The 57671-nt window shown below is 70.3% G+C and carries 41 protein-coding genes, 6 tRNA genes, 3 rRNA genes and 1 pseudogene (1 of these 51 running past the window's edge); 38 read left to right on the forward strand and 13 right to left on the reverse strand.

All coding sequences use genetic code 11. From position 1 onward, the window contains the following. Window positions 1–66: 66 nt before the first annotated feature. The 3 genes from BN4251_RS09995 (at window position 67) to rrf (ending at window position 5263) form a co-directional block, all read left to right on the forward strand. Window positions 67–1586, forward strand: a 16S ribosomal RNA gene (locus BN4251_RS09995). A 369-nt stretch (window positions 1587–1955) separates the two neighbouring features. Then, a 23S ribosomal RNA gene (locus BN4251_RS10000) occupies window positions 1956–5023 on the forward strand. Between the two features lie 123 nt (window positions 5024–5146). Continuing rightward, window positions 5147–5263: ribosomal RNA gene (gene rrf / locus BN4251_RS10005) — 5S ribosomal RNA — on the forward strand. Together the 16S, 23S and 5S rRNA genes form the textbook arrangement of a ribosomal RNA operon. Window positions 5264–5392: 129 nt before the next feature. Here the strand turns inward: rrf and BN4251_RS10010 are convergent. Continuing rightward, window positions 5393–7831, reverse strand: a complete 2439-nt coding sequence (locus tag BN4251_RS10010) for a glycoside hydrolase family 3 protein (protein ID WP_087484991.1) — start codon at window positions 7829–7831, stop codon at window positions 5393–5395. A 223-nt stretch (window positions 7832–8054) separates the two neighbouring features. Here BN4251_RS10010 and BN4251_RS10015 point away from each other — a divergent pair, with 223 nt between their 5' ends. Genes BN4251_RS10015 through BN4251_RS10025 form a run of 3 tightly spaced genes read left to right on the forward strand, consistent with a single transcriptional unit; the run spans window position 8055 to window position 11727 of the window. Further along, entirely contained in the window at window positions 8055–9704 is a 1650-nt protein-coding gene (locus BN4251_RS10015) for an extracellular solute-binding protein (protein WP_087484992.1), read from the forward strand. Window positions 9705–9748: 44 nt separating this feature from the next. Then, complete coding sequence (locus tag BN4251_RS10020) at window positions 9749–10738, forward strand: ABC transporter permease (RefSeq protein ID WP_087484993.1); 990 nt, start codon at window positions 9749–9751, stop codon at window positions 10736–10738. Then, window positions 10735–11727 (forward strand): carbohydrate ABC transporter permease, encoded by a 993-nt coding sequence (locus tag BN4251_RS10025; RefSeq protein ID WP_087484994.1) that lies wholly within the window; start codon window positions 10735–10737, stop codon window positions 11725–11727. The genes BN4251_RS10020 and BN4251_RS10025 overlap by 4 nt, the downstream gene beginning before the upstream one ends. A gap of 41 nt (window positions 11728–11768) precedes the next feature. Here the strand turns inward: BN4251_RS10025 and BN4251_RS10030 are convergent, their stop codons facing one another. After that, the gene (locus BN4251_RS10030; RefSeq protein WP_087484995.1) at window positions 11769–12767 is read right to left on the reverse strand and encodes a LacI family DNA-binding transcriptional regulator; all 999 of its coding nucleotides are present in this window, start codon (window positions 12765–12767) and stop codon (window positions 11769–11771) included. A gap of 48 nt (window positions 12768–12815) precedes the next feature. On the opposite strand from BN4251_RS10030, the gene BN4251_RS10035 reads away from it, so the two are divergent. After that, the gene (locus BN4251_RS10035) at window positions 12816–14816 is read left to right on the forward strand and encodes a beta-galactosidase (protein ID WP_170931929.1); all 2001 of its coding nucleotides are present in this window, start codon (window positions 12816–12818) and stop codon (window positions 14814–14816) included. 80 nt (window positions 14817–14896) lie between these two features. On the opposite strand, the gene BN4251_RS18310 is transcribed toward BN4251_RS10035, so the two are convergent. Next, window positions 14897–15652, reverse strand: coding sequence for a hypothetical protein (locus tag BN4251_RS18310; RefSeq protein WP_170931930.1), 756 nt, complete (start codon window positions 15650–15652; stop codon window positions 14897–14899). Between the two features lie 39 nt (window positions 15653–15691). Here BN4251_RS18310 and BN4251_RS18315 point away from each other — a divergent pair, with 39 nt between their 5' ends. From BN4251_RS18315 to BN4251_RS10095, 13 genes and pseudogenes are all read left to right on the forward strand, one after another. Continuing rightward, a complete protein-coding gene (locus BN4251_RS18315; protein ID WP_212647610.1) occupies window positions 15692–16798 on the forward strand; it encodes a hypothetical protein in 1107 nt (368 codons plus the stop codon). Then, complete coding sequence (locus tag BN4251_RS10045) at window positions 16795–17811, forward strand: HAD-IIA family hydrolase (protein WP_087484997.1); 1017 nt, start codon at window positions 16795–16797, stop codon at window positions 17809–17811. The genes BN4251_RS18315 and BN4251_RS10045 overlap by 4 nt, the downstream gene beginning before the upstream one ends. Beyond that, window positions 17808–18653, forward strand: coding sequence for a TlyA family RNA methyltransferase (locus tag BN4251_RS10050; protein ID WP_087484998.1), 846 nt, complete (start codon window positions 17808–17810; stop codon window positions 18651–18653). Before BN4251_RS10045 ends, BN4251_RS10050 begins: the two co-directional genes overlap by 4 nt. A 5-nt stretch (window positions 18654–18658) precedes the next feature. Continuing rightward, window positions 18659–19603, forward strand: coding sequence for an NAD kinase (locus BN4251_RS10055; RefSeq protein ID WP_087484999.1), 945 nt, complete (start codon window positions 18659–18661; stop codon window positions 19601–19603). Between the two features lie 17 nt (window positions 19604–19620). Further along, on the forward strand, window positions 19621–21369 hold the full coding sequence (gene recN / locus BN4251_RS10060; RefSeq protein ID WP_087485000.1) for a DNA repair protein RecN: 1749 nt from the start codon (window positions 19621–19623) through the stop codon (window positions 21367–21369). Continuing rightward, the gene (gene steA / locus BN4251_RS10065) at window positions 21366–22541 is read left to right on the forward strand and encodes a putative cytokinetic ring protein SteA (RefSeq protein WP_087485001.1); all 1176 of its coding nucleotides are present in this window, start codon (window positions 21366–21368) and stop codon (window positions 22539–22541) included. The genes recN and steA overlap by 4 nt, the downstream gene beginning before the upstream one ends. A 15-nt stretch (window positions 22542–22556) precedes the next feature. Next, window positions 22557–23609, forward strand: coding sequence for a copper transporter (locus BN4251_RS10070; protein ID WP_087485002.1), 1053 nt, complete (start codon window positions 22557–22559; stop codon window positions 23607–23609). Continuing rightward, on the forward strand, window positions 23606–24415 hold the full coding sequence (locus BN4251_RS10075) for a hypothetical protein (protein ID WP_087485003.1): 810 nt from the start codon (window positions 23606–23608) through the stop codon (window positions 24413–24415). Before BN4251_RS10070 ends, BN4251_RS10075 begins: the two co-directional genes overlap by 4 nt. After that, window positions 24412–26181 (forward strand): murein biosynthesis integral membrane protein MurJ, encoded by a 1770-nt coding sequence (murJ, locus tag BN4251_RS10080; protein ID WP_087485004.1) that lies wholly within the window; start codon window positions 24412–24414, stop codon window positions 26179–26181. The genes BN4251_RS10075 and murJ overlap by 4 nt, the downstream gene beginning before the upstream one ends. A gap of 5 nt (window positions 26182–26186) precedes the next feature. Continuing rightward, window positions 26187–26561: pseudogene (locus BN4251_RS18715) on the forward strand (glycosyltransferase); the annotation flags it as partial. Between the two features lie 139 nt (window positions 26562–26700). Further along, a complete protein-coding gene (locus BN4251_RS18720; RefSeq protein ID WP_245810288.1) occupies window positions 26701–27240 on the forward strand; it encodes a glycosyltransferase in 540 nt (179 codons plus the stop codon). 68 nt (window positions 27241–27308) lie between these two features. Beyond that, entirely contained in the window at window positions 27309–29054 is a 1746-nt protein-coding gene (locus BN4251_RS10090) for a CTP synthase (protein WP_245810414.1), read from the forward strand. A gap of 4 nt (window positions 29055–29058) precedes the next feature. Then, on the forward strand, window positions 29059–29730 hold the full coding sequence (locus BN4251_RS10095; RefSeq protein ID WP_087485006.1) for an NUDIX domain-containing protein: 672 nt from the start codon (window positions 29059–29061) through the stop codon (window positions 29728–29730). An 82-nt stretch (window positions 29731–29812) separates the two neighbouring features. Here BN4251_RS10095 and BN4251_RS10100 read toward each other — a convergent pair whose 3' ends face one another. The 3 genes from BN4251_RS10100 to msrB form a co-directional block, all read right to left on the reverse strand. Next, the gene (locus BN4251_RS10100) at window positions 29813–31012 is read right to left on the reverse strand and encodes a ribonuclease D (RefSeq protein WP_087485007.1); all 1200 of its coding nucleotides are present in this window, start codon (window positions 31010–31012) and stop codon (window positions 29813–29815) included. Beyond that, window positions 31009–31755 (reverse strand): DUF3000 family protein, encoded by a 747-nt coding sequence (locus BN4251_RS10105; RefSeq protein WP_087485008.1) that lies wholly within the window; start codon window positions 31753–31755, stop codon window positions 31009–31011. Before BN4251_RS10105 ends, BN4251_RS10100 begins: the two co-directional genes overlap by 4 nt. A gap of 69 nt (window positions 31756–31824) precedes the next feature. Continuing rightward, entirely contained in the window at window positions 31825–32292 is a 468-nt protein-coding gene (msrB, locus tag BN4251_RS10110; protein ID WP_087485009.1) for a peptide-methionine (R)-S-oxide reductase MsrB, read from the reverse strand. 124 nt (window positions 32293–32416) lie between these two features. Here msrB and BN4251_RS10115 point away from each other — a divergent pair, with 124 nt between their 5' ends. After that, complete coding sequence (locus BN4251_RS10115) at window positions 32417–33772, forward strand: alpha/beta hydrolase family protein (protein ID WP_087485010.1); 1356 nt, start codon at window positions 32417–32419, stop codon at window positions 33770–33772. 33 nt (window positions 33773–33805) lie between these two features. Here the strand turns inward: BN4251_RS10115 and BN4251_RS10120 are convergent, their stop codons facing one another. Further along, complete coding sequence (locus tag BN4251_RS10120; RefSeq protein WP_245810289.1) at window positions 33806–34606, reverse strand: dihydrofolate reductase family protein; 801 nt, start codon at window positions 34604–34606, stop codon at window positions 33806–33808. A 57-nt stretch (window positions 34607–34663) separates the two neighbouring features. Between BN4251_RS10120 and zapE the strand changes: the two genes are divergently transcribed. Then, window positions 34664–35737, forward strand: a complete 1074-nt coding sequence (gene zapE, locus BN4251_RS10125; RefSeq protein WP_087485011.1) for a cell division protein ZapE — start codon at window positions 34664–34666, stop codon at window positions 35735–35737. 9 nt (window positions 35738–35746) lie between these two features. Here zapE and treZ read toward each other — a convergent pair whose 3' ends face one another. From treZ to BN4251_RS10150, 5 genes are all read right to left on the reverse strand, one after another. Beyond that, window positions 35747–37549: a malto-oligosyltrehalose trehalohydrolase gene (treZ, locus tag BN4251_RS10130; RefSeq protein ID WP_087485012.1), complete on the reverse strand. Its 1803-nt coding sequence runs from the start codon at window positions 37547–37549 to the stop codon at window positions 35747–35749. After that, window positions 37546–40125, reverse strand: coding sequence for a malto-oligosyltrehalose synthase (treY, locus tag BN4251_RS10135; RefSeq protein WP_087485013.1), 2580 nt, complete (start codon window positions 40123–40125; stop codon window positions 37546–37548). Before treY ends, treZ begins: the two co-directional genes overlap by 4 nt. Before the next feature lie 47 nt (window positions 40126–40172). Then, complete coding sequence (glgX, locus tag BN4251_RS10140) at window positions 40173–42338, reverse strand: glycogen debranching protein GlgX (RefSeq protein ID WP_087485014.1); 2166 nt, start codon at window positions 42336–42338, stop codon at window positions 40173–40175. A 113-nt stretch (window positions 42339–42451) separates the two neighbouring features. Beyond that, window positions 42452–42526: transfer RNA gene (locus BN4251_RS10145), tRNA-Val, on the reverse strand. 28 nt (window positions 42527–42554) lie between these two features. Then, window positions 42555–42630 (reverse strand) — tRNA-Gly (locus BN4251_RS10150). Window positions 42631–43005: 375 nt separating this feature from the next. On the opposite strand from BN4251_RS10150, the gene BN4251_RS10155 reads away from it, so the two are divergent. The 4 genes from BN4251_RS10155 to BN4251_RS10170 all read left to right on the forward strand — a co-directional run bounded on the left by BN4251_RS10155 (window position 43006) and on the right by BN4251_RS10170 (window position 43404). Further along, window positions 43006–43077: transfer RNA gene (locus tag BN4251_RS10155), tRNA-Val, on the forward strand. A 25-nt stretch (window positions 43078–43102) separates the two neighbouring features. After that, a tRNA-Gly gene (locus tag BN4251_RS10160) sits at window positions 43103–43175 on the forward strand. Between the two features lie 59 nt (window positions 43176–43234). After that, a tRNA-Cys gene (locus BN4251_RS10165) sits at window positions 43235–43308 on the forward strand. 24 nt (window positions 43309–43332) lie between these two features. After that, window positions 43333–43404: transfer RNA gene (locus BN4251_RS10170), tRNA-Val, on the forward strand. Window positions 43405–43498: 94 nt separating this feature from the next. Here BN4251_RS10170 and BN4251_RS10175 read toward each other — a convergent pair. Beyond that, window positions 43499–43987, reverse strand: coding sequence for a hypothetical protein (locus BN4251_RS10175; RefSeq protein ID WP_087485015.1), 489 nt, complete (start codon window positions 43985–43987; stop codon window positions 43499–43501). A gap of 110 nt (window positions 43988–44097) precedes the next feature. Here BN4251_RS10175 and thrS point away from each other — a divergent pair, with 110 nt between their 5' ends. From thrS to BN4251_RS10235, 12 genes are all read left to right on the forward strand, one after another. Then, window positions 44098–46098, forward strand: coding sequence for a threonine--tRNA ligase (gene thrS, locus BN4251_RS10180; RefSeq protein ID WP_087485016.1), 2001 nt, complete (start codon window positions 44098–44100; stop codon window positions 46096–46098). Beyond that, complete coding sequence (locus BN4251_RS10185; protein WP_087485017.1) at window positions 46095–46691, forward strand: HIT family protein; 597 nt, start codon at window positions 46095–46097, stop codon at window positions 46689–46691. Before thrS ends, BN4251_RS10185 begins: the two co-directional genes overlap by 4 nt. 95 nt (window positions 46692–46786) lie before the next feature. Beyond that, window positions 46787–48073 carry a PrsW family intramembrane metalloprotease gene (locus BN4251_RS10190; protein WP_245810290.1) on the forward strand — a complete coding sequence of 429 codons (1287 nt, stop codon included), beginning with the start codon at window positions 46787–46789 and terminating at the stop codon, window positions 48071–48073. 146 nt (window positions 48074–48219) lie between these two features. Further along, on the forward strand, window positions 48220–48978 hold the full coding sequence (locus tag BN4251_RS10195; protein ID WP_087485018.1) for a YebC/PmpR family DNA-binding transcriptional regulator: 759 nt from the start codon (window positions 48220–48222) through the stop codon (window positions 48976–48978). Between the two features lie 61 nt (window positions 48979–49039). Then, window positions 49040–49633: a crossover junction endodeoxyribonuclease RuvC gene (gene ruvC / locus BN4251_RS10200; protein ID WP_087485019.1), complete on the forward strand. Its 594-nt coding sequence runs from the start codon at window positions 49040–49042 to the stop codon at window positions 49631–49633. A gap of 26 nt (window positions 49634–49659) precedes the next feature. Then, window positions 49660–50268, forward strand: coding sequence for a Holliday junction branch migration protein RuvA (gene ruvA / locus BN4251_RS10205; RefSeq protein ID WP_087485020.1), 609 nt, complete (start codon window positions 49660–49662; stop codon window positions 50266–50268). Beyond that, the gene (gene ruvB / locus BN4251_RS10210) at window positions 50265–51308 is read left to right on the forward strand and encodes a Holliday junction branch migration DNA helicase RuvB (protein WP_087485021.1); all 1044 of its coding nucleotides are present in this window, start codon (window positions 50265–50267) and stop codon (window positions 51306–51308) included. The genes ruvA and ruvB overlap by 4 nt, the downstream gene beginning before the upstream one ends. Before the next feature lie 132 nt (window positions 51309–51440). Next, entirely contained in the window at window positions 51441–51827 is a 387-nt protein-coding gene (yajC, locus tag BN4251_RS10215; protein WP_245810291.1) for a preprotein translocase subunit YajC, read from the forward strand. An 81-nt stretch (window positions 51828–51908) separates the two neighbouring features. Further along, complete coding sequence (gene secD, locus BN4251_RS10220; RefSeq protein WP_087485022.1) at window positions 51909–53792, forward strand: protein translocase subunit SecD; 1884 nt, start codon at window positions 51909–51911, stop codon at window positions 53790–53792. Next, on the forward strand, window positions 53789–54922 hold the full coding sequence (secF, locus tag BN4251_RS10225; RefSeq protein ID WP_087485023.1) for a protein translocase subunit SecF: 1134 nt from the start codon (window positions 53789–53791) through the stop codon (window positions 54920–54922). The genes secD and secF overlap by 4 nt, the downstream gene beginning before the upstream one ends. Further along, window positions 54919–55470: an adenine phosphoribosyltransferase gene (locus BN4251_RS10230; RefSeq protein ID WP_087485024.1), complete on the forward strand. Its 552-nt coding sequence runs from the start codon at window positions 54919–54921 to the stop codon at window positions 55468–55470. The genes secF and BN4251_RS10230 overlap by 4 nt, the downstream gene beginning before the upstream one ends. A 105-nt stretch (window positions 55471–55575) precedes the next feature. Then, a protein-coding gene (locus BN4251_RS10235) for a RelA/SpoT family protein (RefSeq protein ID WP_087485025.1) crosses the window boundary here: on the forward strand, window positions 55576–57671 show its 5' portion. Its footprint extends 319 nt past the window's final position; the window shows 2096 of its 2415 coding nt (coding positions 1–2096); it begins with the start codon at window positions 55576–55578; its stop codon lies beyond the right edge, outside the window.

Below are 57671 nucleotides of genomic sequence, written 5' to 3' on the forward strand. Positions count from 1 at the left end.
CGGATGATACAGCAGTTATATGCTGGTTGTTTGTTTCTATTGTCAGGATACTGTTTTTCATGTTTTTTCATGGAGAGTTTGATCCTGGCTCAGGACGAACGCTGGCGGCGTGCTTAACACATGCAAGTCGAACGATGACGACCGTGCTTGCACGGTCTGATTAGTGGCGAACGGGTGAGTAACACGTGAGTAACCTGCCCTCCACTTCGGGATAACCTCGGGAAATCGTGGCTAATACCGGATATGAATCCTTGTCGCATGGCGGGGGTTGGAAAGATTTATCGGTGGGGGATGGACTCGCGGCCTATCAGTTTGTTGGTGAGGTAATGGCTCACCAAGACGATGACGGGTAGCCGGCCTGAGAGGGCGACCGGCCACACTGGGACTGAGACACGGCCCAGACTCCTACGGGAGGCAGCAGTGGGGAATATTGCACAATGGGCGAAAGCCTGATGCAGCGACGCCGCGTGAGGGATGACGGCCTTCGGGTTGTAAACCTCTTTCAGTAGGGAAGAAGCGAGAGTGACGGTACCTGCAGAAGAAGCGCCGGCTAACTACGTGCCAGCAGCCGCGGTAATACGTAGGGCGCAAGCGTTGTCCGGAATTATTGGGCGTAAAGAGCTTGTAGGTGGCTTGTCGCGTCTGCCGTGAAAACCCGAGGCTCAACCTCGGGCGTGCGGTGGGTACGGGCAGGCTAGAGTGTGGTAGGGGAGACTGGAACTCCTGGTGTAGCGGTGAAATGCGCAGATATCAGGAAGAACACCGATGGCGAAGGCAGGTCTCTGGGCCATTACTGACACTGAGAAGCGAAAGCATGGGTAGCGAACAGGATTAGATACCCTGGTAGTCCATGCCGTAAACGTTGGGCACTAGATGTGGGGGACATTCCACGTTTTCCGCGTCGTAGCTAACGCATTAAGTGCCCCGCCTGGGGAGTACGGCCGCAAGGCTAAAACTCAAAGGAATTGACGGGGGCCCGCACAAGCGGCGGAGCATGCTGATTAATTCGATGCAACGCGAAGAACCTTACCAAGGCTTGACATGCACCGGACGACTCCAGAGATGGGGTTTTCTTCGGACTGGTGCACAGGTGGTGCATGGTTGTCGTCAGCTCGTGTCGTGAGATGTTGGGTTAAGTCCCGCAACGAGCGCAACCCTTGTTCTATGTTGCCAGCACGTGATGGTGGGGACTCATAGGAGACTGCCGGGGTCAACTCGGAGGAAGGTGGGGACGACGTCAAATCATCATGCCCCTTATGTCTTGGGCTTCAAGCATGCTACAATGGTCGGTACAATGGGTTGCGAAACTGTGAGGTGGAGCGAATCCCAAAAAGCCGGCCTCAGTTCGGATTGGGGTCTGCAACTCGACCCCATGAAGTCGGAGTCGCTAGTAATCGCAGATCAGCAACGCTGCGGTGAATACGTTCCCGGGCCTTGTACACACCGCCCGTCAAGTCACGAAAGTCGGTAACACCCGAAGCCAGTGGCCCATCCTCGTGAGGGAGCTGTCGAAGGTGGGATCGGTGATTGGGACTAAGTCGTAACAAGGTAGCCGTACCGGAAGGTGCGGCTGGATCACCTCCTTTCTAAGGAGCATCACCAATTATGGTGGCCATCTGCCTGCCCGAGTGTGGTGGGGGTGGTTGCTCAAGGGTGGAACATCAACGAATGGGCACTTCGCTTGCCGGCGATGTCTTCTAGTACGACCTTTCGGGGTCTGGAACGGGAATGGCCGGTGGGTTTGAGGTGGAGACACGCTATTGGGTTGTGAGGCTGCACGCAGCCCCGACGGGCCCTTCTTTGGAAGGGCGTTGTGGGGGTGTGTGGCTGGTCCTCCCTGATGCTGCTTGGCGCGAATGCGTAGGTGGTGTTGGTGTGGGGTTGTTTCTTGAGAACTGCATAGTGGACGCGAGCATCTTGTAAGCAATTTTTATTGACATTGTGTCTTTGTGTTGCCGTAAGTTTTAAAGGGCGCACGGTGGATGCCTTGGCAAGAGGAGCCGACGAAGGACGTGGGAGTCTGCGTTAAGCCTCGGGGAGTTGACAACCGAACTGTGATCCGAGGATGTCCGAATGGGGAAACCCACCACGAGTCATGTCGTGGTACCCGCCACTGAATGTATAGGTGGTGTGGAGGGAACGCGGGGAAGTGAAACATCTCAGTACCCGCAGGAAGAGAAAACAATAGTGATTCCGTGAGTAGTGGCGAGCGAAAGCGGATGGTGGCTAAACCTGGTCTGTGTGATACCCGGCAGGGGTTGCAGGTTGGGGGTTGTGGGACGTATCAGAACTGTCTGCCGGCAGTTCGGCGTGGACGTGCAGCGGTAGTCGAAGTCGTGGTGAGTGCGACGGCGTAGAGGGTGTGACCCCCGTAGACGAAATCGATGTGCGGCGTGATGCTGTTCCCGAGTAGCACCGGGCCCGTGAAATCCGGTGTGAATCTGCCAGGACCACCTGGTAAGCCTGAATACTACCTCTTGACCGATAGCGGACAAGTACCGTGAGGGAAAGGTGAAAAGCACCCCGGGAGGGGAGTGAAATAGTACCTGAAACCGTGTGCTTACAATCCGTCGGAGCCTTTAGGGGTGACGGCGTGCCTTTTGAAGAATGAGCCTGCGAGTTAGTGGTCGGTGGCGAGGTTAACCCGTGTGGGGTAGCCGTAGCGAAAGCGAGTCTGAACGGGGCGTTCAGTCGCCGGCTCTAGACCCGAAGCGAAGTGATCTATCCATGGGCAGTGTGAAGCGCGGGTAAGACCGCGTGGAGGCGCGAACCCACTTCAGTTGAAAATGGAGGGGATGACCTGTGGATAGGGGTGAAAGGCCAATCAAACTTCGTGATAGCTGGTTCTCCCCGAAATGCATTTAGGTGCAGCGTTACGTGTTTCGTGCCGGAGGTAGAGCACTGGATAGGCGATGGGCCCCACCGGGTTACTGACCTTAGCCAAACTCCGAATGCCGGTACGTGAGAGCGTAGCAGTGAGACTGTGGGGGATAAGCTTCATAGTCGAGAGGGAAACAGCCCAGAACATCAGCTAAGGCCCCTAAGCGTGTGCTAAGTGGAAAAGGATGTGGAGTTGCTGAGACAACCAGGAGGTTGGCTTAGAAGCAGCCACCCTTGAAAGAGTGCGTAATAGCTCACTGGTCAAGTGATTCTGCGCCGACAATTTAGCGGGGCTCAAGCACACCGCCGAAGCTGTGTCACTCCGGTCTTGTACTGGGGTGGGTAGGGGAGCGTCGTACAGCCAGCGAAGCTGCGGGGGAACCCAGTGGTGGAGGCTGTACGAGTGAGAATGCAGGCATGAGTAGCGAAAGACGGGTGAGAAACCCGTCCGCCGATTGATCAAGGGTTCCAGGGCCAGGTTTATCCGCCCTGGGTTAGTCGGGACCTAAGGCGAGGCCGACAGGCGTAGTCGATGGACATCGGGTTGATATTCCCGAACCGATCGTAGGAGGACCCATACCGAGGCAGTCGATGCTAACCACCCGAGCCGTCTCTTCACCCTTCGGGGTGGGGTTGGTGGTGAGGCTGGGAACCAAGGTTGTAGTAGGTCAGCGCATGGGATGACGCAGAGAGGTAGCTTCCGCGGACTTAATGGAATAGTCCGTCTAAGCGTGCAGCCCGGCCCCGGGTAATGCTGGGGCCTTGAGGGTGAGACGTGATGGGGATCCCGTATGGGCGTAGGTGAGTGATCCTGTACTGCCAAGAAAAGTTCCGGCGTGACGAATACGGTCGCCCGTACCCTAAACCGACTCAGGTGATCAGGTAGAGAATACCGAGGCGTTCGAGAGAATCGTGGTTAAGGAACTCGGCAAAATGCCCCCGTAACTTCGGGAGAAGGGGGGCCCTATCCGTGAGAGCGGTGAGGGCCGCAGAGACCAGGGAGAAGCGACTGTTTACTAAAAACACAGGTCCGTGCGAAGTCGTAAGACGCTGTATACGGACTGACGCCTGCCCGGTGCTGGAAGGTTAAGAGGACCGGTTAGAGCCCTTCGGGGTTCGAAGCTGAGAATTTAAGCCCCAGTAAACGGCGGTGGTAACTATAACCATCCTAAGGTAGCGAAATTCCTTGTCGGGTAAGTTCCGACCTGCACGAATGGCGTAACGACTTCTCCACTGTCTCAACCGCGAACTCGGCGAAATTGCATTACGAGTAAAGATGCTCGTTACGCGCAGCAGGACGGAAAGACCCCGGGACCTTTACTATAGTTTGATATTGGTGTTCGGGACGGCTTGTGTAGGATAGGTGGGAGACTGGGAAGCATTCACGCCAGTGAGTGTGGAGTCGTTGTTGAAATACCACTCTGGTCGTTCTGGATTCCTAACCTCGGTCCGTGATCCGGATCAGGGACAGTGTCTGATGGGTAGTTTAACTGGGGCGGTTGCCTCCTAAAGAGTAACGGAGGCGCTCAAAGGTTCCCTCAGCCTGGTTGGCAATCAGGTGTTGAGTGTAAGTGCACAAGGGAGCTTGACTGCGAGACTGACAAGTCGGGCAGGTGCGAAAGCAGGAACTAGTGATCCGGCACCTCATTGTGGAATGGGTGTCGCTCAACGGATAAAAGGTACCCCGGGGATAACAGGCTGATCTTGCCCAAGAGCTCATATCGACGGCATGGTTTGGCACCTCGATGTCGGCTCGTCGCATCCTGGGGCTGGAGTTGGTCCCAAGGGTTAGGCTGTTCGCCTATTAAAGCGGTACGCGAGCTGGGTTTAGAACGTCGTGAGACAGTTCGGTCCCTATCCGCTGCGCGCGTTGGATATTTGAGAAGTCCTGTCCCTAGTACGAGAGGACCGGGATGGACTGACCTCTGGTGTGCCAGTTGTTCTGCCAAGGGCATGGCTGGTTGGCTACGTCGGGAAGGGATAACCGCTGAAAGCATCTAAGCGGGAAGCCTGCTTCGAGATGAGATATCCGTGCACCTTTTGGTGTGGGAGGCCCCCAGTAGATGACTGGGTTGATAGGCCAGATGTGGAAGCGCAGTAATGTGTGGAGCTGACTGGTACTAATGGCCGATGACTTACTTTAACACTATTGTTTGCGTGTGTGTTTGCGTCCACTGTGCGGTTCTTGGGAAACAACTCCTCGGAGCTGGATCACTCGTTTGTGGGGGTGTGTCTGGTTCTGGAGTGGCTGGTTGTCTCATCGTGTTACGGCGGTCATAGCGTCGAGGAAACGCCCGGTTCCATTCCGAACCCGGAAGCTAAGCTCGATTGCGCCGATGGTACTGCACTCGGGAGGGTGTGGGAGAGTAGGTCGCCGCCGGACATCTTCACTGGGAGTGGAGGAGTGCTTGAACCCCTGCGGGGTGTTCGCCTCCTCCACTCCCATTTTTTTATGCCCACAACTCGGAAAGCCACGGCCACCGGCTGGGTGCTGCGCAACGTTCGCGAACGATCACACCACGGCTGTCGCCACGATGTTCTGGGCGGAGCGGGCCAGGTGGAATCGCACCGGCCCTGTGGGCTCCACGAAGTTCCCTGTCCGTTCGCACCACAGCGCGCAGCGCGACAGGGGCACCTCGATCTCGACCTGCCGTGCACCGCGTGCCGGAACCTCGACCACCTCGGTGGCCACGAGGCGCCGCACCGGCACGGTTCCCACGCCGTCGGGATACTGCTCCTGCCCGGCGGAGGCATACACCTGGACCACCTCATACGCAGGGAGCTGTGCCTCCCGCGTGAGCGTCACGGAGAAGTGCGCGCCGGTGGGGGAGCGCCTCGGTGCAGGCTGCGTCCACCGCGTCGGTTCGAGTGAGAGGCCGTGACCGAAGGGGAAGCTCGCCTCCTGACCGTAGAGGTAGGTCGAGGCGGAGGAGATCACGTCGTACTCCAGGATGTCCGCCAGCGACTCCTCGGTGACCCATGCCTGCGCCAGGCGGCCGCTGAACTCCTTCCGACCGAGCAGCAGCGACGAGAGCGCCGGCCCCAGTCGGGCACCGGCATGGCTGCTCCAGATCACAGCGTCAGCAGTGCCCGCATGGCCAGCCAGATCATAGGAGTAGGACGAGAGGATCAGCAGCGTGCTGCGGGCACCGGCAGGAAGGTCGGCGAGCAGCTCGAGCAGCTCGACGTCCGGATTCATCAGCGAGAGCATCGCCCGGTCCTCTGTCTCACGCCCGTGCACGTGGGGGTCGTTGCCGGCCACCACGATTACCAGGTCGGCGCCCTCGATCGCGTCCCGTGCCTGGTCCCGGCGCGAGCTCATCACCTGCCACGTCCACCTCGTCGACTGCAGGGGGTCATGGCCGCCCAGCAGCAGCTTGCCGCTGCGATGCTCCCGCCGCACCCATCGGCCCGTGCCCACATGCTGGAGCCTCACTGTCCCGTCGGCCTCTCGCATCCGCCGGAACGTCTCCTGGACGATCCAGCCGCCGACGCGCTCCGCCTCGGTGCGCAGGTACCCGGCCGCATCCGGGGCAAGCAGCCGCCCCGTCCCGCGGTCGCGGAGGCTGATGATGTCGAGCCCGTGATCGATGACCTCGAAGGTGACCGGCTCGGAGTGCTCAGCTCCGGAGGGCATGGGCCCCACGCACAGCACGCCGTCGCGCCGCCTGCGCAGCGTGAACTGACCCTCGTGCAGAGCGACCACGTCCAGGCATGGCGCATGGACCACAGGCCCGTCATGGCCGGCCATCAGCGCCTCCGCGAGCGGCACCGGATCGATCAGCTCACCGCTATACCAGTCCCGCAGCACCGTCCCTCCGAGGTGGCCGAGCACGGCGATGCGCTCCCCGGGCCGTGCCGGCAGCGTCCCGTGCTGATGGTGCAGCAGCACCGCGGAACGGCTCGCCGCTTCTTCCGACAGCGCGATCGCCTCGGCCTGAGCGAACCGGGGGAGCGAGGGGGCGGCGTCATCGAACTCTCCGGTGCGCGCCCGCGCCACCAGCTGCCGGACCACCGCCTGATCCACGTGGCGCTCCTCGAGGAGTCCGCGCTCGAGCGCCTCGCGGGCCGCGCGGATCGTGGGCTCCGAGTCCTCACCGTGATCGGTGAAGGAATCCACTCCCGCACGCAGCATCGCCGCCACCGCCTCGGTGAGGTCCGCCGCGACATCCTGGATGGTGATCAGATTCGTCGGCGCCCCGGCATCGCTCACCACGAACAGCAGATCCGGGTCCGCCACCAGTGCGCGCAGATGCGAGTTCACCAGAGGAGAGAGGTGCGCCGGCACGCCGTCGACCAGGTTGTAGGCCAGCATCACCGCTCCCGCAGCGCCGCTGGCCAGCGGCTCCTCGAAGCCGGGCAGCTCGTACTCGTGCAGGACCCGCGGCGGCATCGATGAGGAGGTCGCGGCGCGATCGGTCTCGTTCGAGTAGGCGAGGAAGTGCTTGAGCGTGGGGACCGTGGACCAGGTCTCGCCCTCCCCACGCAGGCCTCGCGCGATCGCGGTGCCGAGCTGCGCGTTCAGCAGCGGATCCTCGCTCAGGCCCTCCTCGGTGCGGCCCCACAGCGGATGGCGCAGCGCGTTGACCACCGGCGCCCACACGTTCAGGCTCGCCGGCTGCTCGTGTCCGTGGTGGGCGCGGACCTCCCGGGCGATCTGCGTCCCGATCGCCTCGAGCAGCACGGGATCCCATGATGCCGCGAGCCCCACGGGCGGCGGATAGGTGACCGCCGGGCCGCGCCAGGCCACGCCGTGCAGGGCCTCGGTGCCGGTGGAGAACGGCCCGATCCCGAGCCGTTCCAGGCCCGGGCTGTGCTGGTGGAGGAAGGGCAGCTTCTCCTCGAGCGTCATCGCGCCGACCAGGGAGCGAGCCCGCTCGAGACGCCGGGCATCCACACTCTCGAGGCGCGCGCGGGAGCCGAGCCACGTGGGCGGGGGAGTGTGTGCCATGGAGTCCTCTTCGACGATCTGCGACGGCGGCAGGGTGGGCGAGGGCAGGATCCGAGGTCTTGTCACATCCGTGCCCGGCGGCTACTCTTCGAGCCTATCGAAGCGCTTCGACGATGACTAGTCGCTGCGCCGGAGCAATTCCCCCGGCTGTCTCGGTCACCGGGGAGATCCTCGTGGCCGCCGCCTCGGCGCCCATGTGTCGACACAAGGAAGTGAGTGCATCATGCAAGGCATCGACAACGAAGTCTCCCGTCGCAGGCTCCTGGGATACCTGGGCATCGGGGCCGGAGCCCTCGGCCTCGCAGCCTGCGGAGGCTCGGGAGGCACCGGCCAGACCGGAGGATCCGGCGGAGTGCTCACCGGCGCGGATCTCGCAGCCGAGGTGGAGGCCTCGCTGCCCCACAGCACCCTCGAGTTCCTGGTCGAGCCGGACTTTCCCAGCGTCAACGGCTCGACCCCCGGCTACGTGACCATGCCCGATCCGCTGGTCGACGGGGTCCAGCAGACCCCAGGAGCGGGCGGCAGCTACACCGTGATGAGCCCGGCCTGGTGGACCTCGCCGCCTAGCCTGGGGGAGAACGCCTACTACGACGCCGTCAACGAGCAGCTCGGCGCAACCCTCGAGTTCCAGGTCTCCGACGGCAACACCTATGCCGACAAGGTCCAGACCGTCCTCGCCTCCCCGAAGAACGTGCCGGACTGGATGGTCATCCCCTCCTGGAACATCCCGCCCCGCTTCATCGAAGGCGTCGGCAACGTCTTCCAGGACCTCACCGACCACCTCTCCGGGGACGGCATCCTGGACTACCCGAACCTCGCCCGGCTGGATCCGGCCGCCTGGGCGTACTCGATGTTCAACGGTCGGATCTACGGTCTGCCCTACCCCTCCGAGCTCATCACCGATGCCGTCTTCTACCGTCGCGACCTGTTCGAGGAGCTCGGCGTGGAGCCGCCCACCGATGCGGACTCCTTCCTGTCCGTGCTCAGCGAGATCACCGACGAGAGCGCGAACCGCTGGGGCTGCGAGAACCTGTGGAACACAGCGCAGCTCATGCACGCCATCCCGCCCACCTTCACCGAGCGCGATGGGAAGCTCGTCCACCGCTTCGAGATGGAGGAGTTCAAGGAGGCGATCGTCTGGCTCACCAAGGTCATCGAGTCCGGCGCGATGCACCCCGACGCCGTGGCCGGCAACGACGGCCCCGCGAAGGACCGCTTCGAGTCCGGGCAGACGCTCGTGATGAACGACGGCGTCGGCGGCTGGCACGAGGCGCTCACCCGCGTGCGCCCTTCGAACCCGGACTTCGACCAGATGGCGATGGACATGTTCGCGCCCGACGGCGGAGCCCCGACCCTGTTCCGCGGAGCACCGGTGAACATCTTCTCCTTCCTCAAGAAGACCGACGACGAGGAGCAGGTCAAGGAGCTGCTGCGACTGGCGGACTGGTGCGCCTCGCAGTTCGGCACCCACGAGTTCGAGCTGCTCACCTACGGGGTCGAGGGCACCCACTTCGAGCGCGACGAGCACGGCGTCCCCCAGATGAACGACCAGGGCCGACGCGAGGTCACCTCCACCTACCAGTTCCTCGCGCAGCCCGCGATCGTCAATGCGAAGGTGCAGTTCCCCGACTACGTCGAGGCCTCCACGCAGTGGATGGCTCGCCAGTCCGAGCACGTGGTCGATCCACTGTTCTACGGGATCCAGATCCAGGAGCCCTCCGAGTTCGGCTCTCTCAGCCAGCCCTTCGACGACCTCGTGGTCGACATCAGCCGCGGCCGCAAGGACATCAGCGAGCTCGATGCGGCGGTGGAGAACTGGCGCAGCTCCGGCGGTGACAAGCTGCGTGACTTCTACGCCGAGTTCCTGGCCTGAGCGGCATGTCGACCGCCGTCCGTCCCTCCCCGTCCGAGGAGCCCATGCCTCCGCCCACCTCACGCAGCGCCCCATCCCGTCGGCCCGCTCGCGGGAGCGAACCCGCTGCGACCGGACGGCGCGCCGTCAGCCTCCGCGCCAGGCTGCGCCGCGACCGCTCGCTGATCCTGATGTCCCTGCCGATGGTCGTGCTGCTGGTGGTGTTCGCCTACGTCCCGATCCTCGGGAACGTGATCGCCTTCCAGGACTACTCGCCGTTCGTCGGGATCCGCAGCAGCTCGTGGGTCGGGACGCACCAGTTCGAACGGGTGCTGACCGATCCGCTGTTCTGGAACGCGGTGAAGAACACGCTGGTGATCACCGCGTTCCAGCTGGTGTTCTACTTCCCGATCCCGATCATGCTGGCGATCCTGCTGAACTCGATCCTCAGCGAGAGGGTCCGCACGGTCATCCAGTCGATCGTGTACCTGCCGCACTTCTTCTCCTGGGTGGTGGTGGTCTCGATCTTCCACCAGATCCTGGGAGGGGCGGGGCTGCTGAACCAGTTCACCCGCGAGTTCGGCCTGGGCACCGTCAACGTCATGACCGACCCCGACACCTTCCTGTTCCTGATCACCTCGCAGGTGGTGTGGAAGGACGCCGGCTGGGGGATCATCGTCTTCCTCGCGGCGCTGAACGCGATCGATCCGGCGCTGTACGAGTCGGCCGCGATGGACGGCGCCGGGAAGTGGCGCCGCATCTGGCACATCACCCTGCCCGGCATGCGGGCGGTGATCGTGCTGCTGCTGATCCTGAACCTCGGCAACGCCCTCACCGTGGGATTCGAGCAGCTGATCCTCCAGAGGGATGCGGTGGGCGCGGGCCGCGCCGAGGTGCTGGACACCTTCGTCTACTACACGGGCGTGCAGAACGGCGACTGGAGCTACGCCGCTGCCGCCGGACTCCTGAAAGGAGTGGTCAGCATGATCCTGGTGCTCGGGGCCAACAAGGTCGCGCATCTGTTCGGTGAGGCGGGGGTGTACCAGAAGGCATGAGCGCCTCGATAGGGCCAGGTCCGGTCCATACCAGTGAGCCCGTCCGTCAGGGCATCGCCACCGGCGCCGTCGCCGAGACCGTGCCGCCCCGGCGGCCGCGTCGACGCTCCTCGCGGCCCATCTGGGACGAGGAGCCCTCGCTCCCCGCCCAGGGTGCGAAGGGGATCGTGCTGGTGCTGATCTGTCTGGCGGTGCTGGTGCCGCTGTACACGATCATCCTCACCAGTCTCTCCCCGCAGGCCGCGATCACGCGGGCCGGCGGGCTGGTGCTGGTGCCCGACGGCCTCACCCTCGACGCCTACCGTCAGGTGCTCTCCGGAGGGATCGTCACCCGGGCGGTGATGGTCAGCCTCGGAGTCACCGGCGTGGGCACCGCGCTGTCGCTGACCGTCTCGGTGCTCGCGGCCTACGGGCTGTCCCGGCCGGGCAGCCTCCTGCACACCCCGATCCTGTTCCTGATGCTCGGCACGATGTTCTTCGGCGCCGGCATGATCCCGATGTACCTGCTGGTCTCGGGGCTCGGGCTGATCGACAGCTACTGGGCGCTGATCCTGCCCAGCGCGGTCTCCGCCTTCAACATCGTGATCATGCGCGGCTTCTTCCAGGGCATCGATCAGGGGATCCTCGAGTCCGCGCGGATCGACGGCGCCTCGGATTGGCGGATCCTGTTCCAGATGGTGCTGCCGATGTCCAAGGCCGTGGTGGCCGTGGTCGCGCTCTTCTATGCGGTCGGCTACTGGAACGCCTTCTTCAACGCGATCCTTTACATCAACGACTCCGCGAAGCAGCCGCTGCAGGTGGTGCTGCGCAGCTTCGTGCTGCAGGGCGTCTCCGTGCCGGGACAGGTCGATGTGGGCTCCGGTCAGGTCGCCACCCTCGCGGTGCAGATGGCGGTGATGGTGATCGCTCTGATCCCGGTGGTGATCGTGTACCCGTTCATCCAGCGCCACTTCAAGACCGGCGTGATGATCGGTGCGGTGAAGGGCTGAGCGCCATCGGCGAGCGCATCCCGCCGTGGGGCGGGAGGAGGTCAGGGCAGGCGATGGGTGGTGTCACGCTCGTTGAGCGTCGGGGCGATCAGCTGGTCGCCCACCACCCCGTCGCCCTCGATCAGCGCCGTCGCGGTGGTCACCGCCGCGCGGCCGATCTCCTCGACGGGGATCTCCACGGCCGTGTACTCCACGGCGCCCAGCCGCACCGTCTCCTGCGGGGCGATCGCCACCACCTGCAGGTCCTCCGGCATCGAGATGCCCTCGTCGGTGAGCGCGCGATGGATGGCCGCCAGCGCGCTCTCGTTGTGGATGACCAGCGCCTCCGGGCGCTCCTCGGCGAGCAGGGTGCGGATCAGCTGCCCGGTGGAGTCGACCTCGTGGTCATGCACCACATGCCGGGCCCGCAGCCCGAGCTTCTCGCAGGCCTGCTCGAAGCCGCGCGTGGCACGGTCGGCGTAGGTGGCGTGGCGGGTCTGCGTCACCGAGGGCGAGCCGATCATCACCAGGCGCCGAGCGCCTCTGCGGTGCAGCTCCGTCACCGCGAGGGAGGAGGCCTGCTCGAAGTCGAAATCCACGCGCGGGATGCCGTGCGCCTGGGAAGGGTAGCCGAGCAGCACCACCGGGCGCCGCGCCCCGGCGAGCACGGGGAGACGCGGATCGTCCTCGACCACGTCCATCACCACGAGGGCGTCCACCTTGCCCTCGTCGAGGACGCGCGCGGTGGCCGCGTGGTCCTCGCCGGCGATCAGCAGGATCTCGTTGGAGGTCTCATGGGCCGCGCGCATCAGCGAGCGCACGAACATCATCACCACATGCGCGTCCACGTCCGCGGCCAGCGGCACCGCCAGCCCGATCGTGCCCGCCCGCTGCGAGGCCAGGGCCCGTGCCCCCGCGTGGGGGTGGTAGCTCAGGCGGGTGATCGCGTCGTTGATCCGCTCGCGGGTGGCCGAGGAGATCGCCCGCTTGCCGCTGAGCGCATAGGAGACGGTGCTCAGGGAGACCCCGGCCTCGCGCGCGATGTCCGACATGGTGGCCATGGCGCCGCCTCTCAGTCAGAAGGAACATGAACGATGAGAAGGAGCACGATGTCCCGAGCTCGAGATCCATTGTCCCCTCTGCGCACACGCTACTCGGTGAGCGGGGCGTTCTTCGGCGCGGACTACAACCCCGAGCAATGGCCGCCCGAGACGCGCACGGAGGACCTCGAGCTGATGGAGAGGGCCCATCTGGGCTTCGCGACCGTCGGCGTCTTCTCCTGGGCGCGGCTGGAGCCCGAGCCCGGACGCTTCGAGACGCAGTGGCTCGACGACGTGCTCGATGACCTCAACTCCCGCGGCATCGCCGTGGATCTCGCGCTGCCGGTGGCCTCCCCGCCGCCGTGGCTGGGCGCCCTGCATCCGGACTCCCTCCCGCAGACCCGCTCCGGCGGCACGCTGTGGTGGGGCTCGCGCAACCAGTTCGACCCCTCCTCTCCCGCCTACCGCGAGGCCGCCCGGCGCATCACCCGCATGCTGGTGGACCGCTACGGCCGGCATCCGGCGGTCGCGATGTGGCACGTGGGCAACGAGTACGGGCAGCTCTCCCATGGCGAGCACGCGGCGGCGGCGTTCCGGGACTGGCTGCGGGAGCGCTACAGGGACATCGAGACGGTCAACCGTGCCTGGGGGACCAGCGTGTGGTCGCTGAGCTTCCGCAGCTTCGAGGAGGTGATCCCGCCACGGGAGGCGCCCTACCTGCTCAACCCCGCTCTCGAGCTGGACTTCGCCCGGTTCTGCTCCGACCAGCTGCTGGAGTGTTGCCTCGATCTCGCCGGGATCATCCGCGAGAGCGTGCCCGGCGCGGTGGTGACCACGAACTTCATGGGTTTCTTCCCGCTGGCCGACTACGCGAGCTGGGCCGAGCACCTCGACGTCCTCGCCGATGACCACTACACCGACCCGGCTGATCCCCGCACCCGGCTGACCGCCTCGCTGACCCACTCCTACCTGCGCACTCTCGGACGTGGACGGCCCTGGGTGCTGATGGAGCAGGCGGCGGGAGCGGTGAACTGGCGCGCCCACAACGTGCCCAAGACCGCCGCCCAGAACCGCCTGGACTCCTGGCGCGCGCACGCCCACGGGGCCGACGTCATCGCCTACTTCCAGTTCCGCCAGTCCGCGAGCGGCCCGGAGACCTTCCACTCGGCGCTGGTGCCGCATGCCGGCCCCGACACCGCGCGGTTCCGGGCCGTCACGGAGCTGGGGGAGGAGCTCACCCGCAGCCCGCTCGCACAGAGCGAGCCCGGACTCTCCCGGGTGTTCTTCGTCCACGACTGGGACTCCTGGCGCGCCGCGATGGGGGCCGGCCGCGCGACCGATGCCGTGCAGCCGCTCGCCCAGCATGAGGCGTTCTACGCTCCCTTCTTCCGCGCCGGCATCAGGGTGGACATCGGCCCCTCCACCCTCCTGCTCGAAGGGACGGGGGCTGCGGGCGGGACACTGCGGGACCGCTATGACCTGCTGGTCCTCGCCTCCCAGTTCCTGCTGCGCAGCGAACTGGTGCCGGTGCTCGAGCAGTTCGTCCGCGAGGGCGGCCAGCTGCTGATCGGGCCCCACGGGGGAGTGGTCGACGAGAACGTGCGCGCCCATCTGGGCGGCACAGGAGGCGGGCTGCTCGAGCTGGCAGGGGTGTTCCGCGAGGAGCCGTGGCCGCTCGCCGCGCCGCTGGCGCTGCACGATGGGCAGGCCGGCAGCGCAGAGGTGGGAGAGTTCGTCGAGGTGCTCACCGCGCGCACCGCCGAGCCCCTGTGGAGCGCGAGCACCGCCCCGCTGGAGGGCCGGCCCGTGGTCACCCACCGCGCGCTCGGGCACGGCGGTGTCTGGTACGTCGGCGGGCTGCTCGATGACGAGACCCTCGCGCAGGTCGTCGCCGACGCCGCCGAGGCGGCTGGCCTCGCTCTCGCGCCGCTGCCGGAGGGTGTGGAGGCGATCCGCCGCGGGCAGGAGCTGCTGCTGATGAACCATTCCGCTCACCCCGTGAACGTTCGCATCCTGGGACAGGAGGTCGAGGTGCAGGGCGAGGACCTCGTGATCTGCCCGCTCGGGTGAGACGGACGTCCAGGTGACGGACTCCGCAGAGAGTCGCGCGCAGAGCCCGCGACTGGTGAAAGCAGTCACGGATCAACGCGTTACCCGAGGGTCAAATGTGGGTGGTCGCTTAGGCTTCTCGACGAAAACGGCATAGCGCGAGACGACAGAGACGGACGGTCCAGGTGGCTGAGGACAGCAACAACAGGGGCGACCGCGGCCACGGCGACAGGAGCCGGAGCGGCCAGCGGCGCGACGAGCACGCGACGAGACCCTCCAACCGCCCGTCGTCCGGCCGCAGCGCCGGACGCCCGCGCACCCATGACTCCCGAGGCCAGGGCGGCCCCCGCCGCGAGGACCGCGGCTCCTCCTGGTCCCAGCGCCCTCGCCGCGATGAGGACTCCGGCGCACCCCGCCGCGCACAGGACGGGGCACGCCCCTACCGCCCCCGCACCGGGGAGCGTCCCGACGGCGGAGGCTCGGACTTCCGTGGCCGCCGCGAGGATCGCCCCTGGCAGTCGCGCGACCGGCGTGACCAGCGCCCCGGCGGCGAACGTCGCGGAGGCTACGAGGACCGTCCCCGTCGGGATGACCGTTCGTACCGCGGCGGCGACGATCGCCCGCGTCGTGATGATCGGTCTGCCCGCGATGACCGTCCCCGTCGTGACGACCGTCCGTACCGCGGCGGCGATGACCGCGCGCGTCGCGACGATCGTCCGTACCGCAGTGATGATCGCCCGCGCCGTGACGACCGCCCCCGTCGAGACGACCGCCCGTACCGCGGCGGCGATGATCGCCCCCGTCGTGACGACCGTCCGCGTCGTGATGACCGTCCGCGCCGTGACGACCGCGACCACCGAGGCGGCCGCGACCGCGATCAGCGTGGCCGTGGCCCGGTGTCGCCGCGTCGCGACGACCAGCGTGCCTCCCGCCCGGGTCAGGAGGCCCGCGCCGATCGCCCGATCGAGCCCCGGGTGCCCGAGGGCATCACGGGACGTGAGCTCGACAAGGACGTGCAGGCGGAGCTGCGCGGCCTGAGCAAGGAGACCGCGGAGCGGGTGGCGCGCCACATGGTGGCCGCCCACCTGCTGGAGGAGTCCGACAACGAGACCGCCCTCGCCCATGCGCGCTTCGCCGCTCGCCTCGGCGGCCGCGTGGGTGCCGTGCGCGAGACCCACGGCATCATCGCCTACCGCGCCGGCGATTTCCGCACCGCCTCCCGCGAGCTGCGCACCTCGGTGCGCATCACCGGCCGCACCGACGTGCTGCCGATGATCGCGGATTCCGAGCGCGGCCTGGGCCGCCCTGAGCGCGCCCTGGACATCGCCTCCTCGGAGGACGCCTCCGACCTCAGCGCCGCCGCGGCGATCGAGCTGATCATCGTGGTGGCCGGAGCGTATGCGGACACCGGCGACATCGAGACGGCGCTGAGCACCCTCGAGATCCCGGCGCTGCGCCACAAGGTCGACGGCCGCTGGCAGGTGCGCCTCTGGGTCGCCTACGCCGATCTGCTGGATCGGGCGGGCCGCGCCGACGAGGCCAAGCGCTGGATCGCACTGGCCGCGGACGCCGACACCGAGGGGCTCACCGACGCCGCCGAGCGGCTGGGCCGTCCGGCGCCGCAGCCGCAGGAGGAGCCTGCCTGGGCCGACGACGAGCAGGTCTCCGTCCTGGACGCCTACGATCCCGACGCCGACGCCGACGCCGACGCCGACGCCGACGCCGACGCCGAGGACGCCGACGTCGACGAGATCGACGAGGATGACGCCGACGACGAGCAGGTCTCCGTCCTGGACGCCTACGATCCCGACGCCGACGCCGACGCCGACGCCGAGGACGCCGACGTCGACGAGATCGACGAGGATGACGCCGACGACGACACGGAGACCGCCCAGGACTCCGAGGCCGACGACGCGGACGACGCGGATGACGCTGAGTTCGCCGCGGACCAGCAGGCCGAGGATGAGGACGACCAGGCCCGGCACACGGGGGAGTCCGCGTGATCCGTCGGCCCGATCCCTCGCTGCTGGACCTCTACGACGCGATCCTGCTGGACCTCGATGGCACCGTGATGCACGGCGCCCGCCCGATCCCGCACGCCGTCGAGGCGGTCGAGACCGCCCGCGCGGCGGGAACCACCGTGGTGTTCGCGACCAACAACGCCTCGCGCACCCCGCAGCAGGCCGCCGAGCATCTCGCCGTAGTGGGCGTCCCCGCCCGGCCCGAGGAGTTCGTGACCTCCCCGCAGGTCGCCTCCCAGCTGCTCGCCGAGCGGCTCGCGCCGGGCGCCACGGTGCTCGTGGTGGGCGGGCCCAGCCTCGCCGCCCAGATCCGCGAGGTGGGCCTCGTCCCGGTGGACACCGACTCCGAGGACGTCGTCGCCGTGGTCCAGGGCTGGTCCCCGGACCTGAACTGGTCGATGCTCGCCGAGGGCGCGTACGCGATCCGCCGCGGCGCCTTCTGGATGGCCACCAACATCGATGCCACCCTGCCCACCGAGCGCGGCCTCGCCCCGGGCAACGGGTCGATGGTCGCGGTGCTGCGCCACGCCACCGGCGTCGAGCCCGCCGTGGCCGGCAAGCCCGAGCCGGGCATGTTCGAGGTCGCCGCGAAGGAGAGGGGCGTGCGCCGCCCGCTGATCATCGGCGACCGTCTCGACACCGACATCGAGGGCGCGGTCCGCGCCGGGATGGATTCCCTGCTGGTGCTGACCGGCGTGGACGGCATCGAGTCTGCGCTGCGCGCCGAACCGGTGCGCCGCCCCACCTTCATCCTCCCGGATCTCTCGCAGATCGCCGCACCGTTCGCGCTGCCCGTCGTCGACGGCGAGCGAGCCCGCTGCGGCGGTGTGAGCGCGATCTGGCGCGACGGCGACATCGAGATCAACGACGCGGTCGAGGATCCGCAGGTGCTGCGCGCCGTGCTGGCCCTGCTGGCCGCCCGCAGCGCCGAGACCGCCTGGAACGGACAGCTGCGCGACCAGGACGGCAACGCCCTGCGTCCCACCGACCGGTGAGCGGCCAGCGCCTGGACGTCGCGCTGCTCGGCGCGGGCCTGGCCCGCTCGCGCACCCACGCCCGTCGCATCATCGAGGAGGGCCGCGCCCGCCTGGACGGCCGCCCCGTGACCCGGCCCTCCACCCCCGTCCCGGACGGGGCGGAGCTCGCCGTCGTGGACGTGCCCGACGGCATCGAGTACGCCTCCCGCGCCGCGCACAAGCTCGCCGGCGCCCTCGACGCCCTGCGACTGGACCCGGCGGGCCGCGAATGCCTGGACGCCGGCGCCTCCACCGGCGGGTTCACCGACGTGCTGCTGCGCCGCGGTGCGGCGATCGTGCACGCCGTGGACATCGGCCACGACCAGCTCGCCCCGCACGTGCGGGAAGATGCCCGCGTGATCGTCCGCGACGGCCTCAGCGTGCGCGACCTCACCCCGCAGCTGCTGGGCGCCGTGGTCGACCTGATCGTCGCGGATCTCTCCTTCATCTCCCTGCGCACCGTCCTGCCCGCCCTGGCCAGCGTGCTGCGCGATGACGGCGAGCTGCTGCTGATGGTGAAGCCCCAGTTCGAGGTGGGCCGATCCGCCCTGCCGAAGTCCGGGGTGGTCTCCGATCCGGCCGCGCGCGTGCGGGCCGTGCGCGATGTGGCCGAGGCCGCCGCGCAGGTGGGGCTGAGCACCGCCGCCGTCGGCCCCAGCAGCCTCCCCGGGCAGGACGGCAACCGCGAGTACTTCCTGCATCTGCGTCCGCACGGCACGGCGTTCGTGCTGGACGCCGAGGCCTGTGACATGATCGAGTCGGCCGTGAGCGGGAACCGTCCGCGGCATCGGCGCGACCAGCACACCCACGAGGAGGACTGACCAGGATGCGACGGTTCCTCCTGTACGTCCACACCGGCCGTCGCGCCGCGCTGAGGGCGACCCTCTCGGTGCTCGAGGAGCTGCGCCTGCGCGGCGTCCGCGCGATCGTCGTGGACCAGCAGGTCGAGGAGATCCTCGCCCTGCCCGAGGACGTGGCCCCGCCCAAGCTGCTGACCTTCCTCACCAACGGCGCGGTCGACGTGCTCGACGCGGTCTCCGCGGCGGACTCGGTCGAGCTGGGGATCGTGCTCGGCGGAGACGGCACCATCCTGCGTGCCCTCGAGGCGGTGCGCGATGCGGACATCCCCGTGCACGGCGTGAACCTCGGCCACGTCGGCTTCCTCGCCGAGAGCGAGGTCGAGGACCTCTCGATCACCGTGGCCCGCCTGCTGGACGGCGACTACGACATCGAGAAGCGCTCCACCCTGGACATCTCGGTGCTGGATGCGGACGATGCGACCGTCTCCCAGCACTGGGCGCTGAACGAGGCCTCCCTCGAGAAGGCCGACCGCCAGAAGATGATCAACGTCGCGATCGAGATCGATGGGCGCCCCGTCTCCTCCTTCGGGGCCGACGGCGTGCTGCTGTCCACCTCGACCGGCTCGACCGCCTACGCCTTCAGCGCCGGGGGACCGGTGATCTGGCCCGAGGTCGACGCGATGATGCTGATCCCGCTCGCCGCTCACGCGCTGTTCGCCCGCCCGCTGGTGCTGGGACGCTCCTCCGAGGCGGCGATCGAGATGACCCTCGACAACCGCGAGGACGGCATCCTCACCCTCGACGGCCGCCGCACCGAGGACATCACCGCCGGGATGCGCATCGAGGCACGCCTCTCCGACCGCTCCGTGCGCCTGGCGCGCCTCGCACCGACCCCCTTCGCTGATCGTCTGGTCGAGAAGTTCCAGCTCCCGGTGGTGGGCTGGCGCGGCCGCAGCCCCCGCACCCGCTGACGGCAGGAGGCACCACCATGCTGTCCACCCTGCGCATCCGCCATATCGGCGTGATCGACGACGCCCTGCTCGAGTTCGGTCCCGGCTTCACCGCCCTGACCGGTGAGACCGGCGCCGGCAAGACGATGATCGTCACCGGCCTGACCATGCTGCTGGGAGGCCGGCTCGATCGCGGCCGCACCCGCGATTCCAGCACGGTCGACGGCACCCTCTCCCTCACCGGGCATACCGAGCTCGCCTCTGCCCTGGACGAGCTCGGCGCCGACGAGGACGACGGCGAGGTGCTCGTGGTGCGCCGCGTCACCCGCGACGGGCGCTCGCGCGCGCAGATCGGCGGCGTCCCCGTCCCCATCGGCACCCTGGCCCGCCTGGTCGGCACCGCCGTGACCGTCCACGGCCAGTCCGATCAGCAGCGGCTGCGGGACCCCGAGGCGCAGCGCGAGGCGCTGGACCGCTTCGCGGTCGCGGAGATCGGACCGCTGCTCGAGCGTCACCGCACCCTGTGGCGCGAGCGCTCCGCCCTCGCCGAGCGCCTCACCGAGCTCGACGGCCTGCTCAGCGAGAGGGACCGCCACGGCACCGCCCTGCGCGAGGCCCTCGAACGGCTTGAGCAGTCCGACCCCCAGGAGGGCGAGGACGAGCAGCTGCGCGCGGAGATCGAGCGCCTGGGCAACGCCGAGGAGCTGCGCGAGGCCGCCGCCCAGGCCGCGCTCGCGCTCGTGGGCGATGACGACGGACCGGCCGCCGGCCCTCTGGTGGCCCTCGCCGTCGAGACCCTCGGCCGGGCCGCCCGCACCGACACCACCCTCACCCCGCTGGTCGAACGGCTGGACGCGGTGCGCCTGGAGCTCTCGGACGTGTCCGCGGAGGTCTCCCGCTACGCCGACGGTATCGATGGCTCGCCCGGGCGGATCGAGGAGGCCAACGAGCGCCTCCACGAGCTGACCCTGCTGGTGCGCGACCTCGGCGGCCTGCTGGCCGGACCCGACGGGCCCGCCGAGGACATCACCACGCTGCTGGACACCTCCCGCACCGCCGCCATCGCCCTGGACCGCTTCGAGGGCGCCGAGCAGGAGCGCGCCGAGACCGCCGAGCGCCTGAGCGCGCTCGAGGGGCAGCTGGACGAGGTCGCCGGCGAGCTCAGCGCCGCCCGGGAGTCCGCGGCCTCCGCGCTCTCCGACGCCGTGCAGGAGGAGCTGCGCCACCTGGAGATGCCCGATGCGGACATCCGAGTGGACGTCACCGCCCAGACGCACCGCTCCCACGGGAAGGACGCTGTGGCCATCCTGATGGCGCCCCACCCCGGCGCCGATCATCTCCCCGTCGGGCAGGCCGCTTCCGGCGGCGAGCTCTCGCGCGTGATGCTCGCGCTCGAGGTGGCCCTGTCCTCCTCCCGCAGCGACCGCAGCGCCGCCCCCGTGTTCGTGTTCGACGAGATCGACGCCGGCATCGGCGGGCGCGCCGCGCTCGCCGTCGGCCAGCGCCTGGCCCGCCTGGCCCGGCACGCCCAGGTCATCGTGGTCACCCACCTGCCACAGGTCGCCGCGCACGCCGGCACCCACCTGCAGATCGTGAAGTCCAGCGCCGAGGGCACCACCAGCTCCACGGTCGAGAACCTCGACCGCCCGGCCCGTATCCGGGAGCTGGCCCGGATGCTCGCCGGGGATGACGCCTCCGACGTCGCGCTCGCCCACGCCGAGGAGCTCCTGGACGAGGCCCGCGCCTCGGCCGCCCCGCCCGAACCGGCCTCCCGAGCGCACCGATGAACGCCCTGAGCACCGTGACCGGCACCGCCCGTCTCGGCAAGCGCACCAAGGACCTCACCAAGCGCCTGCAGCCCGGTGACATCGCGATCATCGACCACGAGGACATCGACCGCGTCGCCGCCGAGGCGCTCGTGGAGCGCGCTCCCGCCGCGGTGCTCAACGTCTCCGCCTCCACCTCCGGCCGCTACCCCAATGCAGGCCCGCAGATCCTGGTCGACGCCGGGATCGTGCTGGTCGACGCACTGGGGGAGTCCGTCTTCGAGGGCGTGCGCGACGGGGAGCCGCTCACCGTGGACGGCGCCGAGGTGCTGATCGAGGACACCGTGATCGCCCGCGGCACCCTCCAGGACCCGCAGAGCGTCGAGGCCTCCCTCGAGCGCGCCCGCGAGGGACTGTCCGAGCAGCTCGAGCTGTTCGCGCAGAACACCATGGAGTACATGCTGCGCGAGCGGGATCTGCTGCTGGACGGCATCGGCGCACCCGAGGTGCGCACCCGGATGGACGGCCGCCCGGTGCTGATCGTGGTGCGCGGCTACCACTACAAGGAGGACCTGGCGACCCTCAAGCCGTTCCTGCGCGAGAACCGGCCGATCATCATCGGCGTGGACGGCGGCGCCGATGCGGTGATCGAGGCGGGCTTCCACCCGGACATGATCATCGGGGACATGGACTCGGTCTCGGACCGCGCGCTGCGCAGCGGCTCCGAGCTCGTGGTCCACGCCTACCGCGACGGCCGCGCCCCCGGCATGGAGCGCCTCGCCGAGCTCGGCCTGGAGAAGGAGGCGATCTCGTTCCCGGCCTCCGGCACCAGCGAGGACATCGCTATGCTGCTGGCTGACGAGAAGGGCGCCTCGGTGATCGTGGCCGTGGGCACCCACGGCACCCTCGAGGAGTTCCTCGACAAGGGACGCGCCGGGATGAGCTCGACCTTCCTGACCCGCCTGCGCATCGGGTCGAAGCTGGTGGACGCCAAGGGCGTCTCCCGCCTGTACCGTCAGAGGATCTCCACCTTCCAGCTGGTGCTGCTCGCACTGGCGGGACTGGCCGCCCTGGCCGTCGCCCTGTGGGCGACGCCCGGCGGGCAGGCGCTGGTCCAGATCCTCGGCGCCCGCCTGGATGGGATCCTGTCCTGGTTCACCTTGCTGTTCTCACCCCGGGCCACCGGGTCGTAGGAGGGTCTCGACCCCGTGATCGATTTCCGATACCACCTCGTCTCGCTGATCTCCGTGTTCCTGGCACTGGCCGTGGGCATCGTGCTCGGCGCCGGACCGCTGCGCGAGAACCTCGGCGACCAGCTCGCCGGCCAGGTCGAGCAGCTGCGCACCGAGCAGGAGCAGCTGCGCGGCGAGAAGGAGGAGCTCTCGGCGAGGAACGACCAGCTGTCCACCTTCGTGGCCGAGCTCGGCCCGGAGCTCGTCGAGGGCACCCTCGAGGGACGTCGCATCGTGGTGCTCACCGATGACAGCTCCACCCGGCCCGGCGTCGAGCGCATCCTCGAGCTGCTGACCGACGCGGGCGTGGAATCGTCGGCACGGATCGACCTGCTGCCCGCGCTGTGGGCACCGGACACCGCCGAGGCCCGCTCCCAGGCCGTCCAGGAGATCCGAGGCATCGCCCCGGTGGTGCTGCCGGCGGGCCCGGAGGATCAGCTGACCGACTCCGAGCGGCTCTCCGCCGTCGTCCCGGCGCTGCTGCACCGCGAGGCCGACGACGGCCTGACCCCCGAGCTGCGCTCCCAGGTGTGGCAGGTGCTCATCGACCACCAGCTGGTCAGCGTGGACGGCCCGGCCCCCTCCCCGGTGGACGGCGTGATCTACGCCAGCGCCGCCCCGGAGGAGCTCGCCGACGAGAACGAGGACGAGCTCGTCGCCACCGAGCGCGCCCAGGCCCTGCTCGCCTCCCAGACCAGCCTGCTCGGCGTGCTCGACGGCACCCACCTGCCCGCGGTGGTCTCCGCCGCGACCCCCCGGAACGACGCCTCCACCGGCGTGCTGCGCACCGTGCGCGGTGACGGCGGCTTCGAGGCGCTCTCGACCACCGACCGTCTCCAGGAGCCCGACGGGCCGCTGCTGTCCGTCCTCGCGCTGATCGAGCAGACCCGCGGCGGCTCCGGCGCTTACGGCACCACGGGCGATGCCGAGCAGCGGCTGCCCGCACTGCCCGAGACCGAGAGCCTGAACGACCAGATGCCGGACCTCGAGGGCGTGCCGCAGCCCTCCGACGGCGGGGGAGAAGGATGAGCGGCGCACTGCGCGCCGAGCTGCGACGCACCAACTTCTCCGGCCGCAGCGTCAGCCTCGCCGAAGGCGCGCTCGTGGTCGCCGGGACCGTGGCCCTCGCCGCCCGCACCGGCAGAGCCTCGGAGACCCTGACGCTCGCCGGGATCGGCGCGCTGGGACTGGTCGACGACCTGCTCGAGCCCCGTCAGCGCCGCGCCGGCCTCCCCGTCTCCAAGGGGCTGCGCGGCCATCTCGGAGCGCTGCGCGGCGGGCGCCTTACCACCGGCGCGGCCAAGGCGCTCGGCATCCCGCTGCTCTGCCTCGCCGGCGCCGCCGCCGGGCCCGCGCCCCGCGGCGGCGCGATGGTGCTCGCCGACGCCGCCCTGGTGGCCGGGAGCGCGAACCTCGCGAACCTGCTGGACCTGCGGCCCGGCCGCGCTCTCAAGGCGGTGCTGCCGTCGGCGGCCCTGCTGATGCTGGCCCGCCCCGCGACGCCCCGCGCCGAGACCGGCCACCGCCTGGCGCAGGCCGCGCTGCTGCCGGGGCTGGTCGCCCTGCCCGCCGATCTGCGCGAGCGCGGGATGCTCGGCGACGCCGGCGCGAACGTGCTCGGGGCCGCCGTCGGCACCGCCGCGACGCGCCTGCTGCCCGCACCCGCCCGGATCGGCCTGCTGGGCGGCGTGGTCGCGCTCACCCTCGCGAGCGAGAAGGTCAGCTTCAGCGCCGTCATCGAGCGAACCCCGGCCCTGCGCGCCCTGGACCGGCTCGGGCGCCGCCCTGCCCCGACCGCGCCGCCGCGCACGGCCTCCGAGGGGGAGGGACGATGAGCCGCCTCCCTGCCGGAGAGGCGCAGGCCGCTCAGCGCCGCCGCGGCGGAATCGCCCGCTCCGTGCTGCGCGGCGCCGGGATCATCCTGCTGGTGACCGTGTTCGCCCGGATCGCCGGGTTCGTGCGCTACCTGGTGTTCGGCGCGAGCGTCGGCGCAGGGGACGTGGGCACCGCCTACACCACCACCAACATGCTCCCCAACGTGCTCTTCGAGGTCGCCGCCGGGGGCGTGCTCGCCGCCGTGGTGGTGCCCCTCATCGCCGGGCTCGTCCCGGAGGGGGATCCCGACGACCACGTCGTCTCCGAGGAGACGCTCGACCCGCGCCAGGTCGAGGACCTGCGCACCCCGACGGCCGCCCCCGGCACGGCCGACGGCGCCGCGCTCGCTGACCGGATCATCTCGGTGCTGCTGACCTGGACGCTGCTGGGCACCGGGCTGCTCGCGGTGCTGGTGATCGCCCTCGCCTCCCCGCTGTCCCAGCTGCTGCTGGCCGCCGAGAATCCCGGCACCGCCGGCGTGCCGCTCGGCGCCACGCTGCTGCGCATCTTCGCCCTCCAGCTGCCGCTGTACGGGCTGTCCGTCGTGCTGGCCGCCTACCTGCAGGCCCGCAAGCGCTTCCTCTGGCCCGCGATGATGCCGCTGCTGTCCTCGCTGACCGTGATGATCGCCTATCGCGTCTACGCCCACCTGGTGCCGCCCGTCGCGACCGCCACCACCATCGAGCAGTCCGCCGTGTGGTGGCTGGGCTGGGGCACCACGGGCGGTGTGGCGATGATGGTGCTGCCGGTGCTGATCGTCTCCCTGCGCTCGGGACTGCGCCTGCGCCCGGCGCTGCGGATGCCGGCCGGCTACGGCCGCCGCGCCCTCGCCCTGGGAGGAGCCGGTCTGGGTGCCGTGGGCGCCCAGCAGGCCGTGCTCGCCCTGGTGATGGTGCTGGCGATGCGCGCCGGCGGCGTGGGCACCCTGCCGGTGTTCCAGTACGCGCAGGCCCTGTACCTGCTGCCCTACGCGGTGCTGGTGGTGCCGCTGGTGACCTCGGTGTTCCCGCACCTGTCCGAGCTGCGACTGGTGGGGGACCGCTCCGGGTTCGCGAAGATCGCCGCGGCATCGGTGCGCACCGTCATGGCCGTGTCCGTGGTGGGCGCCTCGATGCTGCTGGCCGCCGGGCCCGCCCTCGAGCAGTTCTTCCGCCAGATCGACCGCTCGGGCGCCAGCGGCGTCGGCTCCACCACCGCGGGCCTCGCGCTCGGCCTGGTGGGCTTCGCCGTGGCCACCCAGTGCACCCGCATCCTCGCCGCCGCGCTGCGGGCCCGTGACGCGCTGCTCGTCGGCTCCGTGGGCTGGCTGATCGCCGGCGTGGTGATCCTGATCACCGTACTGCCCAGCCCCGAGCGCTCCTCCGCGGAGGCCTCCACGGCCTTCGGCCTGTCGATGGCGGTGGGCATGGCGCTGGCCGGCCTGGTGGGCCTGTCGCGGATCGCGGACGTGCTCGAGCCCGGGGGCCACCTGGGCGCGGTGCGACGCACCGCCCTGTTCGTCCCCCTCGCCCTGCTGGGGGGCGGAGTCCCGGGGCTGCTGCTGGGACGCCAGCTCACCACCGCCGACCTGGGCGAGGTGGGCTCCGTGCTGGTCGGGATCCTCTGCGGCCTGGTCGCCGCCGTGCTCTCGACCGCGCTGATGGCCGCGGCGGACCCCGAGCTGACCCGCCGGGCGGTGCGCAGGCTGCGCGCCGGACGCTACGGAGTGGTGAGGTCCGTGCCGTGAGCGTGGTGCTCGTGCGCCCCGCCGCGAGCGGCGGGCTGGCCGCGCACGTCGACCACGAGCTCGCGCTGCTCACCGCTGCGGGATGGGAGGTCGCCGAGGCCCCGGTGCGGATCCGCGAGCGACCCGATCCGCTCGAGGACCTGCGCACCGTGCGCACCCTGCGCCGGATGCTCGCCACCGCCCTCGAGCCCGTCACCCTCCACGCCCATGGGCTGCGCGCCGGGGCGCTCGCCGCCGCCGCGATGCCCGGCCACGGCAGGCACCGCCTGGTGGTCACCCTCCACAACCGCACCGTCGGCTCCCGCGCCACCCGCGCCGTGGGCGCGGTGCTGCTGCGCGTGCTGGCCCGCGGCGCCGATGCCGTCCTCGCCGTCTCCCCGGATCTCGCCGAGGCGGCGCGCGCGGCCGGCGCCCGCGAGGTGCACCACGCGATCATCCCCGCGCCCGCCCACGACACGCCCGCCCAGGACGCCGCTGTCGCGCCCCCGCGGCACGTGGACGATCGCGCCCCCGCGGCACGTGGACGATCCCGCCCTCCTCGAGGCGCTCGTGATCGCCCGTCTCGCCCCGCAGAAGGGCCTGCACGACCTCCTGGACGCCGCCGCGCTGCTCGGCACCTCCGCCGGTGTGCGGATCCGTGTCGCGGGCGACGGACCCCTGCACGAGGAGCTCGCCCGGCGGGTGCGCGACGAGCGGCTGCCCGTGGAGCTGCTGGGCCGGCGAGAGGACGTCCCCGCCCTGCTGGCCGCCAGCGACCTGGTGGTCTCCGCCGCGCACTGGGAGGGACAGCCCGTCTCCCTGCAGGAGGCGCTGCGCGCCGGCCGGGCGATCGTGGCGACCGATGCGGGGGGCACCCGCTGGGTCACCGGCGACGCCGCCCACCTGCTCCCCGTGGGCGATCCCGCCGCGCTGGCCGCCGCGATCACCGCGCTGCGCGATCCCGCAGCGCGCCACGCCGCGGAGCAGGCCTCGTTGCGCCGGGCATCCGCCCTGCCCACAGCCCCGGAACTGCTCGCACAGCTCGATGAGGTGCTCGCCCCCGCGGCCCACCGGTGGTAGGTTGACAATCCGTGGCAGATACCAACGCGAGCACCTCGTCCCCGACCGGCACCGGCACCCTCCCTCGGATCGGGGCGGCCGCAGCGGCCAAGCCCTTCCGGAACCCAGGCACCACCAAGCACATCTTCGTCACCGGCGGAGTCGTCTCGAGCCTGGGCAAGGGGCTGACAGCATCCTCGCTGGGCATGCTCCTGCGCAGCCGCGGACTGCGCGTGACGATGCAGAAGCTGGACCCGTACCTCAACGTGGACCCGGGCACCATGGACCCCTTCCAGCACGGCGAGGTGTTCGTCACCGAGGACGGCGCGGAGACCGATCTCGACATCGGCCATTACGAGCGCTTCCTCGACGAGGACCTCAGCGCCCGCGCGAACGTCACCACCGGCCAGGTGTACGCGGGCGTGATCGCCCGCGAGCGGCGCGGCGAGTACCTCGGCGACACCGTGCAGGTGATCCCGCACATCACCGACGCGATCAAGGAGTCGATGCGCTCCCAGGCCGGTGAGGACATCGATGTGATCATCACCGAGATCGGCGGGACCGTGGGCGATATCGAGTCCCAGCCGTTCCTCGAGGCCGCGCGCCAGGTGCGCCAGGACGTGGGCCGCGAGAACGTGTTCTTCGTGCACGTCTCCCTGGTGCCCTTCATCGGCCCCTCCCAGGAGCTGAAGACCAAGCCCACCCAGCACTCCGTCGCCGCGCTGCGCTCGATCGGCATCCAGCCCGATGCGATCGTGCTGCGCAGCGACCGCGAGCTGCCCGCCTCGGTGAAGTCGAAGATCTCCTCGATGTGCGATGTGGACCTCGATGCGGTGGTCACCTGCGCCGACGCCCCCTCGATCTACGAGATCCCGCTGGTGCTGCACGGCGAGGGCCTCGACGCCTACGTGATCCGTCGCCTGGACCTGCTCAGCCACGATGTGGACTGGACCCAGTGGGAGGAGCTGCTGCGCCGCGTGCGCCGCCCCGCCTACCGGGTCGAGGTCGCGGTGGTGGGCAAGTATGTGGACCTGCCCGACGCCTACCTCTCCGTCACCGAGGCGCTGCGCGCCGGCGGCTTCCACCACAGTGCCGCGGTGACGCTGCGCTGGGTCGAGGCGGACCTGTGCGCGAGCGAGGACGGCGCCGCCGAGCAGCTGCGCGACGTCGACGCGATCGTGGTGCCCGGCGGGTTCGGGGTGCGCGGCGTCGACGGGAAGATCGGCGCGCTGCGCCACGCGCGCCTCCACCGGATCCCCACCCTGGGGCTCTGCCTCGGGATGCAGTCGATGGTGATCGAGTATGCCCGCCACGAGCTCGGACTCGCCGAGGCGCACTCGACCGAGTTCGATCCCGCGACCGCCCACCCGGTGATCGCGACCATGGCCGAGCAGGAGCAGATCGTGGGCGGGCAGGGCGACCTGGGCGGCACCATGCGGCTCGGCTCCTACGATCACCTCCTCGCCGAGGGCTCCCTCGCGGCCGACGTCTACGGCACCACCCGGGTCTCCGAGCGCCACCGTCACCGCTACGAGGTCAACGGCGCCTACCGCGAGCAGCTCGCCCGCGCCGGGATGCGCATCTCCGGCACCTCCCAGCTCGAGGACGGCCACAGCCTGATCGAGTTCGTCGAGCTCGATCCCGCGGTGCATCCCTTCTATCTCGGCACCCAGGCTCACCCCGAGCTGAAGTCCCGCCCCACTCGCGCCCACCCCCTGTTCGCCGGGCTGATCGGCACGGCCGTCGAGCTGCAGAAGGCGACCCGCCTGCTCGAGGTCACGCCCGATGCCGCCGACACCGCAGCGGCCGCTGAGCCCCCTGCCCTCCAGGACTGATCCGATGACCCAGCACTCCGCCCCCTGGGAGCATGCCCAGGCAGGACCCTCCCTGCGGGACCTCCCGGGGCAGCGCCCCGTCGCCGCCCGCACCGTCCTGCACGAGGGGATGGTGTGGGACCTGGTCCGCGACACCGTCGACTTCGCCGAGGGCGTGCGCTTCGACCGCGAGTACGTCTGGCACACCGGCGCGGTGGCCGTGCTCGCGGTGGACGATGCGGACCGGGTGCTGATGATCCGTCAGTACCGCCACCCCGTGGGCCACAGCCTGTGGGAGATCCCCGCAGGCCTGCTCGATCTGGACGGCGAGGCCCCGCACCTGGCCGCGGCCCGCGAGCTCGCCGAGGAGACCGGGTACGTGCCCGAGCGGATGCAGACCCTCCTGGACCTGCGCCCCAGCCCGGGCGGGCTGGATGAGGTGATCCGCGTGTACCTCGCCTCCGGGGTGCGCGCCAGCGACGAGGAGTTCGAGCGCACCGATGAGGAGGCCGAGCTGGTCCCGCACTGGGTGCCGCTCGCGGACGCGGTCACCGCGGTGCTCGAAGGACGGATCACCAACGGCACCACCGTCTCGGCGCTGCTGGCGCTACAGGCTGTGCGCAGCGGGGGAGCGCCGGCGCAGGAGCGGCTGCGGGCGGCCGACGCACCGTTCATGGCGCGGCCCGGACGGGACTGAACCCGCCCTGTTCGGGACGTGACCGCCCCGGGTCGGGGCGAGCCCTCCCGGGGCGGTTCTGACCGCGCCGGGCCGGGTGGGGTCAGGCCTGCTCGGTGAGGGCCCGGTGGATCACCGGGGCGCTCTGCTCCACCTGCCAGGGGCGAGCACCGAGCTCGCTCAGCTGCTCGCCGATCACCGGCTCCGCAGGGGCCTGCTCGTGCTCCCACACCCAGCGGCGCAGCAGCGCCGGCTGCAGCAGGTTCTCCGGTGGCATCTCCAGATCCTCCGCCCGCTCCCCGACGGCGGTGCGCACCAGCTGGTAGCGCTCGGCGACCTCGGGATACTTCTTGGACCACAGCTTGTGCGGCGGCGGATAGGATCGCTCGCTGCGCTCGGGCAGATGCGCGTCCGGCAGCTCGATCCCGGACCGGGCCGCCTGCCACCACATGTCCTTGCGGCGCATTTTCGCCGGCAGCGCCCGGTCGAAGGCCTCCCGGCCGCGGGGCGCCTCCTTCGCGGCGGCGACGATGTCACGATCCTTGATCACACGGTGCGGGGACAGATCCTCGGCGCTCGCGATCTCATCGCGGCGGGTCCACATCTCCCGTGCGGCGGCGAGCTGGCGGGTGGAGCGCAGCGCGCCCAGCCCGTGCAGGCCGCGCCAGCTCGAGGAGCGGGTGGGTCCGTGCTCGCGGGTGCGCTCGTGCTCGAACTCCTGCCGGGCCCAGTCCTCCTTGCCGGCCTCCCGCAGCCGTTCGAGGAGCACGTCGCGCACCTCGACCAGCACCTCGACATCGAGCGCCGCGTAGCTGAGCCACCCCTCGGGCAGCGGGCGGCGCGACCAGTCCGCCGCGGAGTGCTCCTTGGCCAGGCGCAGCCCCAGGGTGTCCTCGACGACCGCACCGAGCCCCACCCGGTCCATGCCCAGCAGCCGCGCGGCCAGCTCGGTGTCGAACAGGGCACCGGGGTGCAGCCCCAGCTGCGCGAGGCTCGGCAGGTCCTGCCCCGCGGCGTGCAGCACCCACTCCCGCTCGCCCAGCAGCGTGGCCAGGCTCCCCGGCATCGGGAAGGCCAGCGGGTCGATCAGCGCGGTGCCCGCCGCCTCGGTGCGCAGCTGCACCAGGTAGGCGCGGGAGCTGTAGCGATAGCTGGAGGCGCGCTCGGCATCGACCGCGACGGGCTCGTCCGGGGCGGAGGCCGCTGCCTCGCACCAGGCCAGCAGCGGCTGGAGCCGATCGAACACAGCGACCAGCCCGTCCCGGGGCGCTGCGAGGTCGGTGATCTCGGGCGAATCCGTCACCGGGCCTCACCGGCGCTCTCGGTGCGCGGGGCCCTGGCACGGTGGGTGGGCGCGATAGGTGCGATCCGCGGCGGGGCCGGGGGCAGGCCGCCCGCGGCCGCGAGCATCGCCGTCCAGGCCGCGAAGTGGGGACCCAGATCGATCTCCGGCGCCTCGTCGGAGCGAACCGGGAGCTGGCCGGGGGCGAGAGCGCCCGTCGTCGCATGCGCCCCGGGATGCGCCGACGGCTCGGAGGCCTGTGACGACACGGACGGCTCCGGTGGCTCGGGTGTCTCCGGCGGCTCAGGTGTCCACGAGACCCGCATCTCGACGTCCACGGTCGAGGGACGCGAGGCGAGCGCGCCGTAGGACTGGGAGACCACACGGGTCGCGGTGCAGCCCAGCTCCCGGGCCTCGGCCCCGTGCAGCTCGAGCGACTCGGTGACCCAGGACCAGGCCACATCGCCGAGCATCGACTCGATCGCGAACTCGGCCTCGAGCTGCGCCTGGACCAGCGCGACCATCCGGTACGTGCCATCCCACGACTCCTGCCCGGCAGGATCGTGCAGGATCACCAGGCGCCCCGAGGCGAGCTCGTCCTCGTGCACCACGATCTCCCCGGTGCAGGCCCAGGTCGAGGGCGCCATGCGGGAGGGCGCGGGAATGGTGCGCCAGGTGAACTCCTGGCGCTGCGGAGTGCGGGTCATGGCATCGACGGCGGCACGGAAGGTGTCGTCGCCGGAGCGGATTCGATGGACGGACACGCAGGGAGGCTATCGGCGCACCGAGCGCGCACCCGTCAGGCGCGCCGAGGAGGCCCCGAGGGGCCGGTCTCAGCGCCCGGGGGCGTCCTGCGCGGGGGCATCCTGCGCGGGGGCGTCGTCGCTGTGGACCAGGCTGATCGAGTTGATGCAGTAGCGCTGGTCGGTCGGGGTGGGGAAGCCCTCGCCCTCGAACACGTGGCCCAGGTGCGAGCCGCAGGCCGCGCAGCGCACCTCGATGCGCCGCATCCCCAGCGAGGTATCCTCGAGCAGCTCGACCGCGTCCGAGTCCGTCGGCGCGTAGAAGGCGGGCCAGCCGCAGTGCGCATCGAACTGGGTGGAGGCGGTGAAGAGCTCGGCGCCGCATCCCTTGCACGCGTACGTGCCGGCAGGGCGCACCTCCTCGTACTCTCCGGTCCCGGGACGCTCGGTGCCGCCCTGTCGCAGCACCTGGTACTCGGCGGGGGAGAGGCGCTCGCGCCACTCGAGATCGCTGATGGTCAGGGGGTAGGGACGGGAACCGATGGGGTCGGTGGACATCAGGGAGCCTCCGATTCTGCGACGCCTCCCGGCGCCGCTCGTGCGAACGGACCAGCCGCTCGTCAGGTGAGGGAGAACGAGCTGTTCACAGGCTCGATCCTATCGCGCCACTAGGATGGACGGCATGACGCGTGACTCCTCCCGGACCCGCTCGGAACGCTCTCTCCAGCGCCGCACCTTCCCCCGCCCTCACCGACCTGACCAGGCCCGTTGGCCCGAGGTGGCGGTGTACGGAGCCCTCGGCGCGGCGTCCATGTTCGCGCTCAGCGGAGGGCTGCTGACCGTGGGCGCACGGGTGATGGCGCGCCTGCCGCTGGTGCCGCGGGAGAGCGTGCGCGGCCGGCCCGACGTCACCGTGCGGGCGGTCCACGAGGACCGGGTCCACCTCGATGACAGCAAGGTCACCCGCCGCGGAGGTCTGCTGGCGCTGCGCCAGGCGGGCGGTGCGGTGCACGTGCGCCTGGGACCGGTGCAGGGACGCCCCACCCCGACCACGGTCTCGCGCCCCCTGCTGGCGGTGGACACCGATCAGCCGCTCGAGGTGGCCCGCGCCGCGAGCAACGGCTTCTTCTGGGCGGGCACGCCCGAGACGGCCCACGGGCTGCCCACCGAGGAGATCGAGGTCGACTCCCCGGTGGGACGGATGCCGGCCTGGCTGGTGCGCCCCGATCCCGCCGAGGGCTCCGCGGAGGGGGTCTCGGACACCTGGGCGATCCTCATCCACGGGCACGGTTCGGCCCGCGGCGAGGCGCTGCGGATCATCCCGCTGCTGCACCGGCTGGGACTGACCAGCCTCACGATCACCTACCGCAACGACGTCGGCGCCCCGGCCTCCGCGGATCGGATGCATCATCTCGGCTCGGCCGAATGGGAGGACACCGAGGCGGCGATCGACGAGGCGGTCGCGCGCGGCGCACGACGCATCGTGCTGGTGGGCTGGTCGATGGGCGGCGGCATCGCCCTGCGCACCTCGGTGCGCTCGAAGCATCGCGACCGCATCGCCGCGCTGGTGCTGGACTCCCCGGCCGTGGACTGGCAGGACATCCTGATCCATCACGCCACCTCGCTGCGCGCTCCGGCACCGATGCGCCGGCTCGCGCTGTGGATGATGACCTCCCAGTTCGGGGCCCGCATGGTGCGCCTGCACGAGCCTCTGGCCCTGCATGAGATGACTCCGGTGTACTACGCCGAGCATCTCGCCCATCCCACGCTGCTGTTCCATGCGCTGGACGACGAGACCGTCCCGCCCGAGCCGAGCCGGCAGATCGCCGCGATGCGCCCCGACCTCATCGAGTTCGAGCCCTTCGAGGGCGCCTCGCACACGCGCGAATGGAACCGCGACCCGGTCCGCTACGAGCGGATCCTGGCCGACTACCTGGTGCGGGTGCTCGATCTCGAGGCGCCCGAGGGGGGTCTCGAGGTGCCGGTGCGGGATCCCGCCGCCCGCGCGCTCGAGGGGTCCATCGGCCTGCGCCTCTGAGAGCTGCCCGCTCGCCGCGGTGCGCGGCCGGGCTCAGCGGCGCACGTGACGAGCGATGGTGGCGTGCTGGCCCACCACCAGCGAGGCCAGGGACCAGGACAGCTCATGGGCCTCGCCGCGCACCACCCGTGAGGAGTCGCCGCCCACGCTGCGGTGCGTGGTCGAGAAGCACAGCTCGTCCAGCAGACCCGCCGAGGCCAGGCGCCCCAGCGCCGAGGGTCCGCCCTCGGCCTGGATCGCGCGCAGCCCGCGCTCGGCCAGACCCCGCACCGCAGCCGCGGGCCCGTCGGCGATGATCACCTGCGCCTCGGGGACGCCTGCGCGCTCGGCGGCGAGGCGCGCCTCGCCCGGAGGGGTGATCAGGTACGTCGGCCAGTCGGGCTCGATCGTGGGCGGCAGCTCGCCGGTGCGCGACCAGATCGCCAGCGCCGGGCGCTGCGCGCCGCCGGGCCGCCGCGACGGGGTCAGCAGATCGGCGCGCCCCAGCGGCCGGCGGTAGTCCTCGGTGCGCACCGTCTCCGCGCCCACCAGGACCACGTCCGTCAGCGCGCGCAGCACGTCGAAGACGAAGGAGTCGTCGGGATTGCGCAGGGTGCCGCTGGTCCCGTCCGCCCCGACGATCGCCCCGTCGATGGTGGTGTTCATCATCGCCCGCACATGGGCCCCGCTCGGCGGCAGCTGGACGGCGTACACATCCGCGAGGAGCCGCGCGCCCTCGGCGTCGGCGGTCACGGGCAGCGGCGCGGGCAGCACCGCGCCCTCGCGCATCAGCAGGTGCACGGCGGACCTCCCGGTCGGGACGAGGAGCAGGATGTGGCCTCGATCATCGCGCACCGGCCCCTCCCGGGCGAACCGGCCGCCCCGGGGGCGCGGCCCCCTACACTGACCGGCGTGACCGATGCACTCTGCGACCGCCGGCCGGAACCCTCCCTCGAGCGTCTGCTCGCGGATCTGGTGCCCCCGCCCCGGTTCGCCGAGGCGCGGCTGGACAACTACGTCCCCGATCCCGCGCACCCCTCGCAGGAGGAGGCCAAGCAGCGGATCACCGAGTTCGCGGCCCAGCTCGGCAGGCCCCGCGGAGGGCTGCTGTCCCGGCTGCGCCGCCGCAGCGAGCCGGCGCGCGGCATCTACCTCGACGGCGGCTTCGGCGTGGGCAAGACCCACCTGCTCACCTCCCTCTTCCACGAGGTCGAGGGCAAGCGGGTGTACGGCACCTTCGTGGAGTACACCGACCTGGTGGGGGCGCTCGGCTTCCAGAAGGCCGTGGACCTGCTGGGGGAGTCGCAGCTGGTGTGCATCGACGAGTTCGAGCTCGACGACCCCGGCGACACGCTGCTGATGACCCGCCTGATCCGGGAGCTGTCCGACCGGGGCGTGGCGATCGTGGCGACCTCCAACACCCTGCCCGATGCGCTCGGCGAGGGGCGCTTCGCCGCCCAGGACTTCCTGCGCGAGATCCAGGCGATGGCCGAGCGCTTCCAGGTGCTGCGGATCGACGGCGAGGACTATCGCCGGCGCGACGGCGTCACGGAGATCGCGGCGCTGCCCGCCCCCGAGGTCCAGGCGCATGCCCAGACGATGCCGGACGCCACCCTGGACCGCTTCGATCCGCTGCTGAAGCATCTCGTGGCGGTCCACCCCTCCCGCTACGGCGCCCTGATCGACGAGGTCACCGCCGCGCACCTCACGGGCATGCACGGACTGACCCACCACCATGACGCGCTGCGCTTCGTGGTGCTCGTGGACCGTCTCTACGACCGCGAGGTGCCCATGCTGGTCTCCCTCGCCGCAGACGGCGAGAACGCCGCGCAGGACGGCTCCGGCGTGCTCGAGGACCTGTTCTCCCCGGAGCTGCTGCGCAGCGGGTACCGCAAGAAGTACCTGCGCTGCCTCTCCCGCCTCGCCTCGCTCGCGAACGACGGGCGCCTGCTGCTGCGCGCGGGAACGGCCGACGCCGCCTCCTGAGCGAGGCGCTCAGACGCTCGCCGCAGGGCGGAGCACCACCGCGCCGGGCCCCTCGAGACTTAGCCGCCCGTGCGCGCCCTGCGTGATCTCGCCGAACGACGCCAGCACCTGCTCGGCGCGCGGTCCCTCCCGCAGCGGGCCCGGCCCGCGATGGGCGAGCACGGCCAGGCCTCCGCGATGCAGCAGGACCGTCTCCTCGGCGAGCACCTCCACCCGGACGGCGCGAAGATCCCCGTCACGCAGGTCCGCCTCCGCGCGCCGCAGCGCGATCAGGGTGCGGTACCACTCGAGCATCCGCGCATGCTCGGCCCGCTCACGCTCGGACCAGCGCAGGATCGAGGACTCGAAGGTGGAGCGCTCCTGCGGGTCCGGGACTCTCTGCCCCCATCCCATCGCCGCGAACTCCTTCGCCCGCCCGGCGCTGACCAGCCGGCCCAGCTCCTCGTCATGATCGGTGAAGAACGCGAAGGGGGTCGATGCCGCCCACTCCTCGCCCTGGAACAGCATCGGCGTGCCCGGGCCCAGCAGGATCAGGGCGCTCGCGGCGGCGTGCTGTCCCGGCGCGAGGCCATGGTGGACCCGGTCCCCGGTGGCGCGGTTGCCCACCTGGTCGTGGTTCTGCAGGAAGGTCACGAAGGAGTGCGCGTCATAGTGCGCCGAAGCGGGATCCACCGGTGCGCCCCACACCTGCCCCCGGAAGGAGGAGTAGGTGCCCGCGTGCAAGAACACCTCCTCGAGCACGGCCCGGAGCACCTCGGCGCTGCCGAAGTCCCCGTAATAGCCCTCGCGCTCGCCGGTGATCCACGCATGCACGCCGTGGTGGACGTCGTCGGCCCACTGCATGTCCATCCCGAGACCGCCCGCCCGGGTGGGGGAGACGGTCGCGGGCTGGTTGCGGTCCGATTCCGCGATCAGGGTCAGCGGGCGCCCCACCTGGGCGCTCCACTGCGCGACGGCGTCGGAGAGCTCGGCCAGAAAAGGAGTCTCGGAGTCGTCGCGCAGCTCGTGCACCGCGTCCAGGCGCAGCCCGTCCAGGCCCAGATCCACGAGCCATTGGCGGGCGCTGCCCAGCAGGAAGTCGCGCACCTCGCGGGACCCGGGCTGATCGAGGTTCACCGCCGCGCCCCACGGCGTCTCATGCTCCGTGGTGAAGTACGGCCCGAAGCGGCTCAGGTAGTTCCCGTCGGGCCCCAGATGGTTGTGCACCACGTCCAGCAGCACCGCCAGGCCCCGCCGATGCGCGGCCTGCACGAAGCGTGCTAGACCGGCCGGCCCGCCGTAGGCGCTGTGGACGGCGTACAGCCCCACCCCGTCATAGCCCCAGCCGCGCTCGCCGGGGAAGGTCGCCACCGGCAGCAGCTCGATCGCGTCCACCCCGAGGTCGACCAGCTCGTCGAGCCGCTCGATCGCGGAGTCGAAAGTGCCGCCCCGGCCGTCCGGGCCGGGCGTGAACGTGCCGATGTGCAGCTCGTACAGCACGGCGCCGCGCAGAGAGCGTCCTGACCAGCCGGGCTCTTCGGCGAGCGCGCGCGGATCGGCCACCTCGCTCTCGCCGTGCACCCCGTCCGGCTGCGAGAGGGAGCGGGGATCGGGCAGCCACAGCTCCTCGTCATCGAGCCGGAAGGCGTAGCGGGCGCCCGGGCGGGCCGGGACGTCCGGCAGCTCGAACCAGCCGCCCTCCCCGGAGAGCATCTCGTGCACGGTCCCGTCCACGCGGATGCTCACGCGCCGGGCGGCCGGCGCCCACAGCGCGAAGCGCCCGTGGTCACGGGCCGACGGGCGCGGCGCGGAGGTCTGGGAGGGGCCGGTCATCGTCGCTCCTCGTCCGTGCCGAGGCGCACCAGGAGCGCCACCGGCCACTGCTCCAGCAGCTCGCTGAGCGGCACCTGACCGCCCGGCAGCTCCGTCCCGGTGAGCACATCGCGCCACCGCCCCTCGGGCAGGGCGATCCAGCTCTCGCCCCAGCCGCCGCGCTGGGCGAGCCCGTGCGCGAGGCGCGTGACCACCGTGACCACCTCGAGCTCTCCCTCTCCGCGCCCTCGCCCGAAGGCGAGGGCATGGCCTGTGGTGGTGGGCAGCGGGCGGTAGCTCGCCTCGCGCCCCTGGAACAGCTCGGGTCGCTCGCGCCGCAGCACCAGCGCGCGATGGGTGAGCCAGAGCTTCTCGTCGCCGATGCCGTCGGGTCCGGCGCCATCGATCATCCGGGCCAGCCGGTCCCGATGCGCGGCATGGTCCACGGGGCGGCGGTTGTCCGGATCCACCAGCGAGAGGTCGATCGTCTCGTTGCCCTGGTAGACGTCCGGCACGCCCGGCATCGTCAGCTGCACGAGCTTCTGCCCCAGGATCGCGCTGCGCTGCGCGGCGGCGGTGCGCCGCGTCCACCCCTCGAGGATGCCCGCGACCTCCTCGGAGGCGAGCGCGGCCCGGGCGAGGCCGAGCACCTGCTGCTCGTACTCCGCATCCTGCGCGGTCCAGCTGGTGTGGGTCTTCGCCTCGCGCATCGCCTTGAGCAGATACCCCTCGAGCCGCTCCGCGGTCAGGGGCGCGGCGCCCGAGCCGGGCAGCTCCCAGCAGCCGGCGAGGGTCTGCCACAGCAGCAGTTCGATCGCCCCGTCCACCCGGTCGCCGCGGTGCTCGGCGGTGGCCCGGTCGAGGTCCTGCACCACCAGCGCCCACGCGAGCGGCTGCTCGGTGAGCACGGCGAGCCTGGCCCGCACGTCCTCGCTGCGCTTGGTGTCATGGGTGGACAGCGTCGTCATCGAGTCCGGCCGCGTGCGCACCATCGTCAGGGCGTGATCGTGCAGCTGATCCGGCTCGACCCCGATCCGATCCGGATCCGCCCCCACCTCGTTGACCGCCAGGAAGCGGGTGTAGCGGTAGAACGCGGTGTCCTCGAGACCCTTGGCATGGACGGGCCCGCAGGTCTGCGCGAAGCGCACCACCACCTCGTCCCGCTCCGCGCTGCGGGTGCGGCCGGCGCTGCCCACCTCGTCCCCGCACACCAGGGCGACCACGATCTCGAGCGTGGAGACGACGTCCTCGTCCTCACCCAGGCGCACCCGTGCCCGGGCAGCGGCCTCCTCGATCACCTCCCGCTCCGCGCCGGGAGCCGGCTCGCCGGGCACGATGTAGGCGCGGTAGCGGTCCATCGATCCCAGCAGCGCGACCAGCGCGCGCTGGAGGTTGCGGCGCGTGGTGTCCCGCAGGCGGATGTCCTCCTGGCAGATGCGATGGAGCAGGGCGGTGAGCCGTTCGATCTCCGCCCAGAGGCTGGTGGAGATGATCTGGTCCGTGGACTCCGTCGCCACCTCCGCGAAGGGGCGCAGATCGCCGGTGCGGCGCTGCCACAGATGGGTCAGCCCGATCGCGCCGTACGGGTCATGGAACAGGCCGCCCACCCGCCACAGCGCGTCGTACCCGGTGGTGCCCGCGCACGGGAAGTCCCCGGGCAGCTGCTCCTCGCCCTCGAGGATCTTCTCCACCACGGTCCAGGCCCCGCCGGTGGCCTCCTCCAGATCGCGCAGATAGCCGCGCGGGTCGGCGAGGCCGTCCGGATGATCGATGCGGTAGCCGTCGATCACGCCCTCGCCCTGCAGCCTCAGCAGCGTCTCGTGCGTCGCGGAGAACACGTGAGGCAGCTCCACCTGGAGGCCCGCGAGCGTGTCCACGTCGAAGAAGCGCCGATAGTTCAGCTCCTCGTCCGAGACCTTCCAGTACGCCAGGCGGTACCACTGCCGATCCAGCAGGTCTGCCAGTCCCAGATGCTCGGTGCCCGCAGCCACGGGCAGCACATGGTCGTAGTAGCGCACCACCGTCTCGGTGACGCGGGTGCCGTCCTGCTGCGGGACCTCCTCACGGCCCACGGTGATCTCCCCGTCGGCCAGGACCGCGCCGATGGGCCGTCCCAGCACCGGCACCAGGATCGACAGCTCCGCGGAGGGGTCCAGATCGAACCAGTCGGCATATGGCGAGCCGGGGCCGTCCCGCAGCACCGACCACAGCGCGCGGTTGTGCCAGATCGGGGTGGGGATCGCCATGTGGTTGGGGACCACGTCCACGACCAGGCCCAGGCCGTGCGCGTGGGCGGTCTCCGCCAGGCGCCGCAGCGCGGCCTCACCCCCGATCTCCTCCCCGATCCGGGAATGATCGACCACGTCGTACCCGTGCATCGATCCCGGAGCGGCCTGGAGGACGGGCGAGCAGAACAGGTGCCCCGCCCCGAGCCGTGCGAGATAGGGGACCACCGCCGCGGCATCGTCGGCGGTGAAGCCCGCGTGCAGCTGGAGGCGGTAGGTCGAGGTCGGCACCGGGCGGATCACGGGAAGCGCGGCGGTGGTGGGGGAGTCGGGGCGTGCCGCCGGGCTCCGGCGGCCTTGATCGATGCTCACGGTTCGGTGCACTCCTTGGTCGCTTCCGCGGTACGGGACGGAGGGGTTCAGGCGAGGGCGGGACGCTCCTCGTGCTCGCTCGGGCCGGCCTCACCGCGCTCGCCCACCGGCGGGCGCATCATGATCAGCAGAGAATGGCCGGGGCGCGAGAGGGTGCTGCCCGCCTCGAGCACGGAGCCCACATCGATCGTTCCCCCGGTGCCCAGCACCACCTTCCACTCCTCACCGTGATCGGCGGGCGGCAGCGTGAAATCCACCGGGTTGCCGGAGGCGTTGAACATCACCAGCGCCGAATCGCCCACGATGCGCTGGCCGCGCAGGTTGGGCTCGGGGATGCCGGAGCCGTTGAGGAACATCGTCAGGCACTTGTTCTGCGCGTCCTCCCACGCGCTGTCCGTCATCAGCGCACCATCGGTGCCCAGCCACTCGACATCGGGCAGATCCGAGTCAACGCCCTCGCGGGTGACGCCCTGCAGGAACCGCCGACGGCGGAAGATCGGATGGTCCCGGCGCAGCGCGATCACGGCCTGGGTGAACCAGAGCATCTCCATCTGGTGCTGGTCCAGCTCCCAGTCCACCCACGACAGCTCGTTGTCCTGGCAGTAGGTGTTGTTGTTGCCGTCCTGGGTGCGTCCCATCTCGTCGCCGTGCAGGATCATCGGCACGCCCTGGCTCAGCAGCAGGGTGGCCATCAGGTTCTTCATCCGCCGCAGCCGCAGCTCCTGGATCTCGCGATCCTCGGTGGGTCCCTCGGCGCCCGAGTTCCAGGAGCGGTTGTGGCTCTCACCGTCGTTGCCGCCCTCCCCGTTGGCCTCGTTATGGCGCTCGTTGTAGGAGACCAGGTCCCGCAGTGTGAAGCCGTCATGCGCGGTGACGAAGTTGATCGAGGCGATCGGGGTGCGGCCGGTGTGCTGGTACAGGTCCGAGCTGCCCGCCAGGCGGGAGGTGAAGTCGCCCAGCGTCCCGGGCTCGGAGCGGTGGAAGTCCCGCACGGTGTCGCGGTACTTCCCGTTCCACTCGGACCACAGCGGCGGGAACCCGCCCACCTGATACCCGCCCTCGCCCAGATCCCAGGGCTCGGCGATCAGCTTGACCTGGGAGATCACCGGGTCCTGCTGGATGATGTCGAAGAAGGCCGAGAGCCGGTCCACCTCGTGCAGCTCGCGCGCGAGGGTCGAGGCCAGGTCGAAGCGGAACCCGTCCACATGCATCTCGGTGACCCAGTAGCGCAGCGAGTCCATGATCAGCTGCAGCACGTGCGGGGTGCGCATCAGCAGCGAGTTCCCCGTGCCGGTGGTGTCGTAGTAGTGGGCCTTGTCCTCCTCCACCAGCCGGTAGTAGGCAGCGTTGTCGATCCCGCGGAAGCACAGGGTGGGGCCCTGATGGTTCCCCTCGGCGGTGTGGTTGTAGACCACATCGAGGATCACCTCGATATCCGCCTCGTGGAGGTTCTTGACCATCTGCTTGAACTCCTGGACCTGCTGGCCCAGCTGCCCGGAGTAGGAGTACTCGTTGTGCGGGGCGAAGAAGCCGATCGTGTTGTAGCCCCAGTAGTTGCGCATCCCCTTCTCGACCAGGTGGCCGTCCTGCACGAACTGGTGCACCGGCATCAGCTCCACCGCGGTCACGCCGAGCTCCTTGAGGTGCTCGATGATCGCCGGATGCCCCATCGCCACGTAGGTGCCGCGGATGTTCTCGTCGATGTCCGGGTGGAGCATGGTCAGGCCCTTGACATGGGCCTCGTAGATCACGGTGTCGTGGTACTCGTGCGCCGGAGGATGGTCGTTGCCCCAGTCGAAGTAGGGGGAGACCACCACGGAGTGCATGGTGTGCTCGCCGGAGTCCTCGGTGTTGCGCTCCTCGGGGCTGTCGAAGTCGTAGCTGTAGAGCGAGGGATGGTTGCTCGCCATCCCGGCGATCGCCTTGGCGTACGGGTCCAGCAGCAGCTTCGAGGGATCGCAGCGGTGGCCCGCCGCGGGATCGTAGGGGCCGTGCACGCGGAAGCCGTAGCGCTGCCCGGGCTGCACCGAGGGCAGGTAGATGTGCCATACGTAGGCGTCGACCTCGGTGATCTCTACCCTGCGCTCACCGCCGTCCTCATCGATGAGGCACAGCTCCACTCGCTCGGCGATCTCGGAGAAGAGCGCGAAATTGGTGCCGGAGCCGTCGAAGGTGGCACCCAGGGGATAGGACTGACCGGGCCAGATCTGCATGGCCTCAGGGTAGTCGGCTCCCGCGGCGGGAAGCGGAGAACCCGACCGCACGGACGCCCGCGCCGCAGCCGGGGACGACGAAGGCCCCCTCGATGCTCCGAGGGGGCCTTCCGTGGTGGGCGATACTGGGATCGAACCAGTGACCTCTTCCGTGTCAGGGAAGCGCGCTACCGCTGCGCCAATCGCCCGTCGCATCCGAGGACGCGGGGGAGGGGATGGAGCGGACGACCGGATTCGAACCGGCGACCCTCACCTTGGCAAGGTGATGCTCTACCAACTGAGCTACGTCCGCACATCGGCGATGCCGACGAGGGAAGACGATATGCACTTCCGGGCGTGCGCGCAAATGCTGGGGCCCCACAGTGTCCGAGGTCACCGGCGGGGTCGGCCTGGGGCTGTGCGCTCGCCGGTGCCGCATGGCGGGATGCTCCCGGCGGCCCGGAGTCGCCCCGAGGGGCTTGCGGTGATCCCGGGTGGCCCCGAGTGGCTCCCGGCGATGTCAAGCGACTCCGGGCGGCGGTGGTGCGCGCCGAGTTGCTCCGAAAGGGGGCTGGGGCAGGCGTTCTGCGACGGCGGCGGGACGCAGGTCACACTCGATCTGGCACGAACCATCTCGGAACCCGTGTAGGATTCTTCGAGTCCGCTCCGGTGAGCGGATGACCCGAAAGGGCGATTGGCGCAGGGGTAGCGCGCTTCCTTCACACGGAAGAGGTCACTGGTTCGATCCCAGTATCGCCCACGACAGGATCTGAGGATCCGGTCATGCGGACGTAGCTCAGTTGGTAGAGCATCACCTTGCCAAGGTGAGGGTCGCCGGTTCGAATCCGGTCGTCCGCTCTGGGAGCGGCGCATCCGACAGACGTCGGGAGCGCCTTTTCCATTGCTGAGGCATACCCGGTGGGTTGGCCGAGTGGTTAGGCAACGGCCTGCAAAGCCGTGTACACGGGTTCGAATCCCGTACCCACCTCCACCGCAGCCCCACGGCATGCGTTGCGGGCGATTGGCGCAGCGGTAGCGCGCTTCCCTGACACGGAAGAGGTCACTGGTTCGATCCCAGTATCGCCCACCCGCTAGGAGAGCCCCGGTCCCCACGGACCGGGGCTCTTCCTCATCCCGGGCGGCTCCTGATCCCCGGCGGCCGAGGGCCCGGACGGGCCGGCTCAGCGCACCGTGACCTCCTGGGCGCTCGAGGCGCCGATCTCCTCGAGCGTCACCACGGAGACCACCAGGGTGGGCACCGGAGTCTCGCACGCGTGCTTCTCCTCGGGCGTCGGGTCGTAGACCTCGGAGTGCACGATCCCGGGAGCGGCCACGACGAAGCGGTGCGCGGCATCGCACGCATCGAAGACATCGGCGATCACCACCTCTCGCGCCTCGTCCAGGGAGCGGCCCGCCTCGGCGGGCGGCTCGTCGGGATCCGGGGGCGGGGGAGCAGAGGGCCCTCCCGTCGGCCGCCCGATGTCGCAGGAGGTGAGCAGGGCCACGCGCCCTGCGGCGAGGACGGCGCGGCGTCCGGTGGGCGCGCGCCTGCGCGCACCGTTGCGCCGACGGGTCTTCTTCGCCTCCCGAGCATCCGGCGGCGGTCCGGCGGCCCGCCGCCGGGACAGGATCGCACAGCTCGGTCCGTGCGCCCCCTCGCCGGTGGGCACGGATCCGCCCGCACCGTCACGGCGGGTCGGCCCCAGGGCGCGATGCCCGATACCATCTGCGGTGGGGCCGGCATCGTCGGCCGGCTCGCCCCGAACACGAAGGAGAACCCGTGGCCCAGATCGCCATCACCCTCGACGGATCAGCCCAGCACATCGACGAGGGGACCACGGGCACCGAGCTCTACGCGGACACCGCCTCGATCATCGCCCTGCGGATCGACGGCGAGCTGCGTGACCTCTACACCCCCCTGGCAGCGGGCCAGGTCGTCGAGGGCGTCGACATCTCCAGCCCCGACGGCCTGTCGATCCTGCGCCACAGCGCCGCGCACGTCCTCGCCCAGGCGGTGCAGAAGACCAACCCCGACGCCAAGCTCGGCATCGGCCCGCCCATCACCGACGGCTTCTACTACGACTTCGACGTCGCCGAGCCGTTCACCCCCGAGTCGCTCAAGGCGCTCGAGAAGGAGATGAACCGGATCGTCAAGTCCGGCCAGCGCTTCGTGCGCCGCGAGATCTCCGACGACGCCGCGCGCGCCGAGGAGGCCTCGGAGCCGTACAAGCTCGAGCTGATCGGCCTCAAGTCCAGCGCCGGCGACGCGGCCGAGGGCGCGAGCGTCGAGGTCGGCGAGGGCGGGCTGACGATGTACGACAACGTGGACCGACGCGGCGAGGTGGTCTGGACCGACCTGTGCCGCGGACCGCATCTGCCCAGCACCAAGCTGATCGGCAACGGCTTCGCGCTCACCCGCAGCGCCGCCGCCTACTGGCGCGGCAGCGAGAAGAACCCGATGCTGCAGCGCGTCTACGGCACCGCCTGGCCCACCAAGGAGGAGCTGCGCGCCCACCAGGAGCGGATCGCCGAGGCCGAGCGCCGCGACCACCGCCGCCTGGGCAGCGAGCTGGACCTGTTCTCCTTCCCGGACGAGATCGGCTCCGGCCTGCCCGTGTTCCACCCCAAGGGCGCGATGATCAAGATGGAGATGGAGGACTACTCCCGCCGTCGCCACGTCGAGGCCGGCTACTCCTTCGTCTCCACCCCGCACATCACCAAGAAGAACCTCTTCGAGACCTCCAAGCACCTCGAGTGGTACGCCGAGGGCATGTACCCCCCGATGCATGTGGACGAGGAGGTGGACGGGGACGGCAACGTCACCAAGCAGGGCCAGGACTACTACCTCAAGCCCATGAACTGCCCGATGCACAACCTGGTCTACTCCTCGCGCGGACGCTCCTACCGCGAGCTGCCGCTGCGGCTGTTCGAGTTCGGTCACGTCTACCGCTACGAGAAGTCCGGCGTGGTCCATGGCCTGACCCGTGCCCGCGGCTTCACCCAGGATGACGCGCACATCTACACCACCCGCGAGCAGATGCGCGAGGAGATCGCCAGCACCCTGGACTTCGTCCTGGGCCTGCTCAAGGACTACGGGCTGGATGACTTCTACCTCGAGCTGTCCACCCGCGACCCCGAGAAGTCCGTGGGCGACGAGTCCACCTGGGAGGAGGCCACCCGCACCCTCGAGGAGGTCGCCACCGCCTCCGGCCTCGAGCTGGTCCCGGATCCGGGCGGCGCCGCCTTCTACGGTCCCAAGATCTCCGTCCAGGCCAAGGACGCGATCGGCCGCACCTGGCAGCTGTCCACCATCCAGCTCGACTTCTTCGAGCCCGAGCTGTTCGAGCTCGAGTACACCGCCTCCGACGGCTCCCGCCAGCGCCCGGTGATGATCCACCGCGCCCTGTTCGGCTCGATCGAGCGCTTCTTCGGCGTGCTGCTCGAGCACTACGCCGGCGCCTTCCCGGTCTGGCTCGCGCCGGTCCAGGTGGTCGGCATCCCGGTCGCCGCGGAGTACGTGCCCTACCTCGAGGAGATCGCCGCGAAGCTGCGCGCCCACGGCGTGCGGGTCACGGTCGACTCCTCGGACGACCGCATGCAGAAGAAGATCCGCACCCACACCAAGGAGAAGGTTCCCTACCTGCTCATCGCCGGCGGCGAGGACCAGGAGAAGGGCGCGGTCTCCTTCCGCCTGCGCGACGGCAGCCAGGACAACGGCATCGACGTCGACGAGGCGGTCGAGCGGATCGTCGCCTCCATCCGCGACAAGGTGCAGGTGTGAGCACGGGACAGGAGCACGCCGGACCCGGTGCCGAGGGCACGGGGCCGGCGGCCCCTGCCCTCGAGGACGCGCGCGGCTTCGCGGGCATCCCCGATGACACCGAGCGGCTGTGGACGCCCCACCGGATGGCCTACATCGGCGGGGAGAACAAGCCGAAGGACCCGCACGACGGGCAGCAGTGCCCGTTCTGCGTGGCGCCCGGGAAGCAGGACGAGGAGGCGCTGATCGTCCACCGCGGCGAGAGCGCCTACGTGATCCTCAACCTCTATCCGTACAACGCCGGACATCTGCTGATCTGCCCCTATCGTCACGTCTCCGACTACACCGATCTGGACCGGGAAGAGCTGCTCGAGGTCGCCGAGCTGTCCCGCACCGCGATGCAGGTGATCCGCGAGGTGTCCCGCCCTGCCGGCTTCAACCTGGGGATGAACCAGGGCGAGATCGCGGGCGCGGGCATCGCCGCGCACCTGCACCAGCACGTGGTGCCCCGCTGGCAGGGGGACGCGAACTTCCTGCCGATCATCGGGCGCGCCAAAGCCGTGCCGATCCTGCTCGCGGACACCCGGGCGCTGTACGCCGACGCCTGGCCCTGAGCTAGCATGACCGAGGCCGTGCCGCTCGGGGGCCCGCGACGCCCTCGTCGCCCGGGACAGCGGCCGCCACGACCGGGGGAGAGGCAGGAGCCGCTGTGACCAGCACCACCGGAGCACCGCCACAGTCGGTCCCCGCCCAGGGACGCGACGATGCCTACGGCTACGACGTCGAGCGCGTGGACCCCCGCGCCCCCGAGCAGATGGGCCCGGGCACGGCAGGACGTCCCCGCCGACGCCGCCCCTGGGTGCGCTGGGCGCTGTTCGCCCTGTCCTTCCTGTGCCTGGCAGCCGCGGCGATCGCCCTCTACTTCTTCGTCATCCTGCCGCTGGGCTTCGGCACCTCCCTGGTCGCCTTCACCGCGGCGCTGGTGCCGGTCGCGATCGTGCTCGCGGCCGTGTGGTGGATCGACCGGTACACCCCCCAGCCCCGCATGTCGCTGGTCTCCGCCTTCGCCTGGGGCGCGATCGGCTCGGTGCTGCTGACCCTGTGGTTCGGCGGCTTCTTCACCGCCTGGATCACCCCCTCGCAGACGGACCAGCTGATCGACTCGTTCCTCGGCGCCGTGGTCCAGGCACCCGTGGTCGAGGAGGCGATGAAGAGCGCCGGGCTGCTGTTCCTGCTGGTGTGGGGCCGCCGCTACATCGCCGGCCCGATCGACGGCGTGGTCTATGCGGCGCTGATCGGAGGCGGCTTCGCCTTCACCGAGAACATCCTGTACTTCGGCAGCTCCTTCCATCAGGCGCAGGCCGCCGGCGAGGTCGAGGTGTTCTGGCAGACGTTCTTCCTGCGCGGGCTGCTCTCGCCCTTCGCGCATGTCTCCTTCACCGCACTGTGCGGGCTGGGCCTGGGGATCGCCGCCGAACGGCGCTCGCTGATGCTCTACTTCGGCCTCGGCGTGGGAGGGCTGTCGCTGGGGATGGTGCTGCACGCGCTGTGGAACGGCTCCACCTTCTTCCTCCCCGTGGACCCCGAGGCGCCGCTGGCCGGCTTCCTGCGCTACTACGTCACCGTGCAGGTGCCGATCTTCGTGCTGCTGGTGGCGATCGTGCTGTTCCTGCGGCTGCGCGAGAAGCGCATCCTGCGCCGGCAGCTGTCGGAGTACGGTCGCGCGGGCTGGTTCTCGCCCGCCGAGGTGGAGCTGCTGGTGTCGATGCGTCGGCGGCGCCGCGCGGAGCGCTGGGCCGCACGCCACGGCGCCGTGGCGCGGATGGCGATGCGCCACCTGATCCGCTCCTCCGTCGCGCTCGGGATGGAGCGCCACAGCGTGCTGTTCGGCAAGGCCACGGTGAAGACCCGGGCCCGGGAGCGGGAGCTGCTCGAGGCGATCACCGCGGACCGTCGGCTGATCGGCTCTCTCACCGCACCCGTGGTGCGCAGCTGAGCCCGGTGGCGCGCAGCTGAGCGCATCGATGCCGCCCTGGGCTCTCTGAGCCCGCGCAGGTCGGTGTTCGGCGGCTCCGCTCGGGCTCTGCCCTAGAATGGGACGGCAATCCGCCGCTGGTCGGCGGCAGAGTCGGGAGGAGAGAGATGGCAGGGCATTCCAAGTGGGCGACCACGAAGCACAAGAAGGCCGTCATCGATGCCAGGCGAGGCAAGCTGTTCGCCAAGCTGGTCAAGAACATCGAGGTCGCTGCACGGATGGGCGGCCCTGACCCCGCCGGCAACCCCACCCTCTACGACGCCATCCAGAAGGCGAAGAAGACCTCCGTCCCCAACGACAACATCGACCGCGCCGTCAAGCGCGGCGGCGGGCTCGACGGCGACGGCGTCGACTACGAGACGCTGATGTACGAGGGCTACGCACCCGGCGGAGTCGCCGTGCTGGTCGAGTGCCTGACCGACAACAAGAACCGCGCGGTCTCCGAGGTGCGCCTCGCCTTCAACCGCAACGGCGGCAACATGGCGGACTCCGGCTCGGTCGCGTACCTGTTCGAGCGCAAGGGCGTGGTGACCGTCTCCAAGGGCGAGCACACCGAGGACGATCTGCTCGAGGTCGTGCTCGAGGCCGGTGCCGAGGAGATCAACGACGAGGGCGAGTCCTTCGAGATCCACTCCGAGGCGACGGACGTGGTCGCCGTGCGCACCGCGCTGCAGGAGGCCGGGATCGACTACGACAGCGCCGAGGCGCAGTTCGTGCCCACCATGCGCACCCCCGTGGACCTCGACGGCGCCCAGAAGGCGCTGCGCCTGATCGAGGCGCTCGAGGACAGCGACGACGTCCAGAACGTCTACTCCAACCTCGACATCCCCGAGGACGTCGCGGCGCAGCTCGCGGACGCCGAGTGAGCCGCACGGACGGTGCGGCCCGCACGCGGGGCGCCGCACCGTCCGGACCGGGAGGCACCACATGACCACGCTGCGAGTGCTCGGGGTGGACCCGGGCCTGACCCGCTGCGGCATCGGCGTGGTCGACGCGCTCGGCGCACGCCGCGCCCGGCTCGTGCACGCCGGGGTGATCCAGTCCGCCTCGAGCGACCCGCTGGACCAGCGGCTGCTGACCATCGCCCGCGGCCTGCGCGCCGTGCTCGAGGAGTTCGGGCCCGACGCCGTCGCGGTCGAGCGAGTCTTCAGCCAGAACAACATCTCCACCGTGATGGGCACCGCCCAGGTCTCCGGCATCGCCCTGCTCGAGGCCGCCGAACGGGGGATCCCCGCCGCCATGCACACCCCTTCCGAGGTGAAGGCCGCCGTGACCGGCAGCGGCCGGGCGGACAAGAAGCAGGTGCAGACCATGCTGGTCAAACTGCTGGGGCTGGATGCCGCACCGCAGCCAGCCGATGCTTCCGACGCGGTCGCGATCGCGCTCACGCAGCTGTGGCGCGGGCCGGGTCCGGTCACCCTCGACGCGAGCGGCGGGGCGCGCACCAGTGCCCAGGCCGTCTGGGCCCGTGCGGAACGAGAGGCACGACGCGCCCGGGAACGCTCCACCTCCCGGCACTGATCGAACAGGTGTTCTAGGGTGGAGGGGTGATCGCATCTCTGACCGGGCGGGTCGCCCGCATCGACCTCGACTCCCTCGTGCTCGAGGTGGGCGGGATCGGCTACCTCGTCCGCACCACCCCGCAGGCGCTGAGCTCCACCCGCCACGGGGCCGAGCTCACCCTCCACACCGAGCTGGTGGTCCGCGAGGATTCGATGACGCTCTACGGCTTCCCCCATGCGGACGAGGCCGAGACCTTCCGCATCGTGCAGTCCGTCTCCGGCATCGGCCCGCGCACCGCCCTGGCCGTGCTCGCGGTGCTCGACCCCGAGGAGCTGCGCCGCGCGATCGCCGAGCAGGACGCGAAGACCATCACCCGCACCCCGGGCATCGGCCCGAAGGTCGCCCAGCGCATGCTGCTCGAGCTCAGCGGGAAGCTTCCCGCACCGGCCTCCCTCTCCGCCGAGGGCGCAGCGCCGGCACCGGCGACGCCCAGCGGCGCGGACTCCGACGTCGTCGAGGCGCTGGTGGGCCTGGGCTGGGCGGAGAAGGCCGCGCTCGGCGCCGTCGAGACCGCGCGGGCCGACGACGGCGCCTCGCTCGATGCCGGTGAGCTGCTGCGCCGCTCCCTGCGCGCGCTCGGAGGGCACCGGTGAACGACGAGGACCTCTCGCTGACCAGCGCGGAGTCGGCCCCGCCGGAGCGCACCGCCGAAGCCGCGCTGCGCCCGCGCCGGCTCGAGGAGTTCGTGGGGCAGAAGGTGGTGCGCGATCAGCTCTCCCTGGTGCTGGACGCCGCCCTCGCCCGCGGCCGCGCCCCGGAGCACGTGCTGCTCTCGGGCCCGCCCGGACTGGGCAAGACCACGCTCGCGATGATCATCGCCGCGGAGCTCGGTGCGCCGCTGCGCATCACCTCGGGCCCGGCGATCCAGCACGCCGGCGATCTCGCCGCGATCCTCTCCTCCCTCGAGGAGGGGGAGGTGCTCTTCCTCGATGAGATCCACCGCCTGGCCCGCCCTGCCGAGGAGATGCTCTACATCGCGATGGAGGACTTCCGGGTCGACGTGATCGTCGGCAAGGGCGTGGGCGCCACCTCGATCCCGCTGGACCTGCCGCCCTTCACCGTGGTGGGCGCGACCACCCGGGCCGGACTGCTGCCCGCGCCGCTGCGCGACCGCTTCGGCTTCATCGGCCATCTCGACTTCTACGACGCCGAGGAGCTGCGCGAGGTGGTGCGCCGCTCCGCCGCCCGGCTCGAGATCGAGCTCGAGGACGCGGCCTCGATCGAGATCGCCTCGCGCTCCCGCGGCACCCCTCGCATCGCCAACCGGCTGCTGCGCCGGGTGCGGGACTGGGCCCAGGTGCGCGGCACCGGGCGGCTCGACCTCGACGCGGCCAAGGAGGCGTTGCGCGTCTACGAGGTCGACGAGCGCGGGCTGGACAGGCTGGACCGTGCGGTGCTCTCCGCGCTGTGCGGCCGCTTCGCGGGCGGACCCGTCGGGCTCTCCACCCTCGCCGTCGCCGTGGGCGAGGAGGTCGAGACCGTCGAGACGATGATCGAGCCCTACCTGGTGCGCGAGGGCTTCCTGCTGCGCACCCCGCGCGGCCGCGCGGCCGCCCCCGCCGCCTGGACCCACCTGGGGCTCGCCCCGCCCGAGGGGCCCGAGGGCGTCGCGCCCATGCTGGGACGCTTCTGACCCCTCGATGATCGACGCCTCACCCTGAGAGGACCGCGGCCTCTCGGCGGGTACAGTGGGGCGGTCAATCGTCCGCGGCAGGACCCGATCCGTGCAGGAGCATCGTGAGGGCCCTCCGCCGAAAGGAACTCCGTGGAATCCCTTCTTCCTCTCCTGCTCATCTTCGCCGTGATGATGCTGCCGATGCTGTTCATCTCCAACCGCCAGCGCAAGGCGCAGATGAAGCAGGCCGAGCTGGTGAGGCAACTGGGCGTGGGCGATGAGGTCCGCACCCACTCCGGCTTCTACGGCCTGATCGTCGAGTCCTACGACGACGTCGTGATCCTTGAGACCGAGGACGGCTCGCAGACCAAGTGGGCCCGCCAGGCGATCGCCCAGGCCGTCGACCCGGTCGAGGAGACCGAGGAGTCCGAGGAGCATGAGCTCGAGTCCGAGGACACCGGTGAGAGCGGTGTCCCCGGCGTGACCGTCTCCGAGGACGACCCCCGCAGCGCGGACCCGCGCCGCGACGAGCGCTGACCAGCGCAGACCCACCGAGCGGCCGTCACCGGGTCGCCCATCCCCACCCCTCTCGTCCGCCGTCCTGAGGAACCACGCATCATGCCCGCACGTCGCATTGCCCTCGCGGCCCTCGCGGTGCTGATCCTGCTGCTCGGCGGCGGGATCGGTGCCGGGGTCTGGAAGGGCGACTGGCAGCCCGCCCCCAAGCTCGCCCTCGACCTCGAGGGCGGCACCCAGATTATCCTGCAGGCCCAGTCCCGGGACGGCTCTGCGATCGACGCCACCGCGATGGAGCAGGCGCGCCAGATCATGAGCCAGCGCGTGAACGCGATGGGCGTGGCGGAGACCGAGATCACCGTCCAGGGCGGCACCAACATCGTCATCGATGTGCCCGGGCAGCTCGACCAGGCCACCTCGGAGGCTGTGCGCCAGACGGCCGCGATGTCCTTCCGCCCCGTGCTGGGCGTCGTGGCCCCCGAGGGCACCGGCGAGGCGCTGCCCTCCGACGCGGGAGGCGCCTCCGACGGCGACGGCGAGACCTCCGACGCCGGGGGAGAGGGCGAGCAGGAGACCTCGAGCGCCCCCGCGGATCCCTCGCAGCAGCTGTTCGACGGGCTCGTCAGCTCGGACTCCTCGATGGCGCCGCCGGCCGCGGTGGCCGACGGCGACCTGCCCTACCCCGCATGGTCGATGGACTGGCTCACCCCAGAGATCCAGACCGAGCTGATGAGCGCGGACTGCGTGGACCCCCGCGCCCAGCAGGAGCGGGTGGCCGAGGCCTCCTCCGACGAGCCCGTGGTGGCCTGCGACCCCAACGGCACCGCGAAGTACCTGCTCGGCCCCGAGGTGGTCGCCGGCTCCGCGATCGAGAGCTCCGGCGTGGCCGCCGACGTCACCCCGACCGGCCAGGCGACCGGCTACTACGTGGTCAACATGAGCTTCGACGACAGCGCCGCGCAGTCCTTCTCGGGCATGACCAGCGCGCTGTACAACGGCCAGGGCGGCACCGCCGCCTTCGGCATCGTGCTGGACGGCCTGGTGATCTCCGCCCCCGAGGTGCAGGAGCCCTCCCCGGGCGGCGAGGCCAGGATCTCCGGCAACTTCTCCCAGGAGGAGGCGAGCCAGCTCTCGGACCAGCTGCGCTTCGGTGCGCTGCCGCTCGAGTTCGAGGTGGCCTCCGAGCAGCAGATCTCCGCGACTCTCGGCGCGGACCAGCTCCAGATGGGCCTGATCGCGGGCCTGATCGGACTGGCGCTGGTGGTGCTCTACGCCTTCGGCCAGTACCGCCTGCTCTCGATCGTGACGATGTCGAGCCTGCTGATCATGGGTGTGCTGACCTACGCCACCCTCACCGTGCTCTCCAACATCCCGGACATCGGCTACCGCCTCTCCCTCGCCGGCGTGGTGGGCCTGATCGTGGCGATCGCCTTCACCGCGGACTCCTTCGTCGTCTACTTCGAGCGCGTCCGCGACGAGATCCGGGAGGGGCGCGGCATCGTCGCGGCCGTCGACCACGGCTGGGACCGCGCCAAGCGCACGATCCTCGCCTCCGACATGGTCAACCTGATCGCCGCAGTGGTGCTCTACGTGCTCTCCACCGGCGGCGTGCGCGGCTTCGCCTTCGTGCTCGGCCTGACCACGGTGCTCGACCTGGTGATCGTGTTCCTGTTCACCCACCCGATCCTGCAGACCCTCGTGCGCACTCGCTTCTTCGGCAAGGGCCACCCCTGGAGCGGCCTGGACCCCGAGCGCCTGGACCGTGTCGTCCCGGCCTATGCTGGCCGCGGCCGGGTGCGCGTGGCGGGGGAGCGCGGCCGACGGGGCCGTTCCGAGCAGGAAGAGGTGCGTGAACCGATCGCCGTGCGCCGTGCGCGGCTCGAGCGCGAGGCCGCCGAGCGCGCCGCAGGCACCTCCACCCAGACCGCCGCGCAGCCCGGTGACGACGCACCCGCCCGCGACGACTCCGAGGAGGAGAACCGATGAGCGCGACCTTCTCCCGGTTCGGCAACGACCTCCACGCGGGACGGAGGATCATCCCGCTCGTCTCCCGCCGCAGGACGTGGTATCTCCTCAGCGTGCTCGGCATCGTGCTGCTCGCCGCGCTCGCGGGCCTGCGCGGTCCGAACCTCGGCATCGAGTTCACCGGCGGCTCCGAGTTCCAGGTCGCCGGAGTCGCCGACACCGAGCAGACCTCCGCGCGCGACGTGGTCCGCGACCACCTGCCCGATCACGAGCCCAAGATCACCGTGCTGGGCAGCGACACCCTGCGCGTCCAGACCGAGCAGCTGGACCCCACCGAGACCGCCGATCTCGCCCAGGACCTCGCCGCCGCCTACGACGTCTCGCCCGAGGCGATCTCCAGCTCCTACATCGGCCCGGTGTGGAGCGGCGACGTCACCCAGAAGATGCTCCGCGGCGTCGTGGTGTTCCTGGTGCTGGTGGCCGGGATGATGGCCCTGTACTTCCGCAATCTCAAGGTCTCGGTCGCCGCGCTCGCGGCGCTGGTGCACGACATGCTCGTCACCGCGGGCATCTATCTGGTGGTGGGCTTCGAGATCACCCCGGGCACCGTGATCGGCTTCCTCACCGTGATGGGCTACTCCCTCTACGACACCATCGTCGTGTTCGACAAGGCACGGGAGAACACCGAGGCGCTCACCCGCCAGCGCGGCAGCACCTATGACGAGCTCGTGCAGCTCGCCGCGAACCAGACCCTGGTGCGCTCGATCAACACCTCGGTGGTGGCGCTGCTCCCGATCGGCTCGATCCTTGTGATCGGGGCCTTCCTGCTGGGAGCGGGCACGCTCAAGGACATCTCGCTGGCCCTGTTCATCGGCATCATCGCCGGCACCTACTCCTCGATCTTCCTGGCCCCGGGCCTCCTGGTGGACCTGCGCCGCCGCGAGCCGGCGATCACCGCTCACACCGAGCAGGTCCTCGCCGCCCGCCGTGACGACGCGCAGCCCGTGCGCGGCGCGGAGGGCGAGGAGCCGGGCACGGTCACCGCCTCCACCTCCTCTGCCGCCCCCGCGTCCGAGGCAGAGACCACGACCCCCTCCTCGCGCCGCTCGTCCCGTGGCGCGCGCACCACCGACGAGCAAGGACATCGATGAGCGCTCCCGAGCCCACTGTCGAGCAGATTCGGGCACTGCTGGACACACATATCGCCGAGTACCCGGACTTCCCGTCCCCGGGCGTGCTGTTCCGGGACATCACCCCGCTGCTGCGCGACGCCGCTGCGATGCGCAGCGTGATCCGGTACTGGACCACACTGATCCCCGAGGACGTCGAGTACGTGGTGGGCACCGAGGCGCGCGGCTTCGTGCTGGGCGCGCCGTTGGCCTACGAGATCGGTGCCGGGTTCATCCCGGTGCGCAAGGCGGGCAAGCTGCCCGGCAGCCCGGCCAGCCTCCGGTACGACCTCGAGTACGGCAGCGCCGAGATCCAGATCCCCGAGAACTCCCTGCCCGCCGGGGCACGCACTCTGATCGTCGACGACCTGCTGGCCACCGGCGGCACGGCCGCGGCGACCGTCGAGCTCACCCGACGCTTCGACGCCGAGGTGCTCGGGGCGTCGTTCCTCATCGAGCTCGAGGGCCTCGGCGGGCGCGATCAGCTGCCGGAGGTGCCGCTGAGCACCGTGTGGAGCATCGCGAACTGATCGCCGCGTCGCAGGCCGGGCCCGCCGCGCCGGGCGCGCACGGCGAGGGCGTCCGTGCCCCGGTGACCCGCGCGTAGACTGGAGCTTCCCAGCCAGGAGGTGGAGATGCCGCAGCAGCCAGGATCACAGCCCGCGACGACGGGCGGCGCCCGATCCGGCGAGCAGCAGCCCGCCTCGGCGCCCACCCCCGCCTCGTCACCCCGCACACCGGCCGCTGTCCCGCGGCGCACGCGTTCGCGCCTGTCCTTCTTCGCGCCCCGCGCAGGCTCCTCGGTGGACCCGCTGCTGGCGCCGCTGCTGGAGACGATGAGCGCGGTGAGCCCCAAGGAGAGCCAGGAGCTGGTGCGGTGGGCCTACACCGTCGCCGAGCGCGCCCACCGCGGGCAGAGCCGCAAGAGCGGTGACCCGTACATCACGCACCCGGTCTCGGTCGCGACGATCCTCGCCGAGCTGGGCTCCCCGGCCGAGGTGATCGCTGCCGCGCTGCTGCACGACACCGTCGAGGACACCGACTACTCGCTCGAGCGCCTGCGCGCCGAGTTCGGCGAGGTCATCGCGGTGATGGTCGATGGGGTCACCAAGCTCGACAAGGTCACCTACGGCGAAGCCGCCCAGGCCGAGACCGTGCGCAAGATGATCGTGGCGATGAGCCGCGACGTGCGCGTGCTGCTGATCAAGCTCGCCGACCGCCTGCACAACGCCCGCACCTGGAAGTACGTGCCGGCCGCCTCCGCCGAGCGGAAGGCCAAGGAGACCCTCGAGATCTACGCCCCGCTCGCGCACCGGCTGGGGCTGAACACCATGAAGTGGGAGCTCGAGGACCGCTCCTTCCAGGTGCTCTACCCGAAGGTCTACGGAGAGATCGTCTCCCTGGTGGCCCAGCATGCCCCGGCACGGGAGCAGTACCTCTCCACCGTCTCCTCTCAGATCCAGGATGACCTCCGGAAGGCGCGCATCAAGGCCGAGGTCACCGGCCGGCCCAAGCACTACTACTCGATCTACCAGAAGATGATCGTGCGCGGCCGCGACTTCTCCGACATCTACGACCTGGTCGGGGTGCGGGTGCTGGTGGACACGGTGCGGGACTGCTACGGGGTGCTGGGCACGCTGCATGCCCGCTGGTCGCCGGTGCAGGGACGCTTCAAGGACTACATCGCCCTGCCCAAGTTCAACCTGTACCAGTCGCTGCACACCACGGTGATCGGCCCCACGGGCAAGCCCGTGGAGATTCAGATCCGCACCCGCGAGATGCACCGCCGGGCGGAGTACGGGGTCGCCGCGCACTGGAAGTACAAGGCGATGGCGGGGAGCCAGGGCGAGGGCGATGCCGGGCAGACCGCCAACGACGCCGCCTGGCTGCGCCAGCTGATGGACTGGCAGAAGGAGACCACGGACTCGGGGGAGTTCCTGGACTCGCTGCGGTTCGAGATCAACACGCAGGAGGTCTACGTCTTCACCCCCAAGGGGGACGTGCTCGCGCTGCCGCAGGGCGCGACGCCGGTGGACTTCGCCTACTCGGTGCACACCGAGGTGGGCCATCGCACGATCGGGGCGCGCGTCAACGGGCGCCTGGTCTCTCTCGAGTCCGCCCTGCAGACCGGCGACGTCGTCGAGGTGTTCACCTCGAAGTCCCCGGATGCGGGCCCCAGCCGGGACTGGCTGGGCTTCGTGAAGTCCCCGCGCGCACGCAACAAGATCCGCCACTGGTTCTCGAAGGAGCGCCGCGAGGAGGCGCTCGAGAAGGGCAAGGAGGAGCTGGCCAAGGCGCTGCGCCGCCAGGACCTGCCGATGCGGCGCCTGCTGACCCACGACACCCTCGCCACCGTCGCCGATGATCTGAACCTGCCCTCGGTCGATGCGCTGTACACCTCGATCGGCGAGAACCACACCGGTGCCCAGCACGTGGTCGAGAAGCTGCGGGCCTCCTTCGGGGGCTCCGACGGCGCCGAGGAGGACCTGGCCGAGATCACGCTGCCCTCCAAGGTGCGGCCGCGCGGGGGCCGCACCGAGCGGCACACCTCGGAGACGGACCAGGGCGTCATCGTGGACGGGCACGCGGACCTGTGGGTGAAGCTTGCCAAATGCTGCGCCCCTGTGCCCGGTGACCCGATCGTCGGCTTCATCACCCGCGGCTCCGGCATCTCCGTCCATCACGAGACCTGCGCGAACGCGATCCAGCTGCAGGAGCAGCAGCCCGATCG

This window comes from Brachybacterium massiliense, assembly GCF_900184245.1.
In the GTDB taxonomy this organism is placed as follows: Bacteria; Actinomycetota; Actinomycetes; order Actinomycetales; family Dermabacteraceae; genus Brachybacterium; species Brachybacterium massiliense.

Excerpts from the sequence above, each read along its gene's own strand:
- BN4251_RS10195 (WP_087485018.1), top strand. The coding sequence starts at position 48,220 with ATGGCAGGGCATTCCAAGTGGGCGACCACGAAGCACAAGAAGGCCGTC.
- BN4251_RS10115 (WP_087485010.1), top strand. The coding sequence starts at position 32,417 with ATGACGCGTGACTCCTCCCGGACCCGCTCGGAACGCTCTCTCCAGCGC.
- BN4251_RS10010 (WP_087484991.1), bottom strand. The coding sequence starts at position 7,831 with ATGGCACACACTCCCCCGCCCACGTGGCTCGGCTCCCGCGCGCGCCTC.
- BN4251_RS10020 (WP_087484993.1), top strand. The coding sequence starts at position 9,749 with ATGCCTCCGCCCACCTCACGCAGCGCCCCATCCCGTCGGCCCGCTCGC.
- BN4251_RS10055 (WP_087484999.1), top strand. The coding sequence starts at position 18,659 with ATGCGACGGTTCCTCCTGTACGTCCACACCGGCCGTCGCGCCGCGCTG.
- msrB (WP_087485009.1), bottom strand. The coding sequence starts at position 32,292 with ATGTCCACCGACCCCATCGGTTCCCGTCCCTACCCCCTGACCATCAGC.
- BN4251_RS10075 (WP_087485003.1), top strand. The coding sequence starts at position 23,606 with ATGAGCGGCGCACTGCGCGCCGAGCTGCGACGCACCAACTTCTCCGGC.
- recN (WP_087485000.1), top strand. The coding sequence starts at position 19,621 with ATGCTGTCCACCCTGCGCATCCGCCATATCGGCGTGATCGACGACGCC.
- BN4251_RS10025 (WP_087484994.1), top strand. The coding sequence starts at position 10,735 with ATGAGCGCCTCGATAGGGCCAGGTCCGGTCCATACCAGTGAGCCCGTC.
- BN4251_RS10035 (WP_170931929.1), top strand. The coding sequence starts at position 12,816 with ATGTCCCGAGCTCGAGATCCATTGTCCCCTCTGCGCACACGCTACTCG.
- ruvC (WP_087485019.1), top strand. The coding sequence starts at position 49,040 with ATGACCACGCTGCGAGTGCTCGGGGTGGACCCGGGCCTGACCCGCTGC.
- secD (WP_087485022.1), top strand. The coding sequence starts at position 51,909 with ATGCCCGCACGTCGCATTGCCCTCGCGGCCCTCGCGGTGCTGATCCTG.
- BN4251_RS10230 (WP_087485024.1), top strand. The coding sequence starts at position 54,919 with ATGAGCGCTCCCGAGCCCACTGTCGAGCAGATTCGGGCACTGCTGGAC.
- murJ (WP_087485004.1), top strand. The coding sequence starts at position 24,412 with ATGAGCCGCCTCCCTGCCGGAGAGGCGCAGGCCGCTCAGCGCCGCCGC.
- BN4251_RS10095 (WP_087485006.1), top strand. The coding sequence starts at position 29,059 with ATGACCCAGCACTCCGCCCCCTGGGAGCATGCCCAGGCAGGACCCTCC.
- secF (WP_087485023.1), top strand. The coding sequence starts at position 53,789 with ATGAGCGCGACCTTCTCCCGGTTCGGCAACGACCTCCACGCGGGACGG.
- glgX (WP_087485014.1), bottom strand. The coding sequence starts at position 42,338 with ATGCAGATCTGGCCCGGTCAGTCCTATCCCCTGGGTGCCACCTTCGAC.
- steA (WP_087485001.1), top strand. The coding sequence starts at position 21,366 with ATGAACGCCCTGAGCACCGTGACCGGCACCGCCCGTCTCGGCAAGCGC.
- treZ (WP_087485012.1), bottom strand. The coding sequence starts at position 37,549 with ATGACCGGCCCCTCCCAGACCTCCGCGCCGCGCCCGTCGGCCCGTGAC.
- BN4251_RS10015 (WP_087484992.1), top strand. The coding sequence starts at position 8,055 with ATGCAAGGCATCGACAACGAAGTCTCCCGTCGCAGGCTCCTGGGATAC.
- BN4251_RS10030 (WP_087484995.1), bottom strand. The coding sequence starts at position 12,767 with ATGGCCACCATGTCGGACATCGCGCGCGAGGCCGGGGTCTCCCTGAGC.